We start from the raw sequence: 57,671 nt of genomic DNA on the forward strand, positions 1-57,671 counted from the left end.
TCAGCCTCAAACGAACGCTGGAACAGGATGCCGATTCGGCCGCCGCGCAGCATCCCTATGTAGTCGGTCGCTGCGCGGTCGCGGGCGACCAGGACGTGGAACAGGCACTGAAGGCGGCGTCGAAGGCCGCGCCCGAGTGGGCGCGTGTGCCGATGGAACGCCGGATGCGGCTGGGTGCGGCCTTCCGGAAGAAACTCCAGGAGCATGAGGACGAGTTTCTCAGGCTCCTGGTCGCCGAGGCTCACCCGATCGCCCTCGCCCGATGGGAACTGAGCTGCCTGCTCGAGGTGTACAGCGAGGAAAGCTGTTCGTGGTACCAGCGGAACATGTATGCCGAGTTCGGCCACGGCGGACGTAGGCTCCAGGTGCGGCGCCGGCCGGACGGTGTGGTTTGCCTCAACCCACCCCAGAACGCGCCCGCGCCGAGCGCCGCGCTGGCCATGCTGATGGTGATGGCGGGTAACGCGGTGGTGGTCCGTGCGCCTCGGAGCATCGCGCTGAGCACCATGTACGTGTTGCGCGAACTGGCCGTGCCGCTGCTTGATGAGCTCGGTGCGCCGCCCGGCACGCTGAACCTCCTGTGTGGCAACCCCGGCCGAATGCTGCGGCAGTGGGTGGACAGCCCGCTTGTCAACGACATCTTCTACATCGGAAGTGTCGAAGAAGGGCTGAAGCTCGAGCAGGAGTGCATCGCCAAGGGTAAGAAGCCGGTGTTGGAACTTGCCGGAAACGATGGCGTGGTCGTGTGGGCTGACGCGGACCTCGAACACGCGGCCGAGGCCATCGCCGAGTGTTTCTACGGCTCGGGCCAGATCTGCATGGTGCCCAACTACGTGGTGGCACACCCGGCGATCGCCGACGAACTGATCGACCTGGTCGCCCAGCAGGCGGCCAGGATCAAGCCTGGGGACCCGGATGACGAGGACGTGCTGCTTTCCCCGGTGCGCCGCACAGAACGCTTTTTCGCGCTCCTGGACCAGACGACGAAGCTGGGGTCCAGGCTGGTGTGTGGCGGAGCGCGGATCGAGGCGGACGGAAACCCGTCCGATACCGGGATCTTCCTGCAGCCCACCGTAGTCCGTGTCGAAGGGCTCGCCCACGCGCGGGACCATGATGTGGTGCGCGAAGAAACGTTCTTCCCGCTGCTTCCCATCGTCGTTGCCGAGCTGGATATCGGAGACGACCTGTTGGAGGAGGTCCTGAAATTCGTCAACGCGAACGAATACGGGCTACGTAACTCTTTGTGGACGCGTTCTCCGGACGTGATCGACGCGTTCATCGCAGGTGTCGGCAATGGCGGTCTGCTCAAAGTCAATGACTCCCATATCGGCTTCCTGCCCTATGTACCCAGCCATGGCGGCACGGGGCTCACCGGCGGGGCTTTCGGTGAGGCCAACTATCCGATGTTCAGGACCTCGCACTTGCAAGGCGTGGCCGTCGCCAGCGACGTCAGCCCGCAGCGCGAGATCTTGGGCAGAAAACTGGACGGTGGTGAACGCAGCGCATGCGACAGGTCACAGTGAACATCATCTTCGAGAAGGCACGAATCAACGAGGCCTACGACGCCGTCCTGCGATGGGAACTTCCCGCTCCCGAAACCGGCGCCAGCTGGGAATGGAACAGCGAGGCGTCGAATGCCGCTCCACTGATCACCTCGGGCGTGCGGCCGAGATGGCTCGACTTCCGCACCGGTACGCTGCGGTGGAACGAGGAGATTCGTTCCTATCCCGAGGACAGGGAGATCCGGTTCGCGCTGACCGACGGCGACTTCGCGTCCTTTGCTGGGCGCTGGGCCTTCCGGGACGCAGGCGACGGCGTGGCAGTTCGGTTCGAGGTCGGCTTCGACTTCGGGATCCCCAGCATGGAATCGATTCTGGACCCCATCGCGGAGACGGCGATCACGGCGACCATCTCGCGCGCGGTCCTCGGAATGGCGCCGCGGGGGCACGTCGAACACCTCGAACTCGCGCGGCAGGACTCGTAACCGTGCGTGCGTGCGTGCTCGCCGGCATCGGGGCTTGGCTGCCGCCGGGTCTGGTGACCAACGCGGACCTCGCGAATCGGCTGGACACCTCGGACGACTGGATCCGCCGCCGTACGGGGATCCGGCAACGCCATGTTGCCCCGGTTGGTGTCGCAGCCTCCGACCTGGCCGTCAAAGCGGGCTCTCGGGCTTTGAGATCCGCCGAGGTGTCGAAAGTGGATGCGGTCGTGCTTACCACGTCGACCCCCGACCGGCCGTTGCCGGCGACGGCCCCCGTCGTAGCCGCCCGGCTGGGTCTCGGCACGGTCCCGGCCTTCGACGTTTCCGCGGTGTGCAGCGGATTCCTCTACGGGCTCTTCGTGGCATCCGGCCTTGTCGCAGCGGGGAATGTCGACCAAGTGCTGCTGGTCGCCACTGAGGTGTACAGCTCGATCGTCGACCCGCTCGACCGCTCCACCGCGGTCATCTTCGGTGACGGCGCCGCGGCCGTCGTTCTGCGTGCGGGCGTTGCCGGGGAATATGGAGCACTCGGACCGGTCGTGCTCGGCAGTGACGGTGAATCCGAGAGCCTGATCCAGATTCCCGCGGGTGGGTCCAGACAGCGCACGCCGAAGGTGCCCGGAGACGGGTACTTCCAGATGGCGGGCCATGAAGTGTTCCGGCAAGCCGTGCGTCGCATGTCGGAAGTGTCCCGGCAAGCCCTTGGGGCGGCCGGGTGGCAACCGGCGGACGTCGACCGGCTCGTCGCGCATCAGGCCAACGCACGCATCATCGGCGTACTCGGTGACGAGCTCGGCCTGCCGCCTGACCGCGTGCTGTCCAACATCGAGACTGTCGGCAACACCGGCTCGGCATCGATCCCGCTGCTGCTCGCACAAGCCGCCGCGGACGGTCTGCTGACACTCGGTCAGCGCGTACTGCTCACGGCTTTCGGAGGCGGGCTGGCGTGGGGTGCGACGACCCTGACCTGGCCCGGCGTGCCGGCCGTTCGCCCGTCCGAACACCATGAGTAGAAAGGAATGACCGGTATGTTCGAGGTACTACAGGAAATCTTGGTCGACAAGTTGAAGATCCCGGCGGCGGAGGTCAGAGCCGAGGTGACACCGGAGGATGCCGACCTCGATTCGCTGACGATCGTCGAGCTGTCCATGGTGCTGGAGAAGGAATTCGGCATCGAGATCAGCGAGGACGAGATCAAGAGTGCCGCCACGCTCGGCGACATCGCGCGACTCATGGAGCAGCGGAGCACGAGAGTCTGATGGGCATCGAGGTGGCGGTCACCGGGCTGGGCCTGGTGACTCCGGTCGGTGTCGGCGTCCCGGTGAACTGGGCGGCGGTATGCGCGGGAAAGCCATCCGCCGCCTGGGACGCCACAGCGTCGCAGCTCTCCTGCCGCGTGACCGGGTTCGACGCGGACGCTTTGCTGGGAGCACGCCGAGCTCGCCGCCTGGACCCGTTCGTCCAGTTCGCGCTCGTGGCCGCGGCGGAAGCGATCGCCGATGCCGGGCTGGATCCGGGTACCTGGGAGGGGGCCCGTGTCGGCGTGGTCCTCGGCTGTGCCGACGGCGGTCCGGCAACCGTCGAAGCGCAACATCGGGTGTTTCTCGACGAAGGAGCACGTCGAGTGTCCCCGCTGCTTTTGCCGATGCACCTGCCCAATATGCTCGCCGGCCAGGTGGCGATGCAGTTCGGCGCGCACGGGCCCAATCTCGTAGTGGCCACAGCATGTGCCTCAGGCGCCACGTCGGTCGCCATGGCCTGCGATCTCCTCGCACTCGACCGATGTGATGTCGTGTTGGCCGGCGGCAGCGAAGCCATGCTGACGCCGCTGCTCCTGGCAGGGTTCAGCAGGATGGGAGCGCTGTCGGAGCGGTTCGACGAACCGCTTACGGCATCCCGGCCCTTCGACGCGGACCGCGACGGATTCGTTGCGGGCGAAGGCGCCGGCGTGCTCGTCTTGGAACGGGTCGCGGACGCCAGGGCCCGGGGCGCCACCGCGCACGCTCGCGTTGTCGGGCACGGGCTGAGCACTGATGCCTACGACATTACCAAGCCCGAACCGCGAGGTCTCGGCAGCGAGGCCGCTCTGCTCGCCGCGTTGGACGATGCCGGTGCCTCTCCGCGCGACGTCTCCCATGTCAATGCCCACGGAACGTCCACTGTGGCCAACGATCGCGCCGAAGGAGCGATGCTTGCCCGAGTGCTGCCTCATCGGCCCCTCGTTACCTCTACGAAAGGCGTCACCGGCCATCTCCTCGGTGCCGCGGGGGCGGTGGAGGCCATCTACACCGTTCTCGCCGCCGAACACGGAATTGTTCCCCTGACCGCGAACTTGTCACGTCTGGATCCTGGGATCGACATCGACGTGGCGATGACGACGTCCTCGGTCGCGGTCGAGTTGGCGCTGACCAACTCCTTCGGTTTCGGTGGACAAAACGCGGTCTTGGCCATCGCGTCGGCGTAATTGTGCCGATTGCGTCGACTTGATCGCGCAGCCCCTGAGCAGGACGCGGCCGTCAGCTGGGGGATGTGTGGCGCATCGTGAGGCCGTCTTGTCCAGTTGACCTGGTAACCGGGCGTGAAGCCAACCGGCACAGGCGAATGTTGCCCAAATTCGCGTGGGGGATGCCTGGTTGGCTTCGGTGCTCGGCCTGGTCTGTCGCGACTGCGAAGATTGACTCTCCTTTACCCGAACAGCGTCATCTTGGCCAAGAGGTGCACATGTCCGAAAAGAAATCACCTCGACCCAAAGCTGCCCCACTCAAACTCCTCCTAGACGGGAATGGGGTCGGGCTGGTGAGCCCCCTGGACGGGACTGTCCGTGCCCGCGCCATGCGGACAGTCCGCCGGATGTCGCGGGACGAGGCCGACAGCGCCGACTTGATCGCGATGCTCGGATTGGACCTGGCCGACGCTGATGTGGAGTACGGGTGCGACAACTAGCGTTGTCTCATATGCACAAGTGCTTGAACGTGAACCGGTTTCTGATTGTGTGTCGTGCTGCCGATTGTCGCGTGTCGGAACGGTCTCGAGTGGACAGTAGAAGCTGGCCGGCCGATGCGGGGCACCGCCGGATTCGCACTGCTGGAGCCTGGCAAGCGAAGATCCGGTGATGAGGGATTCAGGTTCGCGCGGCTCCGGGCATCGTGGCACGACCATCCCGTCATCTGACGAAGCTGTTGTGGGTTTCTGTCGAAAAGTGCTAGCAACTGGCCAAAGGGCGTCATGAGCAACCCGCTGCCGCGGGTCATTGGAGTGAAATCGGCCAGGCGATCCATGGTGAACGGCGAATACCTTCCGGCGTTGCTATGGATAGCAGGTGGCCCGTCCGATCCCCAGTGATTTATGGCTACTATTGTCTGCCCGTTCGGGCCCGCCTTGGTGGTCTATAGTAGCTGTCGCGTGGGCACTTGGTTGTTTCGCAGAAGCGGGAATCTGGTTTCCCTGACAATGGGACTTCCTGGGTACCCGCCCTGGGGTGCCACGTGAAATGGGGAGAAGCAGCCCGCTCGCGTCCGGCTCTGGACCCGCGGCCACGGGGCGGGCGGGCTGCTGTTCCTCATCCACGGGTTCCGGGTTCGAGTCCCGGCATGGCGACCATCTTTTCGTGCGTCGTGCGATTTCCGTGGCCGGTCGGTGTGTTGTGCGCGTGGATCACCATTGACTCCGCCGGCTCACTCAATCCTCTGTGTCCTCCGGCAATAGCAGTCTCTGGGATGGACGTTGCCCTGAAAGAAAATTCTCGTGGCCCGAAAGGGCTGTTTCGTCGCGCGCACTTTCAGTCCATGTTAGGTGAGGCTAATCTAAAGGTGACACTGGGGAACAGGTCGCGCGCGGATGGGTTCGGAAGCGCAAATCCTTGGTGTGCAAGGACATTCTGCGCGGGCTTGGGCGCCTGCCGAGTTGGAGGTGTTCATTGCCACACTTAGTGAAAGTGACTATCAATTCCAATAAGGTGGCGATACGTTCACTCCTGAGACTCACCGCTGTGCGCGACCCGAGAGGAGGGCTTGTGTCATGAGTGTGTGGACTCATTGGCTGCGTTGCCGTGTACCCCGGCCGGCGGCCGAGGCGCGTTTGGTGTTACTGCCGCACGCAGGGGGTGCGGCGAGTTTCTATGGCGCTTGGGCGGCCGCCATGTCGCCCGTCTTGGAAGTCGTGACAGTGCAATACCCCGGTCGGGAAGATCGGCTGGCCGAACCCTTCACGACGGGAATGGGCGCTCTCGCCGAAGATGTCGCCTCGGCATTGGTCGCGCAGGACGATCGGCCGACTGTCCTTTTCGGACATAGTCTTGGTGCGCTTGTCGCCTATGAGGTCGCCCGGATCCTGGAGTTCCGTCATTGCGTGACCCCCGCACGTCTGGTGGTGTCCGGACGGCGAGCACCATCGGATTCACCGGGCGGGGTGGTGCACTTGATGCCTGACGACGCCGTGATCAAGGAATTGATCGAGCTCGGCGGAACGAACGGGGACCTCCTGGCCGACCAGGACGCGCGATCGGTCTTCCTGCCCGCGATCCGTGAGGATTTCCGACTCGCCGAGACGTACCGGCACCTGCCTGGTATGGAGCCCAGTTGCCCCATCACTTCGGTGATCGGAAGCGAAGACACCGAGGTGAGCACCGTGCAGGCGGAGCGCTGGGCCGACCACTCCACCGGGCCGTTCGACCTGAACATCCTGCCCGGAGGGCATTTCTATCTCTTGGAGCAGGCCGAGGCCGTGTTTGACATCCTCGCCCGGCCCATTCCCGCGAAGAGGGGCGACCAGTGACAGTCGAACGTCGGATTTCGTTCGAGTCGGACGGCGTGGAGGTCGCGGCCGCGCTGGCCGCCGGCTCGGTCGAGCCACACGTGGTCTACGAGGGCAAGGATTCGGTGTGCTGGGCCGAGGGGGAGTTCGCGGTCGTCAGCGTGCGTGGATCGGGCGCGACTTTGATCGAGGACGGTAAGCGGACCGATTTCCCCCTGCGGCAGCCGCAGGCTGCCCTGGCCGAGGTTCTCGGCGCCATCGCGATGCCGGAGTGGCGGGCTTACGGTTGGATCAGTTTCGAATGGAGTCACCTGTTGCACGGCGGTGTTCCGTCCGAGAGCGGCGGGCCGCTGGTCTATTTGGCCGTTCCGCGACGCGAGATCCGGTTCGTGGACGGTGCGGCTACGTTGCGGGCGGCGAATGAGTCCGAATTGGACGATCTGGATGCCAGGCTTTCCCGGGCGGTCGCGGCGTCGGGAACGACGACGGCACCGGATCTGGTGATGATCGACGAACGCGAAGATCTGTCCGGGTATAGGGAGGCGGTGGCGCAAGCCGTGTCCGAGATCCGGGCAGGTTCACTGGACAAGGTGATCCTGTCCCGGGTCGTGCCGGTCGAGGAGGATCTCGACTTTCCCGCGACCTACGTGGCCGGTCGCAAGGGGAACGCTCCCGCGAGGTCTTTCCTGCTCCGCCTTGGCGGTTGGGAGGCGGCCGGATTCAGCCCGGAGATCGTCGCGGCGGTCGGCGCGGAAGGTGCGGTCAGGACTCAGCCGCTGGCGGGGACGCGGGCGTTCGATGGTGACTCGGTGCTCGACGTAGCACGTCGCGAGGAGTTGTACCGCGACGCCAAGGAGGTTTTCGAGCACGCCATCTCCGTTCGGCTCGCCGCGATGGAGATGGCAGGAGTGTGCGCGCCGGGAACGGTGCACGTCGCTGATTTCATGTCGGTCAAGGAACGGGGGAGCGTGCAGCACCTCGCTTCGGACGTGGCGGGCACGCTGATGGGTGACCGAACGGCGTGGGACGCGCTGGGCGCGCTGTTCCCGGCTGTCACCGCGTCGGGAATCCCGAAAGCGTCGGCCTGCGAGGCCATCGGACGTATCGAGCCCAGCGGTCGCGGCCTCTACAGCGGCGCCGTGCTGACCATCGACTCTGCTGGGGAGCTGGATGCCGCTCTCGTGCTCCGCAGCGTTTTCCGCCGCGACGGACGCACGTGGTTGCGCGCGGGCGCGGGGATCGTGGCCGACTCCACTCCGAACCGGGAGTTCGAAGAGACGGTGGAAAAGTTGCGTAGCGTGTCGCGGTTCCTCGTGCCGTCCGCTCCCGCGCTCACCGCGGCGGCTGCGCGATGACCCGAGTCGTGGTGGCGGGCACGGCGTTCGGACGGATCTACCTCGACGCGGTGGCCGGGAGTCCCGACTTCACCCTCGCGGGGGTGCTGGCCAGGGGAGGCGACTACTCGCGAGCATGTGCGGCGCGCTACGGGGTTCCGCTGTTCGAGTCCGTCGACGAGGTTCCCGACGACGTGGACGTCGCTTGCGTGGTCGTCCGGTCCGGCGCCCTCGGCGGACCCGGAACCGAGCTCGCGCAAGCGTTCCTGCGGCGGGGCGTGCACGTCCTGCAGGAACATCCGGTACACAGCGGCGAGATCTCGGACAACATCCGGGTCGCACGGGCGGGACGCGCGGCGTATGCGGTCAACACGCTGTACCCGAACCTCCGGCCGGTACGGCGGTTCCTGGCCGCCGTCGAAGTGCTGCGGAGCCGGCAACGGCTCGGCTTCATCGACGCCGCCTGCAACAGCCAGGTCGCCTACCCCCTGCTGGACGTTCTCGGCCGGATGACCGGTGGCCTACGCCCGTGGGCTTTCGGCGAGGTGCACCGCGGGGACCGGCACCCCTTCTCGAGCCTGCACGCCGAAATCGGCGGCGTTCCGGTCACGCTGAGGGTGCAGAACCAGGTTCACCCCGGAGACCCGGACAACCATTCGTACCTGCTGCACCGGATCTCCGTGGGTTGTGAGGGCGGCGTGCTGACCCTGGCCGACACCCACGGCCCGGTGCTGTGGAACCCGCGCCTGCACTCACCCCGGGACGAAACCGGGCGGCTCGTGATGGCCGGACCGGGTACCGAACGCCTGGACGTGCCGAGCACTGTCGTTCTCGGCGACGAACGACCCGGTACCTACCACCAGGTGTTCGCGGAGCTGTGGCCCGATGCCGTTTCGGAGAGTCTGCGGGTGTTGCGGCGGGACGCGGCCGACCGGAACCGGCGGACGGCGGCGGGGCAGTGGGCGCTGGGCGTTTCCCGGATGTGGAGCGATCTCACCGCTCGCATCGGGATGCCCGAACTGGTGGAGCCGCCGGAGCCCGAACCGATTCCGCTCGCCGATCTGGTCGCCATGAAGGAGATCGCGTGAAGTGCAGCCACATTCTGCTCAAGGTCGACGATCTGCATGAGGCGGTCGGAGACTTCCGGGAGCTCGGATTCACCGTCGACTACGCCTCCGAGGAGCGCAAGGCACGGCACGCCCATATCTGGTTCCGCTCTGGACCGATCCTCGAGCTGGTCACCACGCCGCCGGGGGCGTCGCTGATGACTTTGCCACTGAACCTGATGTTCGGTCGTGGCGCCGGCCGGCGAATGACCCGCTGGGCCCGCGCCGCCGAAGGATTCTGCGACGCGGCCGTGCTCGCCGGTCGCCACGAACTCAGGCGCGTCGGACGGGTCGTGGACTGGAAGCGCACCAAACGTGATGGCTCCACGGCCAAGTTCGCCTTCACCTACCCCCGTCATGACCGGATCCCCTTCCTGGTCACTCCCTATGACCCGCCACAACATCCGCCGGACGTGGTGCACGTCAATGGTGCCCGGGGGGTGAGCCGCGTCGTCGTGGACGTCGCTCCCGCCGACCGGGCCGAGTTCGACCGGATCGCCGGCGACGATGGGGATTTCGAACTCCGCGACGCGGAAGTGACCGCGATTCGCGCGGTAGGCCTCGCCGGAGTGGCGAGAGCGCTCGACCCCGATCTGTCGCATGGCGCCGTCTTTCTGCCTCATTGACCCACACGGAGGAAATCCCCATGTCCATCAACCGTCGTGTCCTGTTCCGGACGGCCGGGCTCGCGGCGGGCGCGGCAGGCGCCGGGGCGCTGCTCAACGCCTGCGGTGCGCCCACACCCGCGTCCGGACCGGTGGAGAACACCGGTCCCGTCGTAGCCCGGCAAGGAGGTGCCCTGCGCGCGGTCTTCACCGGCGGCGGGGCAGCCGAAAGCCTCGACCCGTTCGGCAGCGGCTCGCCCGCGGATTTCGTCCGTGGCGACGTCGTGTTCGATTCGCTGTTCACGTTGAGAGAAGGCGAGGCGGTGCCCGCCTTGGCCGACGAGGTGAGGGTCGATCCGGGTGCTACCTCATTCGTGGTGAAGCTGCGTGAGGGGGTGCAGTGGCACGACGGTTCGTCGTTCACCGCCGCCGACGTCGTGTACAGCTTCCGCTTCATGAGCTCTCCGGAGCGTGCCTACCCCAGCCAGCTCTCGGCGTACTTCGATTTCGACAATGTCCAAATCCGCGACTCGCTCACCCTCGTGGTGCCCACTCGGCAGCCGGTAGGCGATCCGGCTCTGTTCTTGGCCGCGTTCCCCGGCAAGATGGTGAAGAACGGGGCCAGGTTCAGCGGCTCCACCGCGGTCGGCACCGGCGCGTACCAGATCGCGGCATTCGAGGCCGGCCGCGAGTCGCGCCTCAAACGGTTCGACGGTCACTGGGCGGGCAAGGCCCCGGCGGACGAACTTGTATTGCTGAGCCTGGCCGACCCGCAGGCCAAGGTGAACGCGGTCGTCACCGGCCAGGCCGACTACGCGGGCGACATCCCTTTCACCACAGGCAGGGCCGGTGTTCCCGGTAACGACTTCGAAGTCCGTACCGCGGGAGAGCGGAACCGGACGGCTTACGGCTGGATCCTCAACACGACCATCAAACCGTTCGACGATCCGCGGGCCCGCAAAGCGGTGAGGTTGGCCATCGCCCGGCAAGAGCTGGTGAACGCCGTCCTGCTGGGTTACGGGACACCTGGAAACGATCTGTTATGCGCAGGGGCCAAGTACTTCCTGTCACGTGCGCCGCTGGCTCGTGATGTCGACCAGGCCAGGAGGCTGGTCAAGGAATCAGGCGCGGACGCGGCGGAGATCGTGTTCCGCACCGCGGAGTGGGAAATCGGCTACAACGCGTCCACCCAGTTGCTCGCCGAGCAGCTCAAGGAGATCGGGCTGAAGGTCCGTGCGCAAGTCGTGAGCCCGCCGGAGTTCTTCGAGCCGAACGCGGTCGCGGCGGCCAACGCGGTCACGTTTTCCACCGGCGCGGTCCCGCTGGCGGTGATGTACGGCAGGCTCGGCGCCACGCCACCGCTCGCCCTGAAGGACAGCGAGTTCGCCGCCGCGTTCGGCAAAGCCATCGGCAGCGCGGACCAAGCCGGGCGGGCCAAGGCATGGGGCGCGGTCCAAGAAGTCATGTTCGACCGGGGCAACACCGTGGTCTGGGGTCAGGCCGACGTACTGAGCCTCGCGCGCAAGACCGTGGCGGGGATCGAGGTCCGTGATCAGGCCAAGTACCCGTACCTGGGCAAGGCCGGGCTTGCGTGATCCGTTCCTTGCCGCGACGGCTCTCGTCCGGCGTCGTCCTGTTGGCGCTGCTGACTTTCGTCGTCTACGTCGGGGTCGATCTGCTGCCCGGTGATCCGGTCACCAGCAGGCTCGGCCCGAGCACTCCGCCCACGCGGATCGCCGAACTCCGGCACCATCTCGGTCTCGACCGTCCTGTGCTCACTCGCTACGGCGAGTGGGTCGCGGGCCTGTTCCGTGGTGAACTGGGCACTTCGGCGGCCGGACGTCCGGTCGTGGAAATGCTCTCCGATCGGGTCGGTAACTCGGCTCTCCTCGCCGCGATCGCGATGCTTCTGCTCGCTCCGCTGTCGCTCGCGTTCGGACTTTGGGCGGCGTGGCGACGAGGCCGGGCGGCCGACAGGCTCGTGTCGGCTGGAGCGCTCCTGGTGGTGTCGGTGCCGGAGTTCGTCGTGGCAGGCGCGCTGGTGCTGTTGTTCGCGGTGAGCCTGAGGATGTTTCCCGCGGTGTCGCTGCTGCCGATCGATGCCGGGCCGCTGGCACATCCCGAAATACTCGTGCTGCCCGTGCTCAGCCTGCTGCTGGCGGGACTTGCCTACGCGGTGCGGGTCATCCGCGCGTCGGCGTCTACCGCGCTGGAGAGCTCACATGTGGAGTTCCTGCGACTCGGCGGCGCGCCCGGCACGACGGTGTTCCGTCGTGCCGTCGTCCCGGCGGTCCTGCCTGTCGCGGTGCAGGTTTGGCTGGTGACCGGGGTCGCCTTCGTCGGAGGGGCGGTGCTGGTGGAGAAGGTGTTCGGTTACCCCGGCATCGGGGAGTTGCTGGTCACGTCCGTCCAGTCCGGGGATCTTCCGGTGGTTCAGGCCCTCGTGCTGATCCTCGGCGCGGCGATGCTGGCGGCCCTCATACTCGCTGACCTCTCCGTGGTACTGCTGACGCCGAGGCTGCGGACGGGCGCCCTGTGACCAGGCTCAAAGGGATCGTGTTCGGCCTCGCCGTGCTGGCCGTCCTTTTCGGACCGCTCGTGGCGCCGTACTCGCCGACAGCGCCGGTCGGTCCGCCGTTCTCTCCACCGGGCGCGGCGGGATTGCTCGGTACCGACCAGCTTGGGCGGGATGTCTTCTCCCGGCTTCTCCATGGCGGCAGGCCGATGCTGCTCACCAGCGCGCTCGCCGCGCTGATCGGTTCGGCGGCAGGGGTGGCCGTCGGACTGTTCGTCGCGCTCGCCGCGCCCGGCAGACGCTGGGTGGAAGCGGTCGTCGCGCGCCCGCTGGACCTGCTCGCCGCCGTTCCGCCGATCCTGGTGCTGCTGCTGGTGCTCACGGCACTGCCGAACCGGGCGGGGATCGTGATGGCGGTCGCGCTTTCGAGTGTCCCGCTCTCGGCCCGGATCACCAGGGCAGCGGGGGAACAGGTGACCGGCCGCGCCCATGTCGAAGTGGCGATCGCCCGTGGCGAGAGCTGGACGTGGCTGGTGGGACGCGAGGTGCTGCCCTTGGTGGCGGGCACCGTCTTGGCCGACTTCGGCATCCGCTTCGTCACGGCCGTCCACCTGGTCGCCGCGGCGGGCTTTCTCGGACTCGGCACTTCGGCTTCGGATTGGGGACTGCTGATCGTGGAAGCGCTGCCGGGAGCGGCTTTGCAGCCGTGGGCGTTGCTGGCCCCAGTGGCAGGCATCGCGCTCGTCGCGGTGACGGCCAACCTCGCTTCCGACGGGCTGGCTCGTCGCTCGAGGGGGGTGCTCGGATGACCGCCCTCGTGGAAATCACGGACTTGCGCCTGCTGGCCGGTGACCGGCCTGTACTGGACGGCATCGATCTCGCGCTGGCCGAAGGAGAATCGGTCGGCTTGGTCGGCGGTTCCGGCTCCGGTAAGACAACCCTCGCGCTGGCCGTGCTCGGTCATCTGCGGCCCGGTGTCCGCCACGACGGTGGGCGGGTTTCGGTGCGGGGAAAGGACATGCTCCCCACACCGGCGCCGGGTGTCCGCGGGGGCACGATCGGCTACGTCGGCCAAGACCCCGGAGCTTCGCTCAATCCCTACGCGCGGATCTCGTCGACCTTGCTCACCGCGGCCGGACCCACACCGCGTGTCGCCAGGGCTGATCGAGTCCGCGGTCTGCTGGAGCGCGTCGGGTTACCGGGGGACAACGCGTTCGCGCGCCGTTACCCGCACCAGCTCTCCGGCGGCCAGCAGCAGCGCGTGGTCCTCGCCGCCGCGCTGGCGCGTGAACCACGGCTGCTCGTGCTGGACGAGCCGACCACGGCACTCGACCTGGTCGCGAAGGCCGAGGTGGTACGCGAGATCCGGCGGCTGCGGGACGCCGGAGTGGCCCTGCTGTGGGTCAGCCACGACCTGGGAACCGTACGCGACCTGGTGGAGCGGGTCGTGGTCCTGGACGCGGGCAAGGTCGTCGAAGACCAGACCGCGGTCGCTTCGCCGGGGGTACTGGCGCTTTCGCCCGGTCCGGCCGGGCAGCCTCCGAGCATCCGGGAAACTGTTCTGAGTGGACGGTCGCTGACCGCCGGCTTCGGTGACCGCCGGGTATTGTCCGATGTGGACTTCGACCTCCAGCGTGGCGAATGCCTCGCGATGCTCGGGGTGTCCGGCGTCGGGAAGAGCACCTTGGCGAGGTGCCTGGTCGGGTTGCATCGTCCCGAACGTGGATCCGTGCTGCTGCACGGCACCGCGTTGCCCGCCGACGTCGGCAAACGTTCCACTGCCGAACGCGCCGCGATCGCCCTGGTGGCGCAGAATCCGGCTGAGGCGTTGCATCCCCGCCAGGACGTCCGCACCGCGCTCGCCCGGCCGCTGCGGCGGCTGCGCGGCATCACTTCGCGAGATGGACAGAACGCCGAGATAGCCCGGTTGCTCGACGCCGTAAGGCTGACGCCGGAGATGGCGTCCAGGCTGCCTGGCGAGATGTCCGGCGGCCAGCGTCAGCGGGTCGCGCTGGCCAGGGCACTCGCCGCCGGACCCGAGGTGCTGATCTGCGATGAGGCCACCTCCGCACTGGACACCGAGACCCAGGCCGGAGTGCTGGACCTGCTGGCCGGGTTGCGCGCCGAACTCGGCGTCTCGGTCCTGCTGATCACCCATGACCCGTGGGTCGCCGCTTCGTCCTCGGACCGTGTCCTGGTGCTGGCCGGTGGCCGCGTCGTCACGTCCGGCCCGACCGCCGCCCTGCTCCCGGTCGGCGAGGACCCGGAGGTCCTGGTGACCCGACTGCTCGTTTCCCCCATCCCCGAAGGAGTTCTGCCGGCATGAGCGCACCCGAGATCGTTGCTGAATTGCGGACGCTGGGGGTGGACCTCTGGCAGGAATCGGGCCAGATCCGGTTCCGTGCTCCTCGCGGGGTGCTCACCGACGAGTGGCGTGCGGCGCTGCGCTCGCACAAGGCCGAGATCGTGGATCTCCTCGCTCGCGACGGCGAACTCGCCGCTGTCACGCACGACGCGGACGCCCGCCATGAGCCGTTTCCGCTGACCGACGTGCAGACGGCGTATCTGCTCGGACGGCGAGAGTCGTTCGGTTACGGCGGCGTGGCCTGCCATGGCTACCTCGAAGTGAGCTATCCCGAACTGGATCCGGTGCGAGTCGAGGACGCCTGGAACACGCTGGTGCGGAGGCACGACATGCTCCGGGCGGTCGTCGAACGAGACGGCTACCAGCACGTCCTGCCGGAGGTGCCGCGCTGCCCGGTCCCCGTGGCGGACTCGGCGGAAGCCGTTCGCGCCGAACTAGGGCACCGTCGCTACGAAACCGACGTGTGGCCCCTGTTCGCGCTTCGCGTCACCCGCCATCCGGACCGCGACGTCCTCCACATATCGATGGATTCCCTGATCGCGGACTGGGCCAGCGCGGGAGTGCTGCTCGACGAACTGGATCTGCTGCTGGCCGACCCGGACGCGGTGCTGCCGCCCCTGGAGATCACCTTCCGCGACTACCTGCTGGCCGAACGCGGGCTGCGTGACACTGCCCGGTACCGCGCGGATCGCGAGTACTGGCAGGCCCGCGTCGACGATCTGCCTCTCGCTCCCGAACTGCCGTTGCTCACCACAGTGGAGCCCGGACCGGTCAGGTTCCGCCGCCACCACACCAGGCTGGCCGCGCCGCGGTGGGACGCGCTGCGTGAACAGGCACGGCGGCACGGGATCACCGCGTCGACGGCGGTCCTCGCCGCCTATGCCGCCGTGCTGGGCCGATGGTCCCGCCGCCCCCGGTTCAGTCTCAACCTCACCCTGCTCAACCGGCAGCCCCTGCACCCGCAGGTGGACAAGCTGGTCGGCGATTTCACGTCGGTCAGCCTGCTGGCCGTGGACGACGCGGCCGGGGTGCCGTTCCAGGAGTGGGCCGCCCGCATGGGCGCGCGGATGTTCGAAGACCTCGATCACCGGCTGTTCTCGGGTGTCGAGGTGATGCGCGAGTTCGCCCGTCGCCGCGACCGCGACGCCGCGCTGATGCCGGTCGTGTTCACCAGCGCCATCGGTCTCGGTGGCCGGACCGGATCAGGGATCACCCAGACCCCGCAGGTCTTCCTCGACTGTCAGGTCACCGATGACGTCGACGGCCTCCAGCTCACTTGGGACGTCCGGGAGGGTATCTTCCCGGAGGGCCTGATCGAGGACATGTTCGCCGCACTGGAATCCGCTCTTCTTCGGCTCGCGGAGTCATCCGAAGCGTGGCTCAGTACCGACCTGGTGCCGCTGCCCGTATGGCAGGCCGAGGAACGCGCCCGCGTCAACGACACCGCCGCGCCACTGCCGTCTGCGCTGCTGCACGCCGAGGTGTTCACCCAGGCCGCCCGGACGCCGGACGCGGTCGCGGTCACCGGCCCGGGCGGAGCGCTTACCTACGGCGAACTGGCGCGCCAGGCGGGCGGGGTCGCGGAACTGTTGCGAGGGCAGGGAATTGCTCCCGGCGACCTGGTCGCGATCAATCTGGACAAGGGAGCCGACCAGATCTCGACGGTGCTCGGGATCCTGCTCGCGGGCGGTGTCTACCTGCCGGTGGACACCACTCAGCCCCCGTTGCGACGGGAGAAGCTCATCGCGGGAGCCACCCACGTGGTGACGCGGACGTGGCTCGGCGGTGTCGTGCCGGCGGAGGACATCCCCGTAGTGACCGCCGGCGATCCGGATTCGCTCGCCTACGTCATCTACACATCCGGCTCGACCGGCGACCCCAAGGGCGTCATGATCACCCACCGGGCCGCGCTGAACACCGTCGAGGACGTCAACCGCCGCTTCGGCGTCACCGCGTCCGATCGCGTGCTCGGCTTGGCGCAGCTGGGATTCGACCTCTCGGTGTACGACATCTTCGGCCTGCTGGCTGTGGGCGGCACGCTCGTCCTGCCCGATCCGGCCCGGCCGGCCGACCCGTCGCACTGGGCCCGGCTCGTGGCCGAGTACGGCGTGACGATCTGGAACTCGGTGCCCGCCCAACTGCAGATGCTGGCGCACTACCTGCCTTCGGGGCCCATCCCGATTCCGTCCCTCCGGCTGGCGTTGCTGTCCGGTGACTGGATCCCGGTCACGCTGCCGGGCGAGATCCGCGCGTTCGCCCCGGACCTGGAGATGATCGGCCTCGGTGGCGCGACAGAGGCCGCGATCTGGTCCATTCACCACCCGATAGACCTGGTGCCGGAGCATTGGACCTCGATTCCCTACGGCGTCCCGTTGGCCAATCAGAACTTCCGGGTGCTCGACGGATCCCATCGCGACTGTCCGGTGTGGACAGCCGGTGAGCTGTACATCGGCGGTGCCGGACTGGCGACGGGCTACCTCGGTGACGAGGAGCTGACCGCGGCCCGGTTCGTCTCGGTCGCGGGGGAGCGGCTCTACCGCACCGGCGACCTCGGCCGGTACCTGCCCGGTGGAGAGATCGAATTCCTCGGCCGAGAGGACGATCAAGTGAAGATCCGGGGGCATCGGGTCGAGCTCGGTGAGGTCGAGGCCGCCCTGCTGGCTCACGACAACGTGGGTGCGGCCGCTGCCGTGGTGGCAGGCGAGCGCCACGGCGAACGGGTGCTGCTCGGTTTCGTCGAACCCGCCCGCGTCCCGGAACCGCCCGCCTCGCCGGATTTCCGCATGGTCGGCCATTTCGCGGACCGGCAGGTCGAGGACTTCGACGCCGCCCAGGTGGCCAGGCACGTCCGGTTACTTCACCAGGCCGCACTCGCCTCGATGCGGGAGGCTCTCGCGTGCCATCCCGTGGTGCACGAACGGCACCGCTGGCTGGCCCGCCACTGGCGCGATCTGGTCGCCGATGCCCCGGAGATCAATGCCTTCGGAATCACAGCCGAGGAGGCGTGGGGGCTGCTCGACGAGGATCCGCTGTGTACACAGGAGTTCCTGGACTACCACCGGGCACACGTGGAGCGGGTCCACGAACTGCTCGACGGTGAGCAGAACCCGTTCGACCTGCTGTTCCCCCAGGGCGGTATGGCTCCGGCAAGGGCGGTCTATCGCGACAATCCGATCTTCCGCTACCTCAACGCCGCCGCCGCCGCGCTGCTCAACCGGATCGCCGCCGCGCATACGGGCCGGCCGCTTCGCGTTCTGGAAGTCGGCGCTGGTACCGGATCGACCACCGACGCGGTGCTGCCGATGCTCGCGGGCCATGAGATCGACTATCTGTTCACCGATGTATCACCGTTCTTCCTCGACGAGGCGCGGGAACGCTTCGGTGAGCAGCCCGGCGTGAGATTCGGACTGTTCGACCTCGATCAGGACCACCGGTCCCAAGGCTTCGCGCCGAACTCGTTCGACGTCGTGCTGTGCGCCGGCGTGCTCAACAGTGTCCGGCGGCCGGAGGCGGTGCTGGACCTGGTGGGCCCCGGCGGCTGGCTGGTCTTCATCGAGCCGACTGTCGAGCATCCGCACATCATGCTGACGCAGGGCTTCATGATGGACGGTCCGGCCCTGCGGTCCCGTCAGGAGTGGCTCGACCTGTTCGGCGGAGCGGACCTGCGCCTGCCCGGTGACGGCCATCCCCAAGCGGCACAGGGGATCGAGATCTTCGCCAAGCGGGTGAAGAGTGATCGCGCGCCTGTCGCGGCCGACGAACTGATCCCGTTTCTCGCCCAGCGATTGCCAGCGCACATGGTGCCTTCGCACCTTCAGGTAGTGGACGAGTTACCGCTCACCGGCAACGGCAAGGTCGACCGCAAGACCCTGGTCGGCTGGCGGCTCGCAGCCGCGGATGACGCGGCTGATCGCGACGGTGTCATCGCGGACGAATTGGAGGGGAAGCTGGCCGCACTGTGGGCCAAAGCGCTCGGGTTGGCCAGGATCGGGCGGCACGACAGCTTCTACGATCGGGGCGCCGACTCGTTGATCCTCGCGCGGGTCGCCGGGCAGTTGCCCGAGGAGGTGCCGGAGGCGGCGGACGTCGCCTACGACACCCTGCTGCGGCAGATGCTCAATGAGCCGACGGTGGCGGCGCTGGCCGCGTCGCTGCGTGCCCGGGAGCGGCCCGCGACGGCTGCGAGACGCGATGAGACCGGCAACTCGCTGCTGGTGCCGTTCGGCGGCGGTGGCGACAGCCCGGTCCGAGTGCTGTTCCACGCCGCGCTCGGCACGATGGACTACTTCCACTCACTGGCGAACGCGCTGGTGGCGCAGGACCTCGGGCCCGTGGTGGGTCTCGCTGTCGCCGACACCGACGCCTACCTGTCCATCGACGCGAAGGACCTCATCGAGCGGGTCGCAGACGACTACACGGACCGGTTGCTGGCAGAAGGTCACACCAGGTTCCAGCTCATCGGCTACTGCCTGGGCGGCCTGCTGGCCACCGAGGTCGCCCGGCGGTTGCTCGAGCGCGGCTTCGAGGTGGCGGATCTGAGCCTCGTCGACAGCATCCCGATGTTCCTCGAAACCGACGAGGAACTGGCGTTCGAGGCCATTTTCGTGCCCAACCTCAATCTCGACCCGGTCACGACGGTCTTCGGGGCCGATGTGGACGGATCGGATGTCTATCGCGCCATCGACAAGCTGATGATCGAGCACGACCGCAAGGTGCCCGCCGGGGCCATGGCCGCGCTCACCGGCGATCCGGGCTTGGAGGCGGTCGCCGCCGCCGTACGCGGACGACACGAGCGGACCCAGGCCGAGCGGCTCGCTTCGTACGCGGAGGCCGCCGCGAGCCAGGCCGGGATCCCGATCGGCCCGGAACTGGTGCCCGCCCTGTTCGAGGTCTGCCGCCACAGCATGAGGGCCGCCCGGTTCGACCCGGAGCCCTACGCCGGTGACATGACCTTCCTGCGTGCTTCCGAACAGCAGTCGTTCGGTGTCACCGCCGGCGTCGGGCACCTCGCCGTTCCGTTCTGGCAGGACACCTGCCTCGGCGAGTTCAAGGTGGTCGATGTGCCCGGCAATCACTTCAGCCTCATCGAGCCACCGCATCTGGAGGTGGTGGCCCGCCACCTCGGCGCGGCGATCACCGAGGGAGCCCGCTCGTGACCACGGCGACCGAAGACACCACACGAACCGAGCCGAAGATCGACAAACCGTCCACAGCAGACACCAAGGAGGCGGCAGCCGCGCTGCGGGACCTGCGCAGGCCGGTGGCCGGACTGACCCGGGTCGGCGTCGTGCTGGCCGCGCTGGGTGCGCTCACCACTCTGGTCCCGTTCGTCGGCATCGCCGAACTGGGCCGGGCGCTACTCACTCCCGGTCCGGTCGAGGGCGGCGAGGTCTGGCCGATCGCCGGGATCGTCGCACTGGCGCTGGTGATCGGCTGGGCCTCCAACGGTGCCGGGCTGTCTCTGACGCATATCGCCGACCACCGGCTCCAGGCCATGCTGCGCCGCCGGATCGTGGACCGCCTTGGCCGGGTGCCGCTCGGGTGGTACTCCGACACCAACTCCGGCCTGGTGCGCAAGGCCGCTCAGGACGACATCGACGACCTGCACCACCTGGTGGCGCATCACGACGTCGAGATGACCGGAGCGATCATGCTTCCCCTCGGCGGCATCGCCTACCTGTGCTGGCTTGACTGGCGGCTCGCGTTGCTTGCCATCGCCACCCTGCCGGTCTACGTCGTCGCCTACGGCTCGATGATGCGCGGATTCGTGCGGAAGATGGCCGAGATGGACGCCGGGGTGGCCAGGGTCAGCGCGGCGATCGCCGAGTTCGTGCACGGCATCACCGTGGTCAAGGTGTTCGGGCAGGCCAACCGCGCGCACCGCGCGTACGACGACGCCGTCGGCGAGTTCGGCGAGAAGTACGCGGGCTGGGTGCGGCCGATGCTCAGGCTCGAGGCCCTCACGTCCATGGCGCTGTCCGCCCCGGTGGTCGCGCTGGTCAGTCTAGCGGGCGGGATGTGGTTCGTCGCCGAGGGCTGGGTGACACCGATCGAGGCGTTGGCCGAGGTCCTGGTCGCCATGATCATCCCGTCCACCCTGCTCGTGCTGAACCAGGGAATCACCGCGCTGCGCAAGGCGACCGCCGCGGCGGCCCGGATCACGGCCTTGCTCGGCACCCGGCCGCTGGCCGTACCCGATGAGCCGCTGGAGCCCTCGGGACACGACGTCGAATTCGACGACGTGTCGTTCGCCTACGAGGGGAACGACACCGTCGTGTCCGGTGTCAGCCTGCACTGCCTGCCCGGCACGGTCACCGCGCTGGTGGGCAGCTCGGGTGCGGGCAAGTCCACCTTGGCGAAACTGGTGCCCAGGTTCTACGACGTCACTTCCGGCGCTGTCCGGGTCGGCGGTGTCGACGTGCGTCACATCGCACCCGAGGTGCTGTACCGCAAGGTCGGCTTCGTGCTCCAGGACGTCCAGCTGCTCCATGGCCCCGTCATGCGGAACCTCTGCCTCGGACGGCTGGAGGCGACGTACGACGAGGTGGTCGCCGCGGCCAAGGCCGCTCGAATCCACGACCGGATCCTGGCGCTGCCACGAGGGTATGCCTCGGTCATCGGCGAGGACGCGATCTTCTCCGGTGGCGAGGCTCAGCGGGTCTCGATAGCGCGTGCCTTGCTCGCCGACACCCCGATCCTGGTGCTCGACGAGGCCACGGCCTACGCCGATCCGGAATCCGAGGCGGAGATCCAGGACGCGTTGTCCGTGCTCGCTCAGGGGCGGACGGTCCTCGTGATCGCGCACCGGCTCACCACCATCGCGGGCGTCGACCGGATCGTCGTTCTGGACGGCGGTGCCGTCGTGGAGCAAGGCACGCAGGACGAACTGCTCGCCACGAAAGGCCGCTATGCCCGGATGTGGGAGGCCTACACCGGAGGGAGTACCCGATGATCCGCGACCTGATGAAGATCCTCGGGCCGAAGCACGACGGCGCGGTGAAGGTGTACCTGGCCTGGCTGGTGGCCTACTCCCTGTTGCAGGGCTTGGCGATGGTCTCACTCGTGCCGGTCTTGCGGGCCTTGCTGACCGGTGACGCCGATATGGCGTGGCGATGGCTCGCCGTGGTGCTGTGCGCTGTCATCGCCGCCTGCGTCGCTCGTTACGAGCAAGCGATGCACGGTTTCGCGCTCTCCCTGGTCACCTTGACCAGTTTGCATCACCGGCTCGGCGATCATGTGGCGTCCTTGCCGCTGGGCTGGTTCTCCTCCGAAAAGGTGGGCAGGCTCTCCCGCAGTGCCACCAACGGCACGCTGATGGTCACCAACGTGACCGCGCATATGCTCGCCCCGCTGGTGAGCGGCATCGTGACCCCCGCGACCGTCGTGGCGGCGATGCTCGTACTCGACTGGCGGCTCGGGCTCGCGAGCCTGCTGTGCGCGCCGGTGCTGTGGCTCACGCATCGCTGGGCGGTGAACTCCGTCGGCCGCGGCGAAGAACTCACCGACGCCGCCAGTGCCGAGGCGGGTAACCGGGTCGTGGAGTTCGCCCGCAGCCAGCAGGTGTTGCGAGCGTTCGGACGCACCACTGAGGGCTACCGGCCCCTGGAGGACGCGATCGAGGAGCAGAAGAAGGCGAGCCGGACCCTGCTGCTGATGGCGGCGCCGCGGCTGCTGGCCAACGGCCTCGGCGTTCAGCTCGCGTTCGCCGCCGTGATCGTGTTCGGCCTGATGCTTGCGGTGAACGGAGCCATCGACCCGGTGACGCTGATCGCGCTGCTGGCGTTGACGGCGCGGTTCATCGGTCCGCTGGCCGAGGTCGCCGCGCACAGCAGCATGACGCGGATGGCCGCGAACGACCTGCGCCGCCTCGCGTCGATCTTCGACGAGAAGCCACTGGCCGAACCAGCCGTTTCCCGGGCGGTGACCAAGCCCGGTGAGGTCGAACTGGCCGACGTGCGTTTCGGTTACGAGCCTGGCGTGCCGGTGCTGAACGGGATCTCGTTCCGGGCGCCGCCGCGTGGCATGACCGCGATCGTCGGCCCGTCCGGTTCGGGAAAGAGCACCATCACGCGCTTGATCATGCGGTTCTTCGATGTCGGCTCCGGCAGGGTATCCGTCGGCGGCACGGACGTCCGCGATCAGTCCACAAAGGATCTGATGGCGCAGCTTTCGGTCGTGATGCAGGACGTGTACCTGTTCGACGACACGCTGGAGGCCAACATCCGCGTGGGCAACCCGTTGGCCACCGACGACGAGGTCCGTGAGGCAGCCCGGATCGCGGGTGTCGACGAGATCGTGGACCGGCTGCCCGGCGGCTGGTCCGCCAAGGTCGGCGAGGGCGGCGCGTCGCTGTCCGGCGGGGAGCGTCAGCGGGTCTCCGTGGCCAGGGCCGTGCTCAAGGACGCGCCGATCGTGCTCCTGGACGAGGCGACAGCCGCGCTCGACCCCGAGAACGAGCGGTATGTGCAGGAAGCGTTGCGCACGCTGATGGACCGCGCCACTTTGCTGGTCATCGCGCACAAGCTGTCGACCGTGGTCGCGGCCGACCAGATCCTCGTGCTCGACGACGGCCGCATCGCCGAGTCCGGCACACACGAGGAGTTGCTGGCCGCGAACGGCCGCTACACCGCGTTCTGGAACGAACGCCGCCGCACTCAGGGCTGGCGACTCGTGTCCGGTGAGGAGAAGAAATGATCGGGGTCGTGGGGGCCACCGGGGAGGTCGGCTCGCATACCGTCCGGATTCTGCGCACGCTCGGCGTCGGGCCGCTGCGGACCGGTGGAAGCCGGGATGCGGACGTCCGGGACGAGAAGCTGCTGGACCGGTTCGCCGAAGGTTGCCAAGTGGTGGTCAACTGCGCCGGACCGGTCCGGCTGGTCGGCGACCGCGTCGCGCGGGCGGCGGCGCGGGCGGGAGCCGGCCACGTGGACGCGTCGGAGCCGGAAGGTCCCTCCGTCGGCGGCACGGCCGTCATCGGAGCGGGATTGCAGCCAGGCCTGACCGGACTGTTGCCACGCTGGCTGGCGCGGCGGGAGTTCGACGCCGTGCATGGGCTGGTCGCCTACCTGGGGGTGCACGACCGGTTCACCCGGACCGCCGCCGCCGACTACCTGGCCGGCGCCGGACACGGTGAGGCGCTGGCCGCGTGGCGGCGCGGCCGCCGTTCGGGCGTGCTGACCCGGCGCACCGACGCGACCCTGCCGTTCTTCTCCGGCGAGGTGTCGCTGTTGCCGTACCTCAACACGGAAAACATGCGGGTGGCCGAGGAACTGGGACTGGCACGAGGCGATTGGTACACGGCGGTGTCCGGCGAGCACGTTCGTGCCGCTTTCGATCGGACTCACTCGCTGGGCCGGGCCGACGCCGTGGCGGCGCTGTGCCGTGCCAGTGAACTGGACCTCGTCGGAGGCGAGCCGTCCGTCGTGCTGATGGTGTGCATGGACGGTGTCCGCGACGGCGAACCGCTTACCAGGACGGCGGTCCTGCGCGGCCGGGGCAATGGCGAGATGACCGGCGCGCTGACCGCGTTGGCCGTCCTCGCGGTGCTCCGGCGAGAAGTGCCGCCTGGCAGGCATTTCGCGGCCGACGTCCTGGACCCTCAGGACACGATCGCCCGCCTCACCGGCTGTGGAGTGGCGGAACCCCTCGTAGGCGACGGCGCGCCGTCGCTCGAATCGGGGGCGCTGTGAATGCCCACGAGGCCGGGCTCGCGGCCCTCGGCGAGGAGGATCTCGGCCTTTTCCCCGCCGCGATGGAGGTACTGGAACGGATCAGCCTGGGGGCCATGCCGGCGGCGGTGTCCGGCGACGTCGTGCCCCGCCATCGCTGGCTGGCGGATCGGTGGCGTTTGGCGTTGCAGGAGCACTCACCCGGTGAGTACTGCGAACCTGGGGAAGAGTTCGAACGCGCCTACGCTCATCTCGGGTTCCCGCCGGAGATGGCCGCTTTCCACCGCGAGGCGCTGTCACACCTGCCGCACCTGCTCGACGACACCGTCGCGTTGCGGGATCTGGTGGTACGCGCGGGCGATGTCCTCACCGCGTACCAGGACAATGTGTTCACCGGCTACCTCAATGCCGCGTGTGCCGAGATCGTCCGGCAGGCCGGCCCGCGGGTGCTCGAACTCGGCGGCGGGGCGGGGCTCAGCACTGCGGCCGCATTGACGGCGTTGCGGGGCAAGGACTACTCGTACGCCTTCACGGACGTATCCCCGCCGGTCGTCCGTGCGGCCGAGGCGCGGTTCGGCCGGGATCCCAAGGTTTCGTTCAGGACGCTCGACATCGACGTCGACTTCGCTCGGCAGGGCCTCGCCGACGGCAGCGTGGACGTGGTACTGGCGGGCAACGTCTTGCACAACGCGAGTGACGTCGGCCGGACGCTGCGCCGGATCCGCCGGGCCCTCGCGCCGGGCGGGAAGGTCGTGTTCACCGAGTCGACCCTTGACACCGCGGCGTCGCTCACCTCCGTGCAGTTCCTGTTGTCCCGAAACGAACCGAGGGAACGAACTCCGTTCCTTGATGCCGGAGAGTGGCGCGCGGCACTGGTGAACGCGGGTTTCGCACCAGGGATCACGCTGCCGGAACCGTCCTCTCCACTGGCCGCTGCCGGGCAGCAGCTCATCACCGCGACGGCGATCGGTATTCCCGCTGACTGGCCCGCCTCCAAGGTACTGGCCCACTTGGAACGTTCTCGTGCCACCGAAGTGGTGCTGCCGGCCGCCATCGTGGGTGCGCTGGCCGTCGAGCCGTCGCTACCGCTCGCCGACCTGTCGGCGCTGAAGTTGATCCGCTACCAAGGCGGCGAGGTCGACGAGGCGGCACGCATCGCGCTCGGCGTCGAACTCGCACGGATCGAACCGGTCGATGTCGGAGACGACTTCCTTTCCGACATCGCCGGGGAAGCCGATCTCGAACTGGACGGCATCGACCTGGGGGCGGCCGTCGCCGCCGTACGAGAGTTCGGCCGGACCGCGTTGCTGTCGATGCTCAACGCGCTGCGCCGGCGTGGCCTTTTCACCAGTCATGGCAACACGGAGGCCGAGGTGCTGGAGGGCGTCGCGTACCCGCGGTTGCTGCGCCGCTGGCTCGATGTCCTCACCACGGAAGGACTGGTGCGACGGGAGAACGATCTGCTGATCGCGGTGCCGTCCGCCGAGGATTACTCCGATGCCGCGCTCGACCGGGCCTGGACGCGGGCCGCGCGGGCCTGGCGGGAGACGGCCGGATCCGACGGCACCATCGAGTATGCCCGCACCAACGCGGAGCGATTGCCGGAGTTGATCGACGGCACCTGCGACGCGGTCACCCTGCTGTTCCCGGAAGGGCGCACCGACATTGCCGAAGCGCTGTACCGGGAGAATCTGACCGGTCGCTACCAGCACCGCGCCGTCAGCGCGTTCATGAGGGGCCTGGTGGGGCGCTGGCCCGCCGACCGGCCACTGCGGGTGCTCGAGGTCGGCGCGGGCACGGGCGCGACCACCGAACGGGTTCTTCCTGTGCTCGCCTCGGCCGGCATCGAGGTCGACTACCACTACACGGACGTGTCGAAGCTTTTTCTCGACCAAGCGGCGGTCCGGCTCCGGGACTACCCGTGGGTGCGGTTCGGCCGGTTCGACATCGACGTCGACCCCGATTCGCCGCCCTGTTCGTTCGACGTGGTGATCGGCGGCGGCGTGCTCAACGCGGCCGCCGACACGGACGCGTCGGTGCGACGGCTGGTTGGCCTGCTGGATGACGGTGGCTGGCTGGTGCTCACCGAACCGACCGTCGAGGAGTTCTGGATCCTGACCTCGCAGGCGTTCCTGATGGCCGAGGCCGGCGACGGCCGCTCGGCCACCGGGGCGACTTTTCTGACCTTGCCGCAATGGAACGCAGTACTCGACAACGCCGGGCTGGATCGGGTACTAGGTCTGCCCGGTGACGGCCATCCGCTGACACCTCTCGGCCATCGCGTGTTCGTCGCGCGCGTGCCGAACCGAATTTGAGGACAACGATCATGTGTGGAATCACCGGCTGGGTAGCGTTCGACAGCGACCTCACCGAGAACATCTCCGTCGTCGAGGACATGACTGAGACCCTGGGCAGCCGTGGTCCCGACGCGAGCGGGACCTGGATCCGCACCCATGTCGCGCTCGGCCACCGGCGGCTGGCCGTCATCGACCTGCCAGGAGGCACCCAGCCGATGGAGTTCCGGACCTCGTCCGGAACCGTCGCCCTGACGTTTTCCGGCGAGATCTACAACTTCCGGGATCTGCGCGCCGAACTGGAGGGGCGCGGCCATCGCTTCACCACACGGAGCGACACCGAGGTGGTGCTGCGCGGCTACCTGGAATGGGGCGAGGCGGTCGCTGAACGGCTCAACGGGATGTACGCCTTCGGCTTGTGGGACGAGCGCAGCAGCAAGCTGGTGCTGGTCCGTGACCGGGTCGGTGTGAAGCCGCTCTACTACCACCGCACGAGCGACGGGCTGCTGTTCGGCTCCGAACCCAAGGCGATTCTGGCCAATCCTCGTTTCGAGCGGGTCGTGGACACCGGCTGTCTGCGTGAACTCACCGGCTTCACCAAGGCTCCCGGCTGGTCGCTGTGGAAGGACATGCATGAGGTCGAGCCAGGCACTGTCGTGACGGTCTCCAGGACGGGCATCCGGCACCACACCTACTGGCGGCTTGAGACCGCTCCGCACACCGACGACCTCACGACCACCGTCGAGAAGGTCGGAGAGCTGTTCGGGGATGCCGTACGGCGCCAGACGGTGTCCGACGTGCCGCAATGTGTGCTGCTGTCCGGCGGGCTGGATTCCAGTGCCGTCACCGCGGTCGCCGCCACGGAACTGCGCGAACGTGGTGAAAAGACCCGTACGTTCTCGGTGGATTTCGCGGGTTACGAAGAGAACTTCCGCCCGGACGAACTGCGGGAGACGCCGGACTCGCCGTTCGTGCGCGAGGTCGCCGCGCACGTCGGTTCGCTGCACCGGGACATCGTGCTCGACTCTCGTGCGCTGGCGGATCCAGCCCTGCGCCGTGCCGTTGTCGCCGCACGGGACATGCCGATCGGGCTCGGCGACATCGATTCTTCGATGTATCTGCTGTTCCAGGCGATCCGCGCCGAGTGCACGGTGGCGCTGTCGGGAGAGTTCGCCGACGAGCTTTTCGGCGGCTACGCCTGGTTCCACCATCCTGCGGCTCGTGACGCCGACACCTTTCCGTGGCTGGCGTTCAGCAACGCCTACACCGGCGACCGCACCGAGATGCTGCGTCCTGAGCTTCGCCGGGACCTGGACATCGGCGCCTACGTCGCCGACGAGTACAGCACCGCAGTCGCGGTCATCGACCACCTGGACACCGAGGACGAGCTGGAGCGCCGGATGCGCCGCAGCAGCCACCTGCACGTGACCAGGCTCGTACGCGCCATGCTCGACCGTAAGGACCGGATGTCGATGGCTGTCGGCCTTGAGGTGCGGGTTCCCTTCGCCGATCACCGGCTCATCGAGTACGTCTACAACACGCCGTGGTCGATGAAGGCCCATGGCGGCCGGGAAAAGAGCCTGTTGCGCGAGGCCGTCGCCGGCCTGCTTCCCCGGTCGGTGGTCGAGCGGGTCAAGAGCCCGTATCCGTCCACACAGGACACCGGATACGCGGAAGCCTTGCAGCGGCAGGCCGGTGACGTGCTCGCCGACGCCGGGCACCCCCTGTTCGAGATCTTCGACGCCACCTGGGTGCGGGACGCGATCGGACGGGATCCCGCCGCGGTCACCGGCAGGCTGCGCACCGGCCTGGAACGCGTGCTGGACATGGATCACTGGTTCGACCTGTACCGGCCCGAGCTCCGGCTCGGCTGAACCGTTGCACTACAAGGAGAACACCATGACCACCACAGGACCGCTCGCACTCGGCGAGGACTTCGTGCAGAACGCGCACGGTGTCGGAGCGACGCTGCGCGAGAGCGCACCGATCCGCCATGTCGTACTGCCCAGCGGCCTGCCCGTCTGGCTTGTCACCGGGTACGAGGAAGCCAGAGCCGTCGCGACCGACCCCAGATTCAGCAGCCAGCGCGTCTACGACCGGATGCACCGGATGGCGCTGGGCGAGGACGACGAGAGTCCTTTTTCCGACGACTTCGCGATGAACCTGCTCAACCTGGACCCGCCGGATCACACCCGGCTGCGCAAACTGGTCGCGAAGACCTTCACCGGCCGGGCCATCGCGCCGCTGCGGCCGCGGATCGAGCAGATCGCGGACGAGCTGCTCGACGCGATGACCGGTCGCGAGTCGGTGGAGTTGCTGGAGGCCTACGCCTACCCGCTGCCGATCCGGGTCATCACCGAACTGCTGGGTGTGCCGTTCGAGGACCGCGACGAGTTCACGTCGTGGTCCAAGACGATGGTCGACGGCGGCGCGACCGAGGCTGCGGGCGCGGCGACCATGCGGATGGCGGGCTACCTGCACGGACTGATCGCGGCCAAACGGGAGACTCCCGCCGACGATCTGCTCTCGCGGTTGGTGCACGCCAGTGAAGACGGCGACCGGCTGTCGCCGTCGGAGCTGATCGCGGTTTCGGTCGTGCTGCTCATCGGCGGTTTCGAAACCACGGTGAATCTGATCAGCGGCGGCGTCCTCAGCCTGTCCCGGTACCCCGACCAGCTCGCGCTGCTGCGGGCCGACCGGAGCTTGATGCCGAACGCGATCGAGGAGTTCCTGCGGCACGAGACGCCGAACATCCTGTCTTCGCCGCGGTACACCATCGAAGAGGTCGAGATCGCGGGAGTGGTGATCCCGGCCGGGGACTTCGCCATGGTGTCGTGGCTGGCGGCGAATCGCGACCCGGCCCGCTTCGCCGACCCCGACCGGCTCGACATCACCCGGCCGATGGGCGGGCACCTCGCTTTCGGCCACGGCCTGCACTTCTGCCTCGGCGCGCCCTTGGCCCGGCTGGAGGGCGAGATCGCCTTCGGACGCCTGCTGGACCGGTTCGCCGAGATCGAGGTGTTGTCCGCGGTGGACGATCTCCGCTGGCGCGACAGCACGGCCATGCACGGCCTCGAATCGTTGGTGCTGAGGCTACGATGACCACCGACTTCACCCCGTGGCCGGATGAGTTCGCCCGGCACTACCGTGCACGCGGATACTGGCGTGACCGTACGCTCGGCGCGTTGCTCGACGACGGCGCACGGAGGTGGCCGGCGCGGACGGCGGTCGTCGACGGCGACCGGCGCTGGTCTTATGCCGAGCTGAACGAAAAGGCGAACCGGCTGGCCTGTGGGCTCCGAACGCGGGGGATCGGACACGGCGACCGCGTGCTTGTGCATCTGCCCAACGTGGCCGAGTTCCTGTCGCTCGCGTTCGCGCTGTTTCGGATCGGAGCCGTTCCGGTGCTCGCCCTGCCATCGCATCGCCGGACCGAGATCATCCACCTCGCCAGGCTTTCGGCCCCTGCGGCGTACGTCGTTGCCTCCGAATCGCGGGATTTGGCGTATGCCGTCCCGGAGATCGAGCATGTGTTCGTCGTCGGAGACCCCGGCGAGTTCACCGCGCTGGACGACGTGGCGGCCGATGGTGATCCGGGCGACGGCCCGGGGCCGGGCTACATCGCGGTGTTGTTGCTGTCCGGCGGTACGACCGGGTTACCCAAGCTGATCCCGCGAACCCACAACGACTACGACTACAACCTGCGGGCGAGTGCCAAGCTGTGCGGTTTCAATGCGGACACCCGATACTTGGCCGCGCTGCCGATGGCGCACAACTTCCCGCTCGCCTGCCCCGGCGTCCTGGGGACGTTGTGGGCGGGCGGAACGGTCGTGCTGAGTGTGGACGCCGCCCCCGAATCGGTGTTTTCGCTGATCCAGGCCGAGCGTGTCACCACGACGGCGCTCGTGCCGCCGCTGGCGCTCGTGTGGCTGGACGCCGCGGAGGAGTCCGCAGAGGACCTGTCGAGCCTGGCGCTGCTCCAGGTCGGTGGGGCCCGGCTCAAGGCCGAAACCGCCCGGCGGGTCATTCCGGTGCTGGGCTGCGCGCTCCAGCAGGTCTACGGCATGGCTGAAGGCCTGCTGAACTACACGCGCTTCGGCGATCCGGACGCCATCGTCACCGACACCCAGGGCCGTCCGCTCAGCGCCGATGACGAGGTGCGGATCGTAACCGCCGACGGCGATCCGGTGCCTGCGGGCGAGGTGGGCGAGCTCCACGTCCGGGGCCCCTACACCATTCGCGGCTATTACCGTGCCGCCGAACACAATGCGGGCGCCTTCACCTCCGACGGCTACTACCGCAGTGGTGACCTCGTCCGCCGTCTGCCGACTGGGGAACTCGTCGTCGAGGGCCGGGTCAAGGACGTGATCAACCGCGGTGGAGACAAGATCCCCGTCGAAGAGGTGGAGAACCTGCTCCTGAGTCACCCCGCCGTGCACGACGTCGCGGTCGTCGGCCTTCCCGACGACGTGATGGGTGAACGAAGCTGTGCCTATGTCATCGCGCGTGGCACACCTCCCAGCCGCAAGGACCTCGTAGTGCACCTGACCCGACTCGGCGTCGCCGCCTTCAAGCTGCCGGACCGGGTCCGGTTCGTGGACGCTTTCCCCCGCACCGGCCTCGGCAAGATCGACCGCAACGCTCTGTCCACTTTGGAGACCAAGTCGTGACCAAGCAACAACTGCCTGCGCTGATCGCCGATCTCGTCGACATCCCCGCCGAGGCGATCGACGAGCACGAGAACCTGATCGAGCTCGGCCTGGACTCGATCACCATGATGCGGTTGGCAGGCAACTGGCGCAAAGCCGGGGTGAACGTCACGTTCGCCGATCTGGTCGCCACGCCCACGCTCGCCGCGTGGCGCGCCCTGCTGGCTGTCGAATCCGGACAGATCACCCGGCATACCAAGGAAATCGACGACTCCGCGACGTTCCCGCTGGCCCTTATGCAGCACGCCTACTGGGTCGGCCGCGCGCCGGGACAACGGCTGGGCGGTGTCGACGCGCACTTCTACCACGAGTTCGACGGCGCGGACGTCGATCCGGAACGGCTTGAGATCGCTGTCCGGGCACTGTTCGCCCGGCACGGGATGCTGCGCGTGGCGGTACTGGACGACGGAACCCAGCGGGTCCTCGCCGAGGCTCCGTGGCCGGGTCTCAAGGTCCACCCTTGGGTGGATCAGTCCACATTGGACGAACGACGGGCCGCGCTTTCGCACCGAAGGATGGACATCGCCTCCGGTGAGGTCTTCGATGTCCAGCTGTCCCTGCTGCCGGAAGGCCGTACGCGGGTACACGTCAGCCTGGACATGATCGCCGCGGACGCGTTGAGCCTGCGTGTGCTGCTCGCTGATCTGGCCCGCGCCTACGAAGGTGAGGCGCTGCCCCCGCTGGGCTACAGCTACCCGCGGTATCTGGCCGAGCGCGGGAGCGATGACCAGGGCGACGCGCGCGAGTATTGGGCCGAAAGGTTGCCCACGCTTCCCGGAGCGCCTCAGCTTCCGGCCTCCGACGTCGGCGGCGAGCCCACCGTGGTACGGCATCACCGATGGCTGGGACCCGAATCCGTGAGAGCGCTCGAGCGCTCGGCCCGTCGTCACGGGCTCACCACCGCGATGGCGTTGGCGGCGGCCTTCGCCGAGACACTGACGGCCTGGAGCGCCGAACCGCGTTTCCTGCTCAATCTCCCCCTGTTCGACCGCCAGCCGCTGCACGACGAGGTGGACTGTCTGGTCGGCGACTTCACCTCGTCGGTGCTCCTTGAGTGGGATGGAGCCGCGCCCGGCTCGTTCGCCGACCGGGCGTCGTTGTTGCAGCAGCGGTTCCACGCCGACGTGGCCCACACCGGCTACTCCGGTGTCGAGGTGCTGCGCGACCTATCCCGTCTGCACGGCGAACAAGTGCTCGCGCCGGTCGTCTACACCAGCGCACTCGGCCTTGACGAACTGTTCGCCCCCGAGGTTACCGACACCTTCGGCGAGGCGGCCTGGATCATCTCCCAGGGGCCGCAGGTGTGGCTCGACGCGCAGGTGACCGAACTCGGCGGCGGTCTGCTGATCAACTGGGACATCCGTGAAGACGCCTTCATTCCCGGCGTACCGGACGCGATGTTCGCCGCCTACAGCGCACTGCTCGACCGGCTCATCGAGAACGAAGACGCCTGGACGGGTACCACGGACCTGATCCCGCGAGCACAACTGCGCGTACGCGCCGAGGTCAACGACACGTCGGTCGTCAGACACCCACGGTGTTTGCACGACAGGTTCTTCTCCAACGCCGCCGCATATCCCGACGCGCCGGCCGTGCTCTCCGACGGAGGGAGCATCACCTATGGCGACCTCGCCGCGCGTGCTCTCCGGCTCGCTGGCCACCTGACCGCGAAGGGGATAGGTCCAGGAGACCTGGTCGCGGTGTCGCTGCCCAAGGGGCCGGATCAGGTGATCGCGGTGCTCGGTGTGCTCGCCACGGGCGCCGCGTACTTGCCGATAGGCGTGGATCAACCGGCCGCGCGCCGCGAACGAATCCTGGCGAACGCCGACGTGAGCCTGCTTCTGGACGACCTCACCCCGTCGGACGGGGCACAACCGCTCGCTGAACCTGTGAGCGCTGACGCTTCCTCTCTCGCCTACGTCATCTACACGTCGGGATCGACCGGCGAGCCGAAGGGTGTGGAGATCACCCACACCGCCGCAGTCAACACTGTCGACGACCTCAACCATCGCTTCGGTATCGGGCCACAGGACCGGACACTGGCGCTGTCGGCGCTGGAGTTCGATTTGTCGGTATATGACCTCTTCGGTCCGCTGTCGGCAGGCGGTGCGGTGGTGTGTGTTCGCGATTCCGGGCGCCGTGACGCCTCCGGGTGGGTCGACCTGCTGGTGCGGCACCGGGCCACTGTGCTCAATTGCGTCCCCGCGCTCCTCGACATGGTGCTGACTGTCGCGCAAGAGCCCATGCCACTGCGCGTGGTGCTGCTCGGTGGTGACCGGGTCACCACCGACCTGCCCGCTCGGCTCGCCGAACACGCGCCCGACTGCCGTTTCATCGGGCTGGGTGGGACCACCGAGACGGCGATCCATTCCACGGTGTGCGAGGTCGGCACCGTCGATCCACAATGGACCTGCGTGCCGTACGGCACACCGCTGGGCAACGTCCGGTGCCGAGTGGTCGATACTCTCGGCCGCGACCGCCCGGACTGGGTGCCAGGAGAGTTGTGGATAGGCGGGGCGGGCGTGGCGCGCGGCTACCGGGGCGATCCCGTGCGCACACAGGAGAAGTTCGTCGAGTTCTCCGGCGTGCGCTGGTATCGGACCGGTGACCGCGCGAGGTACACGCCCGACGGAGGACTGGACTTTCTCGGCCGCGACGACCACCAAGTGAAGATCCGCGGCCACCGGGTCGAACTCGGCGAGGTCGAGGCGGCACTGACCGCGCATCCCGGCGTCACCGCCGCCGTGGCGGTCGTGACAGCGGGTCGCAGGCTGGCCGTCGCCGTGACCGGGGCCGTGGACACGCTGGTGCTGAAGGACTTCGTGACAGACCTGTTGCCGGCGCCGATGCGGCCTGACGTCATCTCGGCGTTTGCGTCCCTGCCGCTGACCGCGAACGGCAAGATCGATCGAGCACTGTTGTCGCGCACCCTGGACGACCGGCGCGATGAAGCCGTGGTGGTCGCGGCACCCGCCGGTGAGGTCGAACGGCTGGTCGCGGCAGCGTGGTCGGACGTGTTGCGGTGCGGGGAAGTCGGTCGTGAGCAAGACTTCTTCACGCTCGGTGGTGACTCTCTGCTGGCGACCAAGGTGATCGGCAGACTGCGGGCCGCCGGAGTGTCCGGCGTGTCGCTGAGCGACCTTTTCGCCCGTCCGGTGCTGTCCGATTTAGCCGTCGGACTCACGCTGTCCGACAGCGAAGGTATGCCTGCGGCTCTTGCCACCGACCCGGCGAACCGGTATGAACCGTTCCCGCCGACCGAAGTCCAGCGCGCGTATTGGCTCGGCCGGGACGAGGGCTTCACCCTCGGAGGCGTCGGTTGCCACTTCTATCGCGAGTACGACGTGGACGATCTCGACCTGCCTCGGTTGGAGGCGGCGATCAACCGGCTCGTCCGGCGGCACGAGATGTTGCGTGCCGTTTTCGATGAGCGCGGCGATCAGCGGGTGCTACCCGAGGTGCCGTGGTTCCAGGTGGAACTGATCGGCGGTGGGTTCGATGAACTTCGCGCCACCACCTCGCACACCGTGTTCGACCCGGCGGTGTGGCCGCTGTTCACCGTGCGCGCCGCCCGGGCCGGCCGCCGGACCAGGCTGGCGGTCGGGATGGACAACCTGGTGCTCGACGCCCTGAGCATCCTGGTCTTCTACGCGGAACTGGCGTCGCTGTACCAGGATCCGGACATCGAACTCCCGCCGATCGGGGTGTCGTTTCGTGACTACGTGCTCGGCGTCGAGCGCGCGGGGCTGGACCGGGCTGAGGCCTACTGGACCGGGCTGCTGCCGGACCTGCCGCCCGCACCGCGGCTGCCGCTGGCGAAGGACCCCGCGGACGTGGCGGTTCCCCGGTTCGAGCGGCGTTCGGCGACGATCGAAGCGGCGCGGTGGCGCGTGATCGTGGACCGGGCCAGAGAACAGGGGCTGACGCCGTCCGCCGTACTGCTGACCGCGTTCGCCGAGGTGCTCGGTCTCTGGAGTGCGCGGGCGGACCTGACACTGAACGTCACCCTTTTCGATCGCAAGGAAGTCCACCCTGACATCGACCGAGTACTCGGTGACTTCACCTCGTTGCTGTTGGTGGCCTGTCGGCCCACCCCGGACGGCGGGTGGCTCGACCGGGTGCGCCAGGTCCAGGAGGAGTTGTGGGGTGCGCTCGACCACCGTGACGTCTCGGCCGTATGGGTGATGCGCGAGCTGGCTCGGACCAATGGAGACCCGAACACGACCATGCCGGTCGTGTTCACCAGCGCGCTGGGTGTCTCGGCGGACCCACCCGAGGGCAGCACCCTGTTCGCCGACAACGTCTGGGGTGTCTCCCAAACACCACAGGTGTGGCTCGATCACCAGGTCACCGAGGTCGAGGGCGGTGTCCGGCTGAATTGGGACGCGGTGGAGGAGCTGTTCCCGCTCGGCCTGCTGGATGACATGTTCGAGGCATACCTGTCCCTGGTGGACTGGCTCGCTACGGCTTCGTGGCGAGCACACGTCCCTGATCTGCTGCCCGCCCGGCAGTACGACGTCCGCGCCGTGGTGAACGAGACCGGCGGCGTCGTCCCCGAAGGTGCGTTGCACAGCGACTTCTTCCGGCTGGCCGCCGAGCGGCCGGACCGGGTGGCGGTCGTCGGCGCGCTGACCTACGGCGAGCTTGCCGACCGTGCGCTCCGGCTGGCGGCTGTGCTCGGCGAGCGAGGTGCGGCACCCGGTGACACCGTTGCCATTTCGCTGCCGAAGGGGCCTGGCCAGCTCGTGGCGGTGCTCGGAGTACTGGCCGCCGGGTGCACTTATGTGCCTATCGGTGTCGACCAGCCTCCAGCTCGTCAGGCCCGGATGCGCGGTCTCGCGGGAGCCGATCTGGTCGTCACAGAGGATTTGCTCGCCGTGGCGGCCGACCCGCTGCCCACGTGTCTTCCACCCGCGGACCTGGCTTATGTGATCTTCACGTCGGGCTCGACCGGTGAGCCCAAGGGAGTCGAGACGACCCATCGCGCTGCACTGAACACGGTCGCCGATATCAATGAGCGCTTCGCAATCGGCCCCGGCGACCGGCTGCTGGCGGTGTCCGCACTCGACTTCGACCTGTCCGTGTATGACATCTTCGGCCCGCTGTCGGTCGGCGGAGCCGTTGTCACGATCGGCGAAGACGATCGCCGCGATGCACACCGCTGGCACGACCTGGTCACCACACACGGCGTCACGGTCTGGAATACCGTCCCGGCACTACTCGACATGCTCCTTGTCGCCACCACAGGGCGGCTGCCGTTACGAGTCGTGCTGGTGTCCGGCGACTGGGTCGGCCTCAACCTGCCGGGCAGCCTGGCCACGGCCGCCCCGACCTGCCGGTTCATCGCGCTGGGCGGAGCGACGGAGGCGGCGATCTGGTCCAACTTCACCGAGGTCGACCATGTCGACCCCGCGTGGATCTCCATCCCTTATGGCACCCCTCTGCGTAACCAGCGGTTCCGCGTCGTGGACGATCTCGGCCGCGATTGCCCAGATTGGAGCACTGGCGAACTCTGGATCGGCGGTGAAGGTGTTGCGCGCGGCTATCGGAGCGCGCCTGAGCAAACAGCCGCTCAATTCGTCGAAGGCCCGTCGAGTGACCGCTGGTACCGCACTGGAGACCTCGGCCGCTACTGGCCGGATGGCACTCTGGAGTTTCTCGGACGGGCCGACCAGCAGGTGAAGATCCGCGGCCACCGCATCGAGCTCGGCGAGATCGAAGCGGCGCTCGAGGCCGCGCCGGGCGTCGTCCGCGCGGCGGTCGCCGTGACCGCGGATCGCCGCCTGATCGCGGCTGCGGTGGCCGAGACTTCCAGTGAGCTGATCCGGTCTCACACGGCGACACTGCTTCCCGCTCACATGCTCCCGGAGCAGGTCGCCGTGGTGGAAACCTTGCCACTCACCGGCAACGGCAAAGTCGACCGCGCCGCGATCGCGGCCCTTGCCCGACCGGCAGACCATGCCGGCTCAACCGCGCCAACGGGAGCGGCGGAGACGGCGGTCGCGGGCATATGGGCCGATCTGCTCGGACTCGACCACATCGGCCGCGAACAGAACTTCTTCACCCTCGGTGGGGACAGTCTGCGTGCCACCAAACTCATCTCGATGCTGCGCGGCAGGTTCGGCGTCACTCTGTCACTTTCCGCCCTGTACGCGGCGCCGACGATCGAAGCCGTCGCGCGCACCGTGTCAGCTCGGATCGCGATCGACGAGGAGATGGAAGAAGGAATCGTCTATTGAGGGGTAAGGCAGGCCTGATACGTTTTTGACCGTCCACAAGGGACAACATGTGGGAGAATGGCTCCCATATCGGGTGGCTTGCACGATTCCGCAAGAGCCGGGGGCGTGTCCTCCTCCCATAGGCGGACCGTCGTCGACGGGCCTGTTTGAGAATGGTTTCCGAGAAGAAACCCGTTCCCGTAAATCCCCGTCCGACTGCTGTTGAGCTTGCTTGGCAACCGAGCGTTCCTGAGAGGTAAGGCAAAAGCGTCGGTTCCGTGGGCGGAGTCGCGGTGGGCTGATGGATCCCTTCGTCGAGTCTGATGCGACAACGGGGGCCCTGGTCGGCACCCACCCTGACCCGCACGCCACGTTTGCCTTACCCCTCAAAATAAGAGCAGGCGTGGCCCTTGCGGAGGGCATGGCTCCGCGACGCATGGCGCCATGCCCTTTCGGTCATCCTCCTCGGGTCATCAAGGACATTTGCTCGGCGGGCAGGGCGAGACCGGAGGGAAACATGTCTACAATCGCTTCATCAGGTGTCGTCGAGGCTTCCGCTGCCGCACCAATGGTCAATGAAGAAGATCATCGAAGGAGTACTTGTGCCGTTACCCGCTCCCGACTTCGAACGGCTTTTCGCCCCGGGAACACGTCACACGCTGCCCCACGGCGACGTCGCCACCGTACGGCTGCTGCAGGACGCCTCGCTATGGCTGCCATCCGGGCGGGTCGTCGCCGGTGAGCCGTGCGGGTTTGACGATGCCGATGACGGATTCTTCGTCCAGCAAGTGTCGCCGGGCGAGTACCCGCTGCTACTGGTGATCGCCATGTTCGCCAAACGGAACCAGTCGACCGCGCACGAGATGATCGCGGCGGCCCGGCTGGTGATCCGGGACGAGCCCGTCGCATCCTGGGAGATGGCCGCGTGCGAAGGGGACGACGTCTTCGATCTGGGCGACGACGAGTACTTCGGTTACCCGGTCGACGGCGGCGTCGGCGGCTTCGTGGACGCGGCGAACATCGCGACGCTGCGCGCGAGCGACGATTACAGCGACCAGCTGCTATCCAACCTGGACATCCATGTCATCCACGAGACCGATCGCACCGCGCCTGCCACGCTAGCCGACGACGAGGGCCGGCCCCTTGTGGTGGCGTTCTCCTCGGGTAACGGGGACGGGCACTACCCAACCTGGGTCGGGCGCACCGCCGACGGTGAGGTGGCTTGTTTCCTGACCGACTTCCTCATCCTGACCGACAACGGAGACGACGAGCTGCCCTCAGGTGACACTGATGGTTCCCCGCTTAGCGACCTCGCGCAGGAACATGAGGTGCGGGCCAGGTAGACGCAGTGCCGGCTGGCTCTCACCTCTCCGTCCGGGCGGCACCACGCTCGTCCACCAAAACGATGGACACTCGTGCTCTGCGACAACGAGGGCCGAAGTGCCGTGTGGTCCGGCACTCAAGGGCGCAGCGCCACCCATTGCGAGCTGCGGACGTGCTCTGGAGTCGATAGACCGCTCTCGGGGCGTCGGCCACGCTGCAGCCCGGCCGCTGTCTTCGGCAGCCCCTGGGCCCGGCTCACACTACGGCACGCGCCGGGCCGTCCGCAGGTGGAGATCGTGAGGTACGGAGAGACCGCCATCGGGTTCACCAGATGATCACGCTCGCCCCAAGTGCCAGGAAAATCACTCCCGAAAGCAGATCGAACGGCCGTTTCATCCGGTCGTAGACACGGCGGACCGGGCCGAAGGAGAAGGTCAGCGCCAGAACGGAATGCCAGCACAGCGATGCCGCGGCGATCGCGACCACCACGGCTACCCGAATTCCCGGCGCGGTCGTCGAAGGGAGCAAAGCCGTGAGAACGCTCCCGAAGAAGATCATCGCCTTGGGGTTCGTCGTGATCGTCAACAGGCCACGAGTGTACGACTGCTTCCACGTGCTCACCGCCAAACCAGGTTGCGCCTCAGTCGTCTTCCGGAGACTCCACAGGATCTTCGCACCGAGATACGCGAGGTAGAGAGCGCACACCAGACGCAGCGCGTGATCGAACCGATCCCATCTGCCGAGCAGGACGGTCGCGCCGAGCACTCCGGCACCCGCCAACAGTGCACTGCCGGTCGCGACGCCGAGGGCGGCGAACAAGGCAGCGCGCCGAGAATGCGTAGAGGCGGTGTGAGCAACATAGAAAAAGTTCGGTCCCGGGGTGACCGCGGCCGCGAGATAGACCCCGACAATGGTGAACAGCGTACCAAGAGACGACAAGATTTGCCTTTCGATCAGTTGGCCACGGCTCTGGTCTGAAGATCACCGGCCGGCAGGTCACGAATGGCTGCCGCCAGCCGCGTCACGCCTTCGGACAACCGCCCGCAATCGAGAGGGGCATAGGAGAGCCGAAGGGCGGTTTCTCCGCCTTCGAGCATGAACTCGGGCCCGGCCATGACCGCGACACCGTGTGTCGTCGCACTTCGCGCCAATGCTCGGACATTCACCCCCGGGATCTCCACCCAGACGTAGAAGCCTCCGCCAGGCCTGGTGCACCGCGCGCCCGGCAACTCCTTGGTGATCGCATCGACGAGAGTGTCGCGGCGACAGCGCAATGACCCACGTACTTTCGTCAACCATTCCTCCGACCGCCCCGAGACGCAGTAATGATAAATGATCGCCTGGCTGAACACGCCAGGTGAAACGTAGGAAAGATTCGCAATGCGGCTGATTCCCTCGATCACGCTCTCCGGAGCGATGATGTATCCACATCGAAGACCTGGCGCGATCGTCTTGGAGAAAGACGACAGATAGATCACTTTGCTCGCGAAGTTGAACTCGCGAATCGCAGGTGGCACGTTTCCTGCGAAGACGAGGTCACGGTAGGGGTCGTCCTCGACGAGGAAGAAGTCATGCTTCGCGGCCATCTCCGCGAACTTCATGCGATCCGTCGCGGACATCAGGCACCCGGTGGGATTCTGGAAGTTCGGAGTCACTACCGCGAGCGCGGGCCGCCAATCGAGGCCCAATCGAGCCTGCACGGCTGCTGGATCCATCCCAGCGGCACTCACCGGAATTCCGCGTAAGTGGACGTCACGCGAGCGGAGCGAGGCCAACGTATAATGAAAAGTCGGCACTTCGATCAAAGCCTCCGCGCCGGGGCGGAGAAGCAGATCGAAAATGAGGTCGAGCGCTTGCATCGATCCGTTGGTGATCAGTACCTGCTCGGCCGGCACGCCATGGCGCTTGGCCAGCCACTCGCGCAGCGGCGTATATCCACAAGGTGAGCTATAGCCCAGTGCTCGTTCAGGATCGTTCGCGAGTACGGCTCGAGATGCTTCGGTGATACCTTCTACATCGACAAGATCGAGAGACGGATTTCCTCGCTCGAATGAGATTACGCCTGACACGGTCGCGAGTAGAGCATGGAGAAAAGTGTGAAACAAGGCGCTCGGCCTGTATCTGGCGCGTTCGTCCCGGCGCGCTTGGCCAAAAGACCCGACGCGGTCTCGCTCGCCGCCGGCCCGACTCCTCGGTGACGCGCCTACGCTCGGCGGTTCTCACCGACCCACCGCGCTAGGGACACCAAGGTCGTCTCGACACTGATGACCATGTAGTCGCGCAGCTCCTCGACGTCGCCGCGGGTTTCGCCCAGTACAGGATCCGTACGCAGGAGCCGCCATTCCTGGGACACTTCGGTCCCATCGCCGTAGGGACGCATCGTCCACGTCCAGCGGACGATCCCGTCGTCGACCCCGCCGACGACGAAGGCGAAGCCGGCACCTGGCCGCGCCTCCAAGACCTGTGAGCGGGCTGTCCACTCTCGGTCACCCTTTCGGTTACGGCCACTGAACCACGCTCCGGGATGCGGGCCCGCTCCATCGTCATAGGTGACGTCGCTCGCGTTCGGGCTCCACGTGGCGATCATCGACACATCGCTGATCAACTCGTAGACAACGGACGGCGAGGCGTGGACCCAGGTCCGGCGAGCAAAGGTGAAATCCGAGAGGTCGCCCAAATCCGGACCGTTCTGTACGACTCGAGTGCTCATCCGTATTCCTGCCATGAGTGCTTTCGGGGACATCACCCAGCATCGCTGGTTCTCCGCCACCTCGCCGCCCCCGGCGCTGCCTATCCACAGCAAGGTGTGGCTAAAGTCCAGGCCGCCTCTCAGACTGGGGTCATGGACGAGAGACGACAGCTGGGCGAGTTCCTCAAAGCCCGTCGTGCCGGGCTACGGCCGGAGGACATCGGTCTGGCCCAGCATGGCGAGCGGCGGCGTGTTCCTGGCCTGCGGCGTGAGGAGCTGGCTCTGCTGGCAGGCGTGAGCCCGTCGTACTACTCCAGGCTCGAGCAGGGGCAGTCGCTCAACGCCTCGCCCGAGGTGCTGGACGCGATCGCCGGCGCGCTGGGTCTGGATGAAGCCGAGCGTCGTCACCTGCACAACCTCGCCAGCGCACCGCGCAGATCACGAGAGGGTCGCCGTCCCGCGCCGGAACGGGTCACCCCGGCGGTACGGCGGCTGGTGGACGTGCTCGCGGAGGTCCCCGTCGTCGTCCTCGGCCGCCGCAGCGACGTCCTGGCCTGGAATCGCACCGGGCATGCCTTGTTCGCCGGTCATCTGGATCCGGACAGCCCGGATCACCCGGCCAGGCGGCCGAACATGACCCGGCTGGTGTTCTCCGATGCCCACACCCGGGACCTGTACGCGGATTGGCAAGCCAAGGCGAAGGACGTGGTCGGCAACCTGCGCCTCGCGGCAGGCAACCATCCCGACGACCCGCTGCTGGCGTCGCTGATCGGCGAACTGACGCTCAAGAGCCCGGATTTCGGCGCGATATGGGCCGACCATCGGGTCCGGGCCTGCGATGTCGGAGTCTACGAAATGCGGCACCCGCTCGTGGGCACCATGCGAGTCACCCAGCAGACCCTGCACACCGAGCAGGGGCAGAAAGTCGTCGTGGCGACCACGGAACCCGGTTCGGCCTCCGAACACGCACTCGCCCTCCTGACCCGGACCGTCTTGTCCGCTGAGGATAATTCGGCCATCGATTACGAAACTCCGACAACTCGGTAACCGAGTTCAAAAACATTCGCGACCGAATAATTCGTTTTGCGAACGGTCATTCGTGCGCCCAAAATAAGGAACCAGGAATGTTGCGCAGCAAGGCAACCAAAGCCGCGATCGCGGTGCTGATCACCGCTCTGACGACTGTCATGACCCTGACCACGACCTCCGCGTCGGCGGCGACACCCCCGCGGACGCATGCCCGTATCGCCGTGCATTTCGATCTGGCCAAGGGGCAGACACCGGAGAACATCGCACTGGAACCCGGTGGCACCGCCGTGGTCACGCTTGCCGCCGCCAGGCAGGTCGCACGCGTCGACCGTAACGGCGTCACCCGGATCCTGGCCACCTTGCCGGCCCGGCCGACGGCGGTGTCAAGACACCGGTTCTGGGTTTTCCACTGACCACCGGCATTGTCCGGACGAGTGATGGTGTCCTCTTCGTGTTGTACGCGACCGGCACCTCCGACCTGACAGGTCTGTGGCGGCTTGCTCCCGGTCAGGCACCGCAACGCATCGCCGCACTGCCCTCAACCGGCCTGCCGAATGGCCTGGCGCTGGACGAACGCGACGATCGGCTGTACATCACCGACTCGGTACTCGGCACGGTCTGGACCGTCGCGCTCGCCGGCGGTACCCCGAAGGCATGGTCAACCGCCGCCGAACTCGCTTCGACCGGCTTCCTCGGCGTCAACGGGGCAAAGGTGCACAACGGTGCGCTGTGGGTGACCAATCTCGACATGGGCACCGTCCTGCGCATCCCGTTCCTCGCGGGTGGCCGAGCCGGAGAACCGCTGGTCACAGCCAGGGGCTTGGTCGGCCTCGACGACTTCGCCTTCACCGGCCACGGCGACGAGATCCTGGCCGCGGTCAACGGCCCGAACAAAGTCGTCCGCATCGGATCCGGCGGCCGGTCCTCCACCATCCTCGACGCCTCCGATGGACTGCAGAACCCCACCGCCGTGGCAGTCCGCGGTGCCGACGTCCACGTGATCAACGCCGCTTACGTCACGGCCACCGACCCCAACCTCCTGTCGGCCCGCTGGCACAACTGTTTTTAAGCGAACCTCGTAAAGCATCGCTAGCAAGAAATCTGAGCGAAAGGACGAAGAAAATGGCTGACATGACCTTCGGTGACGTGGACCTGACCCGGGTCGAGGAAATGCACGGACCGGTCGGGATGTCCCCGGACGTGTTCTTCCCCGGGTCACCGAAAGAGGAATGGGACGAGCAGCAGTCCATGCTCGTGCCGGATTTCCTCGACGCGGACACCAACATCTGCGAAGTCGCCGTACAGACCTGGGTGCTGCGCAGCGAGGGCAAGACGATTCTGATCGATACCGGGGTCGGCAATCACAAGGAACGACCCTACGCACCGTTCTGGGGACACCTGGACCTCGACTTCCTCGGCAATCTCGAACGGGCGGGAATCCGACCGGACGAAGTCGACATCGTGGTGAACACCCACCTGCATGTCGACCATGTCGGCTGGAACACCCGCCTTGACGGTCAGTACTGGGTGCCGACGTTCCCCAACGCGACCTACCTGATGCATCGCGCCGACTTCGAATTCTGGAACCCTGCCAACAACCCGAAGATCGCCGGTGGCGTCAACCAGAATGTCTACGAGGACAGCGTCGCGCCGGTGCACGCCGCCGGCCAGGTCGAGCTCTGGGAGGGCAGCCACACCATCGACTCGAACCTCCGGCTGGAAGCGACGCCGGGGCACACCCCCGGGTCCAGCGTCGTCATGCTCGCCTCCGGCGATGATCGCGCCGTCTTCGCAGGCGACTTGCTGCACTCCCCGTTCCAGATCATGCGACCGGACCACAACAGCTGCTTCTGCGAGGATGCCGAGGGCGCACGCGCGACCCGGCGAAACATCCTCGGCTGGGCGGCCGACAACAACGCCCTGGTCCTGCCCGCCCACTTCGCGGGCCGCGGAGCGATGGAGATCGACCGGTCCGCCGGGTCGTTCACCATCAAGCGGTGGGCCCCGCTCGACCGGCTCTGAACCGGTGAGAGCCGCCGATCAGCACGGTGGCGACCGCGGAAGGGAACAACTCCATGAAATCGCCCCTCGAAATCACCACCACCTCCGGCCCGGTCCTCGGTCTGCGCCGTGAGGACGGCGCCGTCTTCTTCGACATCCCCTATGCGGCCGCGCCCACCGGAGCACACCGTTTCGCGCCGCCTCGCCCGCACGCACCCTGGACAGACGTTCGATATTCGGGGATGCCGGGCCCCACCGCCCCCCAACCCCGGCGGGAAACTTTCGGCGTTCTCGACATGACACCGTATTTCGGACCCGGATGGATCCACGGCGCCGATTACTTGACGCTCACCATCTGGACTCCAGCCGTACGGGACCGTCGTGCTCCGGTCATGGTCTTCGTCCATGGCGGCGGCTTCCTAGGCGGCTCGACCCGCTCTGCGCTCTACGATGGGCAAGCCTTCGCGCGTGACGGCGTCGTCCTGATCACGGTGAACTACCGGCTGGGCATCCCCGGCTTCCTGCACCTGGACGATGCCCCCGACAACCGGGGCCTGCTCGATGTCCTCGCCGCGCTGCGCTGGATCCAGTCCAATGCTGCGGCCTTCGGCGGTGACCCGGCCAACGTGACACTTTTCGGCCAGTCAGCGGGAGCCATCCTCGCCGGGGGCGTCGTGACAGACCCGGCTTCTCGCGGACTCCTCCACAGAGCGATCCTCCAGAGCGGCACCGGGACCGGAGCGTTGACAGCCGAACAGGCGGAGTTGGTCACCGAAGCAGCCGGCCTCGAACTCGGGCTCACTCCCACCGCTGCGACGCTGGCCGAAGTACCGGACGGGCGGTTTGTCGAGATCACCCCACGTCTGGCCACAGTGGATCTGCGCGTCCGCGACACATTCCACCCTCTCGGCGGCCTCACCCCGTTCAGCCTTGTCCTCGACCGGCAGCCCGCCGCCTATCTCGCCGCGGGCCACGGTGTCGACGTGGACCTGCTCATCGGATCGAACACCGAAGAAGGCAACCTCTACCTGGCCCCGCAGGGCGGCCTGGCCGACGTCGGTGAAACGGATCTTTTGGCCGCCGCGGCGCGGTCACAGCGAAACCCAGCCGAACTCGTCGAGGCATATCGGCTGCGGCGCCCTGATGCCGCCGGCCCGGAACTGCTGTCCGCCATCGTCAGCGACGCCCTGTTCGGGAACGGAACGAGGCGGATGGCCGCCGCTCACGCGACCGCGTCCGCGGCGAGGACGTTCCTGTACGAGTTCACCTGGCGATCGAGTGCCCTCGACGGCACACTAGGGGCCGCTCACACCATGGAGCTTCCCTTTGTCTTCGACCGCGTCGGACTGCCGGAGCTGCACGGACAGCGTGCGCTGCTCGGCACCGACGAACCCCCGGCCGATCTCGCGCGTCGTATGCGTCAAGCATGGGTCCGGTTCGCCACCACCGGAGATCCCGGATGGGCCCGTCACACCGTCGACCACCGGGCCACCATGCATATCGGCGGTCGCTGGCAGCTTCGCGACGCCGCCGGTGATCGCTTGGACGCCGTCAAGTTTCCAGCCGCCTTGCGGAAACCATGATTATCGCTTCATAACCGTGCTCTTTCATGTCGGTATTACGCGCTACCTCGACGAGCGTATCGGAACGATCGAATCCGACTTCGTCCAGCACTCTGCGCACATCGACATCCGTCAGCCGGACCTGACGCAGCTCCTCGTCGGAATTTCCGTCATCGCTGATGACGTAGTGACCGGTATCATAGAGAAAGGAGGCGAACAGTCTCCCGCCAGGCGAAATCAGGTTCGAAGCGCGCGCCATGACCTTCTCCCAGGTCGCCATGGTGTCGGACGCGGAATCCAAGCAGAAGAACGCCCCGACCAGGCCATATCCATGTTCGTCAGGCTGTGGTGCGGCCAGCAGGTCCAGCTGCTTCACCGAGTGGATCTTGTCCCGAAGCGTGTCCTCGCGGGCAGCCACTGACTCGTCGGAGGAACTCGCACCCTCCACTTGAAGGGCAAGGCGTGCGAATTCTTTCCAGTCATGAGCATCGGGACGCTTCTGCTGCCACGCCCGGATGGCTTCGAGATTGTCGAGCAAATAGTCGGACATGGTTATGTTCGAGACATAGGGCGCCGCTTGTAGTGCTCGTGCCACACAGGGTCCGCAGCCGATCTCGAGCATCTCGGGCATGTCTTCGATTTTTCGGTACTCTTGCGCCAAGAACTCCGCAAGCTGAATTTCGTCCTGGACGATGTGGCTGTAGAAGGTATTGAGATACCTGTCGGCGAATCCTGCCGTTTCGAACTTCGCGTAGTCCGTTCCGGCGACGAAGGTCTCACTGTCGTTACTCATCTCAGATCCCAACGGGGTGTTCTGTGGTCAGTGTCGCTTCCAGCCGGCGTCCGGTGTCCACGATCTCGTGGACCAATGACTGTAGGTCCTCCTCTCGAACCGTCGGGCTGAGGAGTGTGAGCTTCAGGCACAGCTTCTCCTGAATGCGCGTCGTCGCGATCATCGCCCTGCCGGCGGACATCAATGTCTGCTGTATCTGACGATTGACAGAATCGCTGAATCGGTCGGCGGCCGGCTCGTATCGGAAGACAAGGCAGCCTAACTCGGGCTTGTGGAGCATTTTCAGGCGACCTGTCGATTCGATCATTTCCCGGGTTCGCTGCGCGAGATCGAGAACATGTCCGATCATGTCGCCAATCCGGCGCTTGCCCAATGTTCGCAATGAGACCCAGACCTTCAAAGCATCGAATCGTCTCGTGGTCAAGAGTGACTTGTCCACAAGATTCGGGATGCCCGCGACCTTGTCCTCCAGGGGGTTCAGATAAGCTGCCCGGTGGGTCATCAGGGAGAAGTTCGACGAAGCCCCGACCAGCAACAGGCCACAGCTTGCCGGTTGCCACAGCATCTTGTGGAAGTCGACGCTGATCGAGTCCGCCAGCTCGATCCCGGCGAGACGATCGCGGTGTCGCTCCGAGAACATCAATCCGCCACCGTATGCCGCGTCGGCGTGTAGCCACATTCCCGCTTCGGTCGCGACTTCCGCGCACGCTGTCAGGTCATCGATGGCGCCGAAATCCGTTGTCCCGGCCGTGGCCACCAAAGCGATGGGGATCTTCCCCCGGCGCTTCATGTTCTGGACAGTCCTCAAAAGACTGCCTGTCTTCATTCGATGACCATCGTCCACGGGGATCCGGACCACGGCATCCGTCCCCAGGCCCAGCTGGGCAGCAGCCTTCTCGATCGAGAAGTGTGCGGATTCCGAACAGATTATGCGAAAGTCCTGACTTCGTGTCGGCAATCCGGATCGTTTCGCCGACCAGTTCATGTTTTTCTGCAGCCAATGGTCGCGGGCCATGAGTAGTGCGGCGTAGTTCGAGTGCGTCCCGCCGGGTGTGAAGGTTCCGTCGGAAGAGGCTGGCATTCCGAACTCTTCGCAGATCCGTGCAATGAGCGTCTTTTCGATCATGGTCGCGGCAGGCGACGTTTCGAACACGTCAAGAGATTGATTCAGTGCGCTGATCAGCACCTCTGCCTGCAGGGCGGGGATCACTGGCGGGCAGAGGAGATGGCCGATGGTCGCCGGATGCGTGAGTGATATCGAATTCCGAACCAAGAACTCGAGATCGTTTGCCATTGCATCTTGGCCGATACCCGCCTCGGGAAAGGGGTCGGCGCCGGTAAGGCTTGTCGACAGTTCGGCAGGGGAGCGGCCGCTATAGGATTCTTTTTCCGCATACTGGGTCAGCATGCCCAGAATGGTCGATATCGTTGCCAGATGCTCGGCCAGGTTCGACCTGTCCAGGAAGAGCTCATCGTAGGGCCGGCTATCCGTATCGCAGGCCGCATCGCTGGTATCGCAGTTGTTCGCCATGGACTGTGTCATGGGGCGGAATCCATTTCGTCAGATCCGACTATCTCTTGCCGAGAACCTTGCGAGCCACGGAAAGGCCACTCTCGATCGCTCCGTCGATGAACCCGTTCCAGCCATTCGCGACATCCGAACCGGCAAGGAACAGGCCGTCCTCCGCCTGCTGCATTTCGGTCAGATACCTGGACATCTGCCCTGGTCCGGGCATCGACCAGGTGCCCATAGAATGGGGGTCGCCGACCCAGTCGTGAGCGTGATAGTCGAGCACCTCCGCGTCGGGCATGAGCCGCCGGATCCCCTCGGTGACACTGTCCATGCTGGCCAAGTCGACCGCTTTGGAGTCCGAGCCGAACGCGAAGAAGATCGTGTCGTCGCCGACGTGGTATTCCGACTGCAGCCAGGTGAAGGGCAATGATGTCGGGCCTGCTCCGAAATACTCGTGGGTACCTCTGATCGTCGCCCAGAGTTTCACTCCATGCGACGGCTGCCTCGCCCTTATCGCCGCCGACTTCACGGTGGACAGTTCGGGTGTGAACTTGATGTTCGACAGGGTGTTCAGTGGAACTGCGCACACGACATTTCGTGCCTCGAGCAAATCATTGTTCAGGGTTGCCACTTCGAGCATTTCTCCGGCTCGCGCGACCGACTGAACAGTGTTCTCGAATCGAAAATCGACTCCGGCGTTCCTGGCATCCATGGCCAGTGCGTCGACAAGGCTCTTGGTCCCTGACTTGATCTTGTAACGATCAACGCAGTCCCATAGCAACTCCGGAGTACCGCCGGACAACGCATACCAGCGCAGGGCGGCCAGTAGTCCGATCTCCTCGAGATGAGCGCTACAACAAGTGGCCAGTGCGGCCTCGGTGAGCACCGCGGTGTCCGGGTCGAACCGCAGGCTGTCCAAGCGATCTCGAACCGTCATCGACTCGGTTTCGTCCAGGTCGGATCGAAGCGGGTCGTGGGGCCGGGTCAGAAGACCGTACGCGTCGTGACATACCCCGTGTACCCCGGCATTGATCCGATCGACCGCGTCTTCCACGCTGCCGACCTTGAATTCGTCACCGACGACCCATCCCACGCGAGGCGTCACCTCCGGGGCGCTGTCCGCGCGATGAGGCAGCTCGATACCCGCGAACACTCGCGAACGAGGTCCCCTGTCAGCGGCGACACCGCTTTCCGTCAGTGACAAGCCGTATCGGGTCAGCTCCGCCCATACATGGGGTTGGTGCCAGTGGACCCACGCGCCGCCGACTTCGATCTGCTTCCCGGCGAATTCGGTTGTCCAGGTACGGCCACCCAGCCTGTCGCGCGCTTCCAAGAGCACGACCTGCTGACCGGCGTACTGCAGTTCACGAGCAGCGGTCAACCCCGCGAATCCGCCGCCGATCACGATGACGTCAATTGCAGGCAAGTTCTCTCCCAGGCGTCGAATCGGAACATCCGGTATGAGTCGATGATTTCGCCTGTCAAGGCTTGTCAACTGCGACAACGACACCAAGTGAGTGTCCGTGACAATACCCGGCCCTTGTTGACAGGAAAGCCGCATTCACGTCGTCGGGAGCCGGCGGTCCCGCAGTTCGCGGACGGGGACATACGGTCGAAGCCGTTGCCATCTCAAGTCAGCACCCCACATCCGTGATGACGATCCAAGCCCGGTACGAGCCATGACGATCAAAGGATTCGGCCACAGAGTCAGCTGTAACCCTGGACGGCAGAACTTGGTGAGTCCTGCGCAGGAGTGTAGGCAGGCGTCGGCTCAGTCATGCCCGGCTCCGGCACGAGCAGGACTAAAGGGGCAAACTTCACGCGTTTTCGGGGCCGGATTCCCGTTGCGAATCCGACGAGGTGCTTGCCGTCAGCGCAGTGTCACGGTGCCGAGGTGGGTGAATTCCGCGGTGACGGTGTGTCCGGGCCGGAATGGGATGGCGTCCGTGAGGCCGCCGGTGAGGACGTGCCAGCCCTCCTCGAGGGCGAGACCGCGTTCCGCGAGGGCGTTGGCGGCCAGCGCGAGCGCGTTCGCGGGATGCCCCTGGACGGCGGCACCGGTGGCCGTGTCCGCGAACTCGCCGTCGACGCGCAAAACGCAGGCTTCCAGGCCGAGGTCGAGAGTGCCGGGTTCGCGGGTCACGTCGCCGAGTACGAAGCGTGCCGAGGACGCGTTGTCGGCCACGACGTCAGGGAGGGTGAAGCGGAAGTCGCGGTAGCGGCTGTCGATCACTTCGAGTCCGGCTGAGACCGTGCGTACCGCCGCCATGGCGGTCGCGGGGGTGACGCCTGGGCCCGCGAGGCGGGTGCCGAGGGTGAAGACGATTTCCGGTTCGACGCGCGGGTGGATCAGTTCGCCCGCGGGGATCGGGATGCCCGCCTCCACGGCCATGTCCTCGGTGAGCCAGCCGGTGAGCGGGGCGTCGATGCCCATTCGTTGCTGTTTGGCGCGGGAGGTGAGGCCCAGCTTGACACCGATGACTCGTGCGCCGCGGGCGGCGACGAGGGCGGTCTGCACCTGGTAGGCGGTGGCGAGGTCCAGCTCCGGCCAGTCGTCGGTGATCGGCCGGCGGGCGGTGCGGCCGGTCTCGGCTGCCCGCAATTCTTCGACGGCCCGCTCGACTGTCCACGTGCTCACGGTCATGATTCCACTGTGGAAGTTTCGACCAGGTAACTCCAGGTGCCGTTTCCGGCCAGCGGAAATCGGCGCGTTGTTCTCGCCACAGGCGGACCTACGGTCGCTCCATTCCGCCGCCCGCTACCTGGTGGACGGCCCGGCTGGCTCGAGGAGACCGTCGATGAACAAACAGGAGCTCAAGGTCGTCGGTGCGTCGGCCGTCGGCACGGCGTTCGAGTGGTACGACTTCTTCCTCTACGGCGCGCTGGTCCCGGTGATCGGCAGCAAGTTCTTCAGCGGATACGGCCCGGCGGCGCAGACGGTGTTCGCGTTGCTCACGTTCGCCGCCGGGTTCGTGGTCCGGCCGATCGGCGCGGTGGTGTTCGCGCGGATCACCGACCTGGTCGGACGCAAGATCGTGTTCCTGATGACCTTGGTGATCATGGGCGTGTCGACCGTGGCGGTCGGGGTGTTGCCGACCGCGGACCAGATCGGCATCGCGGCGCCGATCCTGTTGGTGACGTGCCGCATTCTGCAGGGGCTCGCGGTGAGCGGCGAGTTCGGGGCGGCGGTCACCTACGTTTCGGAGTACGCGCCGGCGAAGCAGCGCTCGTTCTTCGTCGGCTGGCTGACCGGCACCACCGCGCTCGCCTTCAGCCTGTCTTTGGGCGTCCAGATCGTCGTCGAGTCCATTGTGGGCGCCGCGGCCTACGACTCGTGGGGCTGGCGGGTGCCGTTCCTCATCTCGGTGGTGCCGCTGGCGCTGTCGGTATGGATCCGCACCAAGCTCAACGAGAGCCCGCTGTTCCTTAAGATGAAACAGGAGGGCACGACGACCAAGGCACCCCTGCGGGAGGCGTTCGGGTCTCGGGCCCGGGTGCGGATGATCGCGATCGTGTTCGTGATGGCCGCGGCGCAGTCGTTCATCGGTTACCTGTCCACCGTGTACATGCTCACCACGATGAAGACCTACCTGAAGGCCGACTCGTTCACGGTGAACGCCATCTACATGGTGGTCATGCTGGCCGGGTTCTTCCTGTGTGTGCTCGTGTGCTGGCTGACCGACCGGGTCGGCAGGCGGCCACTGCTCTTCGCCGGGCTGGGGCTCGCCGCACTGCTCGCCTTCCCCATCACGAACGGGATCACCTCGATCGCGAATCCGGCGCTCGCGGCGGCGCAGGACAAGGTCTCCGTGGTCATCAAGGCCGACCCTGCCGACTGTTCGTTCCAGTTCAACCCCGCGGGCACGGCGAAGTTCACGTCGGACTGCGACCAGGCTCGCAACGTGCTGCAGGCCAACTCGGTCACCTTCGACCGGCAGGACGTCACCGGTCCCACGACCGTCGTGGTGGACGGCACCGAGATCGCGGGCGGTCCGTCGCTGCGGCAGGATCTCGTGGCCGCGATCAAGGGCGCCGGGTATCCGGTGGGCGGGTCGGGGACCACGATCAAGGCCGAAGGGATCGGCGGTTTCTTCACCGGCCCGGTGCTCGGGGTCGCGCTGTTGTTGCTGGCGTTGGTCGCTCTCGCGCAGATGGCTCAGGGGCCCGCCGCGACGGCGATGGCGGAGGTGTTCCCGACGAGGATCCGCGCGACCGCGCTGTCGGTGCCCTACCAGCTCGGCGTCGGGCTGTTCGGCGGGTTGCTGCCCGCGACGATGACGGCGATCGGCGCCGAGGTGGGCAGTTTCACCACCGCGCTGTGGTACCCGGTCGGTGCGATGGCGCTGGGGCTGGTGATCCTGCTGTTCACCTTGCCCGAGACCCAGGGCGTCGACCTGGCGGATGTCCGCCTGGCCGGTGATACCTCCGCGGATGCCACCGAAGACGTCGCGGTACGGCGGGAGGGCTGAGGGCAGGATGCCGATCATCGACGTATCACTGGTGGCAGGCCGGACCGACGCGGAATTACGCGGGCTCATCACGGCGGTGCACGCCGCCGCGGTGGCGAGTTTGGGAGTGCCGGGAGAGTCGGTGCGGGTACTGGTGCGTGAGCTGCCGCCGACGCACTGGGCGGCGAACGACGAGACCATCGCGGAGCGCCGCTCCCGCTGAGAACGAACGGGGCCGCGACGACCGTCGCGGCCCCGTTCGTTCGCGTTCAGTCCCGGAAGTGGGTGGTGCTCCATCCGCCACAGACCGGGATGGTGACGCCGGTGATGAAGGCCGCGTCGTCGGAGGCGAGGAACGCGAAGACGTGGGCGATGTCGATCGGGCGGCCGACCCTCGGCAGCGGGCGGGCGCGGGTCACGAGGTCGTCGAAGACGCCGGCGGCGATCTTCTCCCGGGTCGCGGGGGTCTCGATCAGACCGGGCGCCACCGCGTTGACGCGGATACCGCGCCTGCCGTAGTCGGCGGCCATCTGCCGGGTGAGGCTGGTGACCGCGCCCTTGGCCGCGGAGTACGGCGCGGAGCCCGCGACTCCGGTCAGCGCGAACGTGGAAGAGGTGTTGACGATCGCGCCGCCACGGTCACCGAAGGCGTGCACCGCGCGCCTGCTGAGCGCGAACGCGGTACCCAGGTTCGTCTTCAGGAAGAACTCGAAGTCCGCGTCCGATGTCTCGCCCGCGGGGGCGTCTCCGGCCTTGCCCGCGATGTTGGCGAGCACGTCCGGCGTGCCGACGTCCGCCGCACAGTGTTCGAACACCTGCTCGGCCGCACCCTCGGCGGTGAGGTCCACGGCGAGTGTCCTCACCTCGGCCCCGGCCGCGCGGGCTTCCGTGCGTAACCCGGCGAGCCCGTGCTCGTCGCGGTCGACCGCGAGCACGACCGCGCCGCGTGCGGCGAACAGGGCCGCGGTCGCCCGGCCGATACCCGACGCCGCTCCGGTCACGATCGCCGTCTTACCGCTGAGCTGCTGGGTCACGAGTTCCTCCACAAGGTCGACGTCGTTCGCGATCATCCGCCGGGCGCGCAAGGCTGACCACCGCGGATTTCCGGTGGATGAGAACAGACTCTGGCGGTCCGGCCCCGGTTCGGGTCGGCTCGCCGGATGGACATACAGGGACTGCGGGTGACGTTTCCGGCCGACGGGATCGCCCTGCTGGAGCTGGACCGGCCGCATCGTCGCAACGCGCTGGACCGTGCGCTGCTCGACGGGCTCCCCGGGGTGCTGACCGGGTTGGCCGCCGACGATCGGGTGCGGGCGCTGGTGGTGTCCGGCCGGGGTGGGGCGTTCTGCGCGGGCGGGGACCTGGACGCGATCGCCGCCTCGGATGGGGAAAGCCCGGAGGAAGGCCGGGCGCGCATGGAGCGCGAGTTCGCCACGGCCCGGCTGCTGCTGGAGTTCCGGGCTCCGACGGTGGCCGCCGTCGACGGCGCGGCGGTCGGCGCGGGGATGGCCTTGGCGCTCGCTTGCGACCTGCGGATCGGCTCGCCGGAGGCGGTGTTCGCGAGCCCGTTCATCCGGATGGCGCTCGTTCCCGACTGGGGTGTCTCCTGGTTGCTCGCCAGAGCCGTCGGGCAGGCACGGGCGACCGAGATCGCCTTGTCCGCGCGCAAGGTCGCCGCGGAGGAGGCGCTGCGAATCGGGTTGCTCGACGCTGTGGTCCCGGGTCCGCTCGACGAGGCGCTGGCACGGGCCGTACCGCTGGCCGACGCCGAGCCCGCGGCCGCGGCAGCCACGAAACGCCTTATCGCCGGTTCGGCCGGCGGATTCCAGGACGCGATCGACGCCGAGATCGAAGCACAGTTGTGCGCGGTGCGCTCGCCCGAATTCACCCGGCGGATGGGGGAGTGGTCCCGGTCGGTGCGCGGCCGGTGATCCGCGTTTCCGGTGGACGGAAACGGTCCATTGTGCACATCCGGCCGGTCGGCGGAAGCTGGTGACACACCGAGGAAGAGGAGGACGTGCGGTGGAATCCTTCGGGCACATCATCGCGGGCGAGGAGGTCGCCTCGGCGGACGGGACGACCTTCGAGTCCGTGGACCCGTGGACGAGGTCGCCTTGGGCGACGGTCGCGCTCGGCTCGGCGGGCGACGCGCGGCGTGCGATCCACGCCGCCCGGCAGGCTTTCGACGACGGACCCTGGCCGCGGATGAGCTTCGCCGACCGCGGTGAGATCCTGCATCGCCTCGCGGACCTGCTCCTCGCGCACGCCGACGAGCTGGCGCTGGCCGACACCACGGACATGGGCAAGCCGATCGGCCAGACCGCGGGCCACGACGTGCCCCGGGCCGCACGGAACTTCCGGTTCTTCGCCGACCACTCGCGGATCACACCCGCCGAGACGTTCCCCATGCCGGACGGGCACCACGCCTACACCCAGTACGACCCGGCCGGAGTGGTAGCGGCCATCGCGCCGTGGAACTTTCCGCTGATGATGGCGAGCTGGAAGGTGGCGCCGGCTCTGGCCTGGGGCAACACAGTGGTGCTCAAACCGGCCGAGCAGTCACCGGCGTCCGCGACGATACTGGCGCGGCTGGCTCTCGAAGCCGGACTCCCGCCCGGCGTGCTGAACGTGGTGCACGGATACGGGCCGGACTCGGTAGGCCAGGCGCTGACCGAGTCGCCGGACGTCGACCGGATCACCTTCACCGGGGAGTCGGCCACGGGAAGGCTGATCTCCCGCGCGGCGGCGGCGAACCTGACCCCGGTCAGTTTGGAACTGGGTGGCAAGGGCGCCAACGTCGTGTTCGCCGACGCCGACCTCGACCACGCGGTCCGCTGGGCGATCCAGGCGGTGTTCGGCAACTCGGGCCAGGTGTGCCTGGCCGGCAGCAGGCTGTACGTGCAGCGGGAGGTCTACGACGAGTTCCTGGCCAGGTTCACCGCCGCCGCCGACGCCATGGTGCTGGGCGACCCGAAGGACCCGGCGACCGAGATCGGTCCGCTGTCCTCGCGGGAACACTTCGACAAGGTCGCCGGATACCTCGGGATCGCGACCGCGGGCGGCGCCCGCTTGCACACCGGAGGTGTCGGCGACGGCTGGGCGGTGCGGCCGACCGTCGTGGTCGGCGCGGGCCAGCGGGACCGGATAACCCAGGAGGAGATCTTCGGCCCGGTCGTCGTGGTGCTGCCGTTCGACGGTGAGGCCGACGCGGTGGCAGCGGCCAACGACACGCCCTACGGTCTGAACGCCATGGTGTTCACCCAGGACCTGTCCCGTGCCCATCGCGTCGCACGCGCGCTGCGGGTCGGCACCGTCTGGGCGAATTGCTTCTTCGTGAGGGACCTGCGTGCGCCCTTCGGAGGGGCGAAGGACTCCGGTGTCGGCCGCGAGGGTGGCGCTTACAGCCGGGAGTTCTTCACCGAGCCGAAGGCCGTCGTCATGGAGATCGCCGCATCGTGACCGTCGCCCGAGACCCGCAAGGAGCAGAGATGACCGAGATCCGCGCAGTCAGCACTCGCAACGCGCCCACCGTGGGCTTCTCCACCGGCACCGCCGCGCCGTTGTCGCAGGCGATCGTCCACGGTGACACCATCTACTGTTCGGGCACCGGGCCACTGGATCCGGAGACCCGCACGATCGTCTCCGACGACTTCGCCACGCAGGTGAAGCAGACACTGGCCAATCTGGTGTCGGTGGTGGAGGCGGCGGGCGGCGGCCGCGAGACGATCCTCAAGTGCACCTGTTTCGTGCGGGACGTGGAGAACTTCCCGGCGTTCAACGCGGTCTACCGGGAGTTTTTCGAGGGCGCCCCGCATTTCCCGGCCAGGACGACGGTCGTCGCGACGCCGCACCGCACCGGTGTGCAGGTGGAGGTCGAATGTATCGCGGCCGTGATCCGGCCATGACCGAACTCGTGCTGCTCGGCGGCCGGGTGTACACGATGGACACGGCAGGCCCGGAGGTCGCCGAGGCCGTCGCGGTCACCGATGGCCGGGTCTCCGCGGTCGGAGCCACCGCCGACATCGCGGCACTGGCGGGCCCGTCGACACGGGTCGTGCGGCTGTCCGGGAGCACCGTGATCCCCGGATTGATCGACTCGCACTGTCATTTCGAACATGCGGGTATGGCGGGACACGCCGTGTCCTTCGCCGGGATCCGCACACTCGACGCCGCCCTGGACCGGGTGGCCGAGCTGGCGGCGGACCGCGCGCCGGGCGCGTGGGTGCAGGGGCAGTTGTGGAACCCGGTCTTGCAGCTCGCCGAGGGACGGGCACCGACCCGGCAGGAGCTGGACCGTGCCGCCGCCGGCAGGCCGGTCTTCCTGCCGGAGGGGCATGCGGCGTCGGTCAGCACCGCGGCGTTGCGGCTCGCGGGCATCGCCCCGGACGGGCACGACGGCCGCCTCGTCGAAGGCGACGTGCACACGATCGCCAAGGTGGTGCCGGAGTGGACGTCCGGGGAACGGGCGAGGCAGCTGTCGGCCGCGATGCGGGCGCTCAACGAACACGGAATCACCTCGGTGGTCGCGGGGGCGCTGCCACCGTCCGATGTGGACGTTTTGCGGGAACTGGCCGAGTCGGATGCCTCGACGGTCCGGGTGGCGGCGATGGTCACGCCGAGCGGGGAGCTGAACCCGTCGGTGACCGTGGCCGAGTGGCGCGACCTGCTCGCCGGGGGCCCGCCGAAACCTGTCGGCGACAGATACCTGACACGGGGAATCAAGCTCCAGGTCGACGGCGGTATGACGCTCGGTACCGCGGCCA

General features: G+C 67.3%; 42 protein-coding genes (2 of these 42 running past the window's edge). 34 read left to right on the forward strand and 8 right to left on the reverse strand.

Annotation, left to right across the window (positions count from 1 at the left end; all coding sequences use genetic code 11):
• The 23 genes from MJQ72_RS19455 to MJQ72_RS19565 all read left to right on the forward strand — a co-directional run.
• Positions 1-1,523, forward strand: the 3' portion of a protein-coding gene (locus tag MJQ72_RS19455; RefSeq protein WP_240600780.1) for an aldehyde dehydrogenase. The gene continues 82 nt to the left of window position 1, outside the view; only the last 1,523 of its 1,605 coding nucleotides appear in the window; the start codon falls outside the window, past its left edge; its stop codon occupies positions 1,521-1,523.
• On the forward strand, positions 1,505-1,984 hold the full coding sequence (locus MJQ72_RS19460) for an SRPBCC family protein (protein WP_240600781.1): 480 nt from the start codon (positions 1,505-1,507) through the stop codon (positions 1,982-1,984). The genes MJQ72_RS19455 and MJQ72_RS19460 overlap by 19 nt, the downstream gene beginning before the upstream one ends.
• 14 nt (positions 1,985-1,998) lie before the next feature.
• On the forward strand, positions 1,999-2,997 hold the full coding sequence (locus tag MJQ72_RS19465) for a beta-ketoacyl-ACP synthase III (RefSeq protein ID WP_240600782.1): 999 nt from the start codon (positions 1,999-2,001) through the stop codon (positions 2,995-2,997).
• A 15-nt stretch (positions 2,998-3,012) separates the two neighbouring features.
• Positions 3,013-3,243, forward strand: coding sequence for an acyl carrier protein (locus MJQ72_RS19470; protein WP_240600783.1), 231 nt, complete (start codon positions 3,013-3,015; stop codon positions 3,241-3,243).
• Positions 3,243-4,448 carry a beta-ketoacyl synthase gene (locus MJQ72_RS19475; RefSeq protein ID WP_240600784.1) on the forward strand — a complete coding sequence of 402 codons (1,206 nt, stop codon included), beginning with the start codon at positions 3,243-3,245 and terminating at the stop codon, positions 4,446-4,448. Before MJQ72_RS19470 ends, MJQ72_RS19475 begins: the two co-directional genes overlap by 1 nt.
• Before the next feature lie 1,553 nt (positions 4,449-6,001).
• Positions 6,002-6,757 carry a thioesterase II family protein gene (locus MJQ72_RS19480; protein ID WP_240600785.1) on the forward strand — a complete coding sequence of 252 codons (756 nt, stop codon included), beginning with the start codon at positions 6,002-6,004 and terminating at the stop codon, positions 6,755-6,757.
• Positions 6,754-8,091, forward strand: a complete 1,338-nt coding sequence (locus MJQ72_RS19485; RefSeq protein ID WP_240600786.1) for a salicylate synthase — start codon at positions 6,754-6,756, stop codon at positions 8,089-8,091. Before MJQ72_RS19480 ends, MJQ72_RS19485 begins: the two co-directional genes overlap by 4 nt.
• Complete coding sequence (locus MJQ72_RS19490) at positions 8,088-9,158, forward strand: Gfo/Idh/MocA family oxidoreductase (RefSeq protein WP_240600787.1); 1,071 nt, start codon at positions 8,088-8,090, stop codon at positions 9,156-9,158. Before MJQ72_RS19485 ends, MJQ72_RS19490 begins: the two co-directional genes overlap by 4 nt.
• Positions 9,155-9,802: a VOC family protein gene (locus MJQ72_RS19495; RefSeq protein ID WP_240600788.1), complete on the forward strand. Its 648-nt coding sequence runs from the start codon at positions 9,155-9,157 to the stop codon at positions 9,800-9,802. The genes MJQ72_RS19490 and MJQ72_RS19495 overlap by 4 nt, the downstream gene beginning before the upstream one ends.
• A 20-nt stretch (positions 9,803-9,822) precedes the next feature.
• Positions 9,823-11,376 carry an ABC transporter substrate-binding protein gene (locus MJQ72_RS19500; RefSeq protein WP_240600789.1) on the forward strand — a complete coding sequence of 518 codons (1,554 nt, stop codon included), beginning with the start codon at positions 9,823-9,825 and terminating at the stop codon, positions 11,374-11,376.
• A complete protein-coding gene (locus tag MJQ72_RS19505) occupies positions 11,373-12,320 on the forward strand; it encodes an ABC transporter permease (protein WP_240600790.1) in 948 nt (315 codons plus the stop codon). Before MJQ72_RS19500 ends, MJQ72_RS19505 begins: the two co-directional genes overlap by 4 nt.
• Positions 12,317-13,105 carry an ABC transporter permease gene (locus MJQ72_RS19510; RefSeq protein WP_240600791.1) on the forward strand — a complete coding sequence of 263 codons (789 nt, stop codon included), beginning with the start codon at positions 12,317-12,319 and terminating at the stop codon, positions 13,103-13,105. The genes MJQ72_RS19505 and MJQ72_RS19510 overlap by 4 nt, the downstream gene beginning before the upstream one ends.
• Positions 13,102-14,622: an ABC transporter ATP-binding protein gene (locus MJQ72_RS19515; protein ID WP_240600792.1), complete on the forward strand. Its 1,521-nt coding sequence runs from the start codon at positions 13,102-13,104 to the stop codon at positions 14,620-14,622. The genes MJQ72_RS19510 and MJQ72_RS19515 overlap by 4 nt, the downstream gene beginning before the upstream one ends.
• Complete coding sequence (locus MJQ72_RS19520; RefSeq protein ID WP_240600793.1) at positions 14,619-19,817, forward strand: amino acid adenylation domain-containing protein; 5,199 nt, start codon at positions 14,619-14,621, stop codon at positions 19,815-19,817. Before MJQ72_RS19515 ends, MJQ72_RS19520 begins: the two co-directional genes overlap by 4 nt.
• Positions 19,814-21,613 carry an ABC transporter ATP-binding protein gene (locus MJQ72_RS19525; protein ID WP_240600794.1) on the forward strand — a complete coding sequence of 600 codons (1,800 nt, stop codon included), beginning with the start codon at positions 19,814-19,816 and terminating at the stop codon, positions 21,611-21,613. Before MJQ72_RS19520 ends, MJQ72_RS19525 begins: the two co-directional genes overlap by 4 nt.
• Positions 21,610-23,355 carry an ABC transporter ATP-binding protein gene (locus tag MJQ72_RS19530; RefSeq protein WP_240600795.1) on the forward strand — a complete coding sequence of 582 codons (1,746 nt, stop codon included), beginning with the start codon at positions 21,610-21,612 and terminating at the stop codon, positions 23,353-23,355. The genes MJQ72_RS19525 and MJQ72_RS19530 overlap by 4 nt, the downstream gene beginning before the upstream one ends.
• Positions 23,352-24,350, forward strand: coding sequence for a hypothetical protein (locus MJQ72_RS19535; protein WP_240600796.1), 999 nt, complete (start codon positions 23,352-23,354; stop codon positions 24,348-24,350). The genes MJQ72_RS19530 and MJQ72_RS19535 overlap by 4 nt, the downstream gene beginning before the upstream one ends.
• Positions 24,347-26,644 (forward strand): class I SAM-dependent methyltransferase, encoded by a 2,298-nt coding sequence (locus tag MJQ72_RS19540; protein ID WP_240600797.1) that lies wholly within the window; start codon positions 24,347-24,349, stop codon positions 26,642-26,644. Before MJQ72_RS19535 ends, MJQ72_RS19540 begins: the two co-directional genes overlap by 4 nt.
• A gap of 11 nt (positions 26,645-26,655) precedes the next feature.
• Positions 26,656-28,497 carry an asparagine synthase (glutamine-hydrolyzing) gene (asnB, locus tag MJQ72_RS19545; protein ID WP_240600798.1) on the forward strand — a complete coding sequence of 614 codons (1,842 nt, stop codon included), beginning with the start codon at positions 26,656-26,658 and terminating at the stop codon, positions 28,495-28,497.
• A 25-nt stretch (positions 28,498-28,522) separates the two neighbouring features.
• Positions 28,523-29,725, forward strand: a complete 1,203-nt coding sequence (locus MJQ72_RS19550) for a cytochrome P450 (protein WP_240600799.1) — start codon at positions 28,523-28,525, stop codon at positions 29,723-29,725.
• Positions 29,722-31,293 carry a (2,3-dihydroxybenzoyl)adenylate synthase gene (locus MJQ72_RS19555; RefSeq protein WP_240600800.1) on the forward strand — a complete coding sequence of 524 codons (1,572 nt, stop codon included), beginning with the start codon at positions 29,722-29,724 and terminating at the stop codon, positions 31,291-31,293. Before MJQ72_RS19550 ends, MJQ72_RS19555 begins: the two co-directional genes overlap by 4 nt.
• A complete protein-coding gene (locus tag MJQ72_RS19560; RefSeq protein ID WP_240600801.1) occupies positions 31,290-37,571 on the forward strand; it encodes a non-ribosomal peptide synthetase in 6,282 nt (2,093 codons plus the stop codon). Before MJQ72_RS19555 ends, MJQ72_RS19560 begins: the two co-directional genes overlap by 4 nt.
• A 554-nt stretch (positions 37,572-38,125) precedes the next feature.
• Positions 38,126-38,893 (forward strand): DUF4241 domain-containing protein, encoded by a 768-nt coding sequence (locus MJQ72_RS19565; RefSeq protein WP_240600802.1) that lies wholly within the window; start codon positions 38,126-38,128, stop codon positions 38,891-38,893.
• A 304-nt stretch (positions 38,894-39,197) separates the two neighbouring features.
• On the opposite strand, the gene MJQ72_RS19570 is transcribed toward MJQ72_RS19565, so the two are convergent.
• From MJQ72_RS19570 to MJQ72_RS19580, 3 genes are all read right to left on the reverse strand, one after another.
• Complete coding sequence (locus MJQ72_RS19570) at positions 39,198-39,812, reverse strand: LysE family translocator (RefSeq protein ID WP_240600803.1); 615 nt, start codon at positions 39,810-39,812, stop codon at positions 39,198-39,200.
• A 14-nt stretch (positions 39,813-39,826) separates the two neighbouring features.
• Positions 39,827-40,942 carry a PLP-dependent aminotransferase family protein gene (locus tag MJQ72_RS19575; protein WP_240600804.1) on the reverse strand — a complete coding sequence of 372 codons (1,116 nt, stop codon included), beginning with the start codon at positions 40,940-40,942 and terminating at the stop codon, positions 39,827-39,829.
• Positions 40,943-41,076: 134 nt separating this feature from the next.
• Positions 41,077-41,583 carry an SRPBCC family protein gene (locus MJQ72_RS19580; RefSeq protein WP_240600805.1) on the reverse strand — a complete coding sequence of 169 codons (507 nt, stop codon included), beginning with the start codon at positions 41,581-41,583 and terminating at the stop codon, positions 41,077-41,079.
• A 132-nt stretch (positions 41,584-41,715) separates the two neighbouring features.
• On the opposite strand from MJQ72_RS19580, the gene MJQ72_RS19585 reads away from it, so the two are divergent.
• The 5 genes from MJQ72_RS19585 to MJQ72_RS19605 all read left to right on the forward strand — a co-directional run bounded on the left by MJQ72_RS19585 (position 41,716) and on the right by MJQ72_RS19605 (position 46,175).
• A complete protein-coding gene (locus tag MJQ72_RS19585; protein ID WP_240600806.1) occupies positions 41,716-42,609 on the forward strand; it encodes a helix-turn-helix domain-containing protein in 894 nt (297 codons plus the stop codon).
• A gap of 77 nt (positions 42,610-42,686) precedes the next feature.
• Positions 42,687-43,004 carry a hypothetical protein gene (locus MJQ72_RS19590; protein ID WP_240600807.1) on the forward strand — a complete coding sequence of 106 codons (318 nt, stop codon included), beginning with the start codon at positions 42,687-42,689 and terminating at the stop codon, positions 43,002-43,004.
• A gap of 38 nt (positions 43,005-43,042) precedes the next feature.
• Complete coding sequence (locus tag MJQ72_RS19595) at positions 43,043-43,660, forward strand: hypothetical protein (protein ID WP_240600808.1); 618 nt, start codon at positions 43,043-43,045, stop codon at positions 43,658-43,660.
• Between the two features lie 53 nt (positions 43,661-43,713).
• Entirely contained in the window at positions 43,714-44,613 is a 900-nt protein-coding gene (locus MJQ72_RS19600) for an MBL fold metallo-hydrolase (RefSeq protein ID WP_240600809.1), read from the forward strand.
• Positions 44,614-44,666: 53 nt separating this feature from the next.
• Positions 44,667-46,175 carry a carboxylesterase family protein gene (locus tag MJQ72_RS19605; protein WP_315860883.1) on the forward strand — a complete coding sequence of 503 codons (1,509 nt, stop codon included), beginning with the start codon at positions 44,667-44,669 and terminating at the stop codon, positions 46,173-46,175.
• Here MJQ72_RS19605 and gntF read toward each other — a convergent pair.
• The 4 genes from gntF to MJQ72_RS19625 form a co-directional block, all read right to left on the reverse strand.
• The gene (gene gntF, locus MJQ72_RS19610; RefSeq protein WP_240600810.1) at positions 46,144-46,947 is read right to left on the reverse strand and encodes a guanitoxin biosynthesis pre-guanitoxin forming N-methyltransferase GntF; all 804 of its coding nucleotides are present in this window, start codon (positions 46,945-46,947) and stop codon (positions 46,144-46,146) included. The genes MJQ72_RS19605 and gntF overlap by 32 nt on opposite strands.
• 1 nt (position 46,948) lies before the next feature.
• Entirely contained in the window at positions 46,949-48,490 is a 1,542-nt protein-coding gene (locus MJQ72_RS19615) for an aspartate aminotransferase family protein (RefSeq protein ID WP_240600811.1), read from the reverse strand.
• Between the two features lie 28 nt (positions 48,491-48,518).
• Positions 48,519-49,886 (reverse strand): NAD(P)/FAD-dependent oxidoreductase, encoded by a 1,368-nt coding sequence (locus tag MJQ72_RS19620; protein ID WP_240600812.1) that lies wholly within the window; start codon positions 49,884-49,886, stop codon positions 48,519-48,521.
• Between the two features lie 444 nt (positions 49,887-50,330).
• On the reverse strand, positions 50,331-51,104 hold the full coding sequence (locus MJQ72_RS19625) for a 2-keto-4-pentenoate hydratase (protein ID WP_240600813.1): 774 nt from the start codon (positions 51,102-51,104) through the stop codon (positions 50,331-50,333).
• Between the two features lie 154 nt (positions 51,105-51,258).
• On the opposite strand from MJQ72_RS19625, the gene MJQ72_RS19630 reads away from it, so the two are divergent.
• Together MJQ72_RS19630 and MJQ72_RS19635 are read left to right on the forward strand one after the other, a co-directional pair.
• Positions 51,259-52,929, forward strand: coding sequence for an MFS transporter (locus tag MJQ72_RS19630; RefSeq protein ID WP_240600814.1), 1,671 nt, complete (start codon positions 51,259-51,261; stop codon positions 52,927-52,929).
• 7 nt (positions 52,930-52,936) lie between these two features.
• The gene (locus MJQ72_RS19635; protein ID WP_240600815.1) at positions 52,937-53,131 is read left to right on the forward strand and encodes a tautomerase family protein; all 195 of its coding nucleotides are present in this window, start codon (positions 52,937-52,939) and stop codon (positions 53,129-53,131) included.
• Between the two features lie 46 nt (positions 53,132-53,177).
• Here the strand turns inward: MJQ72_RS19635 and MJQ72_RS19640 are convergent, their stop codons facing one another.
• Positions 53,178-53,993: an SDR family NAD(P)-dependent oxidoreductase gene (locus MJQ72_RS19640; RefSeq protein ID WP_240600816.1), complete on the reverse strand. Its 816-nt coding sequence runs from the start codon at positions 53,991-53,993 to the stop codon at positions 53,178-53,180.
• Positions 53,994-54,068: 75 nt separating this feature from the next.
• Between MJQ72_RS19640 and MJQ72_RS19645 the strand changes: the two genes are divergently transcribed.
• From MJQ72_RS19645 to MJQ72_RS19660, 4 genes are all read left to right on the forward strand, one after another.
• Complete coding sequence (locus MJQ72_RS19645) at positions 54,069-54,839, forward strand: enoyl-CoA hydratase/isomerase family protein (protein WP_240600817.1); 771 nt, start codon at positions 54,069-54,071, stop codon at positions 54,837-54,839.
• A 91-nt stretch (positions 54,840-54,930) separates the two neighbouring features.
• On the forward strand, positions 54,931-56,367 hold the full coding sequence (locus MJQ72_RS19650) for an aldehyde dehydrogenase (RefSeq protein ID WP_240600818.1): 1,437 nt from the start codon (positions 54,931-54,933) through the stop codon (positions 56,365-56,367).
• A gap of 29 nt (positions 56,368-56,396) precedes the next feature.
• Positions 56,397-56,813, forward strand: a complete 417-nt coding sequence (locus MJQ72_RS19655; protein WP_240600819.1) for a RidA family protein — start codon at positions 56,397-56,399, stop codon at positions 56,811-56,813.
• Positions 56,810-57,671 carry the 5' portion of an amidohydrolase gene (locus MJQ72_RS19660; RefSeq protein ID WP_240600820.1) on the forward strand. Its footprint extends 704 nt past the window's final position, so 862 of the gene's 1,566 nt are visible here — the first part of the coding sequence; its start codon is at positions 56,810-56,812; its stop codon lies beyond the right edge, outside the window. The genes MJQ72_RS19655 and MJQ72_RS19660 overlap by 4 nt, the downstream gene beginning before the upstream one ends.

The organism is Amycolatopsis sp. EV170708-02-1, assembly GCF_022479115.1.
In the GTDB taxonomy this organism is placed as follows: Bacteria; Actinomycetota; Actinomycetes; order Mycobacteriales; family Pseudonocardiaceae; genus Amycolatopsis.

Bases quoted from the DNA above. Each gene is read 5' to 3' on its own strand.
- MJQ72_RS19530 (WP_240600795.1), top strand. From the start codon at position 21,610: ATGATCCGCGACCTGATGAAGATCCTCGGGCCGAAGCACGACGGCGCG.
- MJQ72_RS19615 (WP_240600811.1), bottom strand. From the start codon at position 48,490: ATGACACAGTCCATGGCGAACAACTGCGATACCAGCGATGCGGCCTGC.
- MJQ72_RS19490 (WP_240600787.1), top strand. From the start codon at position 8,088: ATGACCCGAGTCGTGGTGGCGGGCACGGCGTTCGGACGGATCTACCTC.
- MJQ72_RS19645 (WP_240600817.1), top strand. From the start codon at position 54,069: ATGGACATACAGGGACTGCGGGTGACGTTTCCGGCCGACGGGATCGCC.
- MJQ72_RS19630 (WP_240600814.1), top strand. From the start codon at position 51,259: ATGAACAAACAGGAGCTCAAGGTCGTCGGTGCGTCGGCCGTCGGCACG.
- asnB (WP_240600798.1), top strand. From the start codon at position 26,656: ATGTGTGGAATCACCGGCTGGGTAGCGTTCGACAGCGACCTCACCGAG.
- MJQ72_RS19565 (WP_240600802.1), top strand. From the start codon at position 38,126: ATGAAGAAGATCATCGAAGGAGTACTTGTGCCGTTACCCGCTCCCGAC.
- MJQ72_RS19500 (WP_240600789.1), top strand. From the start codon at position 9,823: ATGTCCATCAACCGTCGTGTCCTGTTCCGGACGGCCGGGCTCGCGGCG.
- MJQ72_RS19535 (WP_240600796.1), top strand. From the start codon at position 23,352: ATGATCGGGGTCGTGGGGGCCACCGGGGAGGTCGGCTCGCATACCGTC.
- MJQ72_RS19460 (WP_240600781.1), top strand. From the start codon at position 1,505: ATGCGACAGGTCACAGTGAACATCATCTTCGAGAAGGCACGAATCAAC.
- MJQ72_RS19605 (WP_315860883.1), top strand. From the start codon at position 44,667: ATGAAATCGCCCCTCGAAATCACCACCACCTCCGGCCCGGTCCTCGGT.
- MJQ72_RS19550 (WP_240600799.1), top strand. From the start codon at position 28,523: ATGACCACCACAGGACCGCTCGCACTCGGCGAGGACTTCGTGCAGAAC.
- MJQ72_RS19555 (WP_240600800.1), top strand. From the start codon at position 29,722: ATGACCACCGACTTCACCCCGTGGCCGGATGAGTTCGCCCGGCACTAC.
- MJQ72_RS19590 (WP_240600807.1), top strand. From the start codon at position 42,687: ATGTTGCGCAGCAAGGCAACCAAAGCCGCGATCGCGGTGCTGATCACC.
- MJQ72_RS19515 (WP_240600792.1), top strand. From the start codon at position 13,102: ATGACCGCCCTCGTGGAAATCACGGACTTGCGCCTGCTGGCCGGTGAC.
- MJQ72_RS19480 (WP_240600785.1), top strand. From the start codon at position 6,002: ATGAGTGTGTGGACTCATTGGCTGCGTTGCCGTGTACCCCGGCCGGCG.
- gntF (WP_240600810.1), bottom strand. From the start codon at position 46,947: ATGAGTAACGACAGTGAGACCTTCGTCGCCGGAACGGACTACGCGAAG.
- MJQ72_RS19520 (WP_240600793.1), top strand. From the start codon at position 14,619: ATGAGCGCACCCGAGATCGTTGCTGAATTGCGGACGCTGGGGGTGGAC.
- MJQ72_RS19470 (WP_240600783.1), top strand. From the start codon at position 3,013: ATGTTCGAGGTACTACAGGAAATCTTGGTCGACAAGTTGAAGATCCCG.
- MJQ72_RS19580 (WP_240600805.1), bottom strand. From the start codon at position 41,583: ATGAGCACTCGAGTCGTACAGAACGGTCCGGATTTGGGCGACCTCTCG.
- MJQ72_RS19600 (WP_240600809.1), top strand. From the start codon at position 43,714: ATGGCTGACATGACCTTCGGTGACGTGGACCTGACCCGGGTCGAGGAA.
- MJQ72_RS19585 (WP_240600806.1), top strand. From the start codon at position 41,716: ATGGACGAGAGACGACAGCTGGGCGAGTTCCTCAAAGCCCGTCGTGCC.
- MJQ72_RS19635 (WP_240600815.1), top strand. From the start codon at position 52,937: ATGCCGATCATCGACGTATCACTGGTGGCAGGCCGGACCGACGCGGAA.
- MJQ72_RS19655 (WP_240600819.1), top strand. From the start codon at position 56,397: ATGACCGAGATCCGCGCAGTCAGCACTCGCAACGCGCCCACCGTGGGC.
- MJQ72_RS19625 (WP_240600813.1), bottom strand. From the start codon at position 51,104: ATGACCGTGAGCACGTGGACAGTCGAGCGGGCCGTCGAAGAATTGCGG.
- MJQ72_RS19475 (WP_240600784.1), top strand. From the start codon at position 3,243: ATGGGCATCGAGGTGGCGGTCACCGGGCTGGGCCTGGTGACTCCGGTC.